Source organism: Lysinibacillus sp. RC46 (genome assembly GCF_041262385.1).
In the GTDB taxonomy this organism is placed as follows: domain Bacteria; phylum Bacillota; class Bacilli; order Bacillales_A; family Planococcaceae; genus Lysinibacillus.
In genome coordinates, this window is the sequence record NZ_JBGCCF010000040.1 from 1 (window position 1) to 46,298 (window position 46,298).

A 46,298-nucleotide genomic window follows, 5' to 3' on the forward strand; every position below is an offset into this window, starting at 1 on the left:
ATATGGAGACAACATAAAAAATAGAGAAATCCGAATTTGAATTCATTCAAATTCGGATTTCTCACTAATTGAAGCTAGTTATGTCCCAGCCTCTTTTTTTTATCAAACGATAATTTTGTAAGCGTATACACTTTTCGCATAGTTTTTTTCTTTTAACTATTGAATTGCTAGTGAAAACAATGTATAGTGAAGTGATTTGTCTGACGTCTGACTAACTACATATTTTCAGTTTTAAGATCTATAGCTGTTATTCAAGTTTCAATAATGGAACATAATGAGTGAAAGGATTTGTAGTTTCGGATATCGAACGCGCAAAAATTATCAATATATTTATGGAGGAACTCATGAGATACTTAATATCCTTTTGTGGATTGTTACTTGTTTTTGGTTTAGCTCTGTTAATGAGTAAAAACAAAAAAGAAATAAAATATAAAAACATAATTATTATGCTAATCATCCAATTTGTATTTGCAGCTATACTGCTAAATACAAAGGTTGGTTATGTTCTAATCAAAGGATTTACGAAAGTATTTGATCATTTATTGTCTTACGCAAGTACGGGCATAACTTTTGTTTTTGGTGGTTTAGCAAATGAAGGGGAGTATTCCTTCTTCCTAAATGTGTTATTACCTATTGTTTTTATATCTGTATTGATAGGGATCCTACAGCATTTTAAAATTCTTCCTCTCATCATGAAAGGGATAGGTTTACTTTTAAGTAAAGTAAGTGGTATGGGGAAATTGGAATCCTATAATGCTGTTGCTTCTGCAATGGTAGGCCAATCTGAAGTATTCATTACTGTTAAAAAACAATTAGATAAGATTAGTCCACAGCGAATGTATACATTATGCGCATCAGCAATGTCGACTGTTTCTATGTCAGTTGTTGGAGCATATATGACGATGATTGAACCAAAATATGTTGTAACGGCGATTGTCTTGAACTTGTTTGGCGGTTTTATTATTGTTTCAATCATTAATCCGTATACAGTAGAAGCAAGCGAAGATATTTTAAAGATAGATGAACAAAAGCAATCGTTCTTCCAAATGCTTGGAGAATATATCATGGATGGGTTTAAAGTAGCCATCATTGTTGGCGCTATGCTGATCGGTTTCGTAGCATTAATGGATTTAATCAATTCACTATTTGATATGATTTTCGGTATATCCTTCCAAGATATTTTAGGTTATATCTTTGCACCAATTGCTTTCTTAATGGGGGTACCTTGGGCAGATGCTATAACTGCTGGTGGAATTATGGCAACAAAATTAGTAACGAATGAATTTGTTGCAATGATAAGCCTTGGAGAAGTAGCTAAGTCTATGAGTGCGCATACACTGGCTATTATTTCAGTCTTTCTTGTATCCTTTGCAAACTTTTCATCTATCGGTATTATTGCCGGAGCAGTAAAAGGTTTGAATGAAAAGCAAGGGAATGTAGTTGCTCGTTTTGGCTTAAAGTTGTTGTATGGAGCTACACTTGTTAGTATCTTAACGGCTACAATTGTTGGTTTGGTTATTTAATTTATAAAAAAGAAGCAGTTGACTGCACTCTATCTATTGGAGTGCAGTTTTTTTATGATTAAAATTCGTACACAGACACTTTTACATTAGTACATATAAAAAAGCCACTTTATTTAAGTGACTTAAAAAACGACAAAGACCACCTTGATTAAGATAGTTTTTTTGTTGAAGTATTGGTTGTACCTTTTTTAACAAAATGAATAAATATGAGTAGCATTAGTTGAAATAGTACAACAAATAAAAATACAATACCCAAAATAATAAATGAGACCATTCTAACTTCAGGAGTTTGCACTACCCCTGCATAATCAACTTCTCTTACTCCAATAAATATGGCCCCAGCAGCAAAAATGAATAGCCATACAATGTTTAAAGCCCACCATATTTTCATACTCAAAAATAAACACCTTCTTCTATTCGTAATTGTATATGGTTCACCACCATAACTTAGGGTTGATCTCCTTTTGGACGAGATGACCATTGTGCCACTTTGGGGGAAACAGGATGTTGGACACGAAGGAGTCACCCTTGGAACGTAGAACAATGAGCATTCTAAAAGCAATACGCTCTTTCATAAATGTCATCCCAACTTCTGGTGATGAATCTTAATGCTCCAATTAATGTTTTTTAATTGTAACACTTTTCCTTTTTACTGGAAACAAACTTTAGGCGGTGCCACTTCTCAGCCTTAAGACTGATTAAATGAACAAAAAAGTACACAACCAATATTTGTTATCTTTTTTAAACTTTTGGGAAGTAATAACGTAATATAGACATTAATGAAAACGTGGAAGTCTTAGTTGCTACAGGAAGAAAGAAAACAGGAGTTAATATAAGGGTAATAGTGGTTCACTGAACAAATTGAATTAAGGAAACGCTATTTAGAACTGGAGTTGCAAGGTGAAATAGATACGTATGTGTAACGGTAGCGTACCCGCAAGCTTCATTCAAAGTGAGGCAAGCAGGGGAGACAGGAAACACATAAGGCGCATATCAATCCTCCCTGACATAAACAACATTTCTCCATTCAAAAAAGCGCCAGTTAACCGTAGTTAACTAACGCCTTTTCATTATTGTTAAGAAGGTTTTATTTCTTTTCCTTCTTTATCTTTGAATTTGCCGACAATAATCATAATTAAATCGATCAATGCCCAGATACCTAGTCCGCCCAAAGTTATAATCATTAAAATACCAGTACCAATTTTACCTACGTAGAAGCGATGTATTCCTAGGCCACCTAAAAAGAAACATAGTAAAATCATTACTATATAGTTTTTTTCAGAAGTTTGTTGTTGCATTTTTATCAATCACCTTTCTTTTATGTAGTAATAATTAACTATATTTCCATTCAAAAGTCTATCATTCTTTTATGTTTTTCTCTACTTGAAATAAGTGCCAACCATAGTTAACCAAAGGATTATTCGTTACTGTTTATTAAGGTGGATTTTATAACCTTATTAGGGGGTGATTTTGCCGATGAAAATCATAAAAAAATGATTAATACCCAGGTACCCAAGCCTCTTAAAATTGCAATCATTAATATAAAGAACGGAGAATTAAATAAAGGGTGGTAGAGTCAAATGAAAGAGAAAAAGGAGGATGGGATGGGAACTATGAATCAAGAAACAAGTCCTTTTACTAGGCTAATGGAGGTAAAAGAGGCATATAGTATTAGGTGAGCATCTTAATGATGGATTTTAATAAAATGAAAAAAGTAAATATGTTTCATAATAGATTTGCTTTTTCTTTTGTAAATATAGCTATCGTGATTAGATATAAACCATAGAGCAAAACTGTAGAATGTTTATTTCCCCCAACAATTCCCTTGTTTTTTCCCACAACAAAAAATCCCCCCATAGTTTTCACTATGAGAGAAATGCTTCAAAGCCCTGAGGCCATATGATTAAATTAAAAAGCCGCGTATGCCGTAGTTATTATAGAAAGTTTTAAACCACCACTCCTCAAAGTGGGTGTTCGCAGAAGCTTTCCTGCTTATCCTCATGCACCTTAGTGTGAGGCCCGTCATTCCAACTCCAATAATAAAACTCCCTTTTACAGCTTAAAGGTTAAAACTTAATATTATACGAACAATGCAGCCTTTAAGGATATAATAAGGCATGTTAAACAAACTTGCAAGTAAGATGGTTTGTACAAAAAAGTCAATGGGCGAGTGTCCCAAATCATGAATATCCAGAATGAAATATCTCCAAAAGCATAAAACAGATTCAAATATTTTTCACAAATACGAACAAAAAATGCGAACATCCTTTACTTAATAGGGCGAAGTATGTAAAGATAAGAGAATATATAGGGTTTACCTTCATTCAGTAGAAGGCTACACATCTCAACAGGTGGTGAGATGAATGCAGTTTTGATTACCTTTCAGTGGGTATCCAAATCCCTACTGAATGAAGATAAAGCCTCCGGCGGATGTCATGGATTTTCAAAGGAATGAATTTTGCGGGCACAATTCAAAATCCAGACGCAATTACGCCAAGGCGAAATTGATCTAGGAGCAAAAAAGTAAAAGGAGGAAGCGGAAATGGCAGCTTATCCAAATTGTCCAAAATGTAATTCTGAATACACATATGAGGATGGAACAAACTTTGTATGTCCAGAATGTGCGCATGAGTGGGGCACTGATGTAACGGAGCAGGAGACAGATACGTTAATCGTAAAGGATGCTCATGGCAATCTACTTGCAGACGGTGATTCCGTTACAGTTATTAAGGATTTAAAGGTTAAGGGTAGTTCTTCAACGCTAAAAATTGGGACAAAGGTGAAAAGCATTCGTCTCGTTGAAGGCGATCACAATATTGATTGTAAAATCGATGGCTTTGGTGCAATGAAATTAAAGTCAGAGTTCGTTAAAAAAGCATAATTACTGAAAAAAGAGTCGTGTAATGAGGCGTCCCAATCTCGGAAATGATGTTGGGTGGCTATTCAAAACTGACTCTTTTTTTATTTCTGGATAAAAGGAAGTTGCCTCAATATATTGAGACAACTTCTTTCTGCTGGTGTAACATTATTTTGTAAACCTACGAAATAGAATAGCAAAGGCAGAACCGAATAGTGCAAAAATAGTATGTAAAATGGCTATGAAGCTAGCTCCAATCAACAGTGTCCCAATTTCTGTTAAGGAGTAGTGGGTGACGTAGAGAGAATTATTGATATTGTTAACAATAGCCCATACGAAAACAGGTATAAAGCTGATAGCAAAAACAATCCAAATATTTCTGTAAAAGAAATAAGTAAGACAGCCGAAAATCGCGTAAGATATAGCAAAGCTTGTTTGATTGCCAAGTAAGGAAGAGTTAATGGCAAACATAAAGGATAGTACGATAAAAACAAGGTGGAAAAACGTGAGCGTTCTTTTCATTAATAAATGATAGCCAAGTATTTGCTTTGAAGTAGCGAGCTGCTGACAATGCTCACAAGTAGCTAAATGTTGTTCGACGAATTCTACAGTAGTTGCTTGGAGCGCTTGTTTTTTATACAAAGGCCATAAATCCTCTACAATTGAACATTCCTGTGACAAAAGCTTCCCTCCAATCGATCTCCTTCTATTATACGACTTTTTAACTTCTTTCAGCAGATGAATGCGGGTTTAAGTTAATTTTCAGCGGGTGTCCAAACATCTGTACCTGTCGCTACGCTTTCGGTACAAAAAACATCCGCTGAAAGAAGTTAATGCCTCCGGCGGATGTCACGGAATCGAAAAGGCGTTCACATAGGATGTTAGCCTAAAATCATCGCATCCATGCGATAACGGCTAACTGACCTGCCTCACGCAGGCCTAGGCACGAAGCAGATTCCAGACGCAATTATGCCAAGGCATAATTGATGAAAATAAAAAAAGCCTTCCGTGAGTTAATTCTTTCGGAAAACTTACATGCACCTTATTAATTTGATGTTAATACTTCATTGGTCAAAGCTTGAATATCAATATGTGTTTTTTCCTTCACAGCATCCTTCAGAATCTCAGTACGGAAATAGTGAACCGACGCTTCAAGAGGAATAGTTAAAATCTTGGAAAGGGCTGATTGATACATATGCACAAATTCTTTATCTGTGTTTCCACGTTTTAACTCAGCAAAGGCTTCGTAGAATTGGTCAAGCTTATCAGCAAACTCGAGTAGAAGACCTTCTATAGTTTTATCCTTACCTTCTTTCATGCGCTCAAAGAAGACAGCCTGAAACTCTTGTGGGATCTCATCAATAATAAATTTCTCCATCATTTTTTCTTCCACATGTGCAAGCATTTGTTTAAGCTCTGGGCTCGCATGCTTTACTGGAGTTTTAATATCACCGATAAATACTTCAGCAAAGTCGTGGTTAATGGTTTTTTCATACAATGATTTCCAATTGACCGTAGCTCCGTTCATTTCTTCAAGTGTGGCAAAGAACATCGCATACTGCGATACCTTCCAAGAGTGAGCAGCCACATTGTGCTCTTCAAATTTGAAGCGTCCAGGGCAACGAATAATACGCTCTAGATCATTAAGACTTGTAAAAAATTGATGAATTCCTATAAAAATCACTCCTTTTTGGTCTATATGTGCATGTTACTATAATCCATACCCTCTTTGTGCAAATTTCAAACAACTTAACAATGATTCATTTTGCGTTTACAAAGGATTCACAATTGACGATAAAGCACGCTTATGTTGGTGCTATAATGAGGGGGACTGATTAAAAGGGAGTATGCACCGTGATTTCAATTTATACACTTCTTCTTTACATACATATTTTAAGTGCCATTCTTTCGATTGGGCCTTTGTTCGTGGTTTTAACAATTGTTAAAAAAATGCGTACAGCATCCCATGTTGAAATGTCACCATATATTGAAGCTTTTAAAGGAGCAATTACGATCGTCAAGCATTCGGGGCATGTCCTTGTTGCATCCGGTATTTTATTAATGTGGCATGCGGGTTATCATTGGAGTACCTCGTGGATTGTTCTTACATTTCTTGTGATGTTAGCCTCCATTGTTTTTTTAGCAAGAGCGTTCAAACCGACTTTACAGACATATAATACACCTGCCTATGACCAGCAAAAATTTGCTTCATTGTTACATCGCAAAGCATGGATGTACATTTTGTTATTGCTAATTATGTTATGGCTAATGGTAGCAAAGCCTGTGCTTTGGTAAGAAGCTAGCTCATCACCAAAACGTGTGGTTGATTTCCGTTCTGACTGGGCGCTTTCCTGGGGGCGTCCGATGAGCCGCTTCGCTTCGCTGCAGGGTCTCGGGCCAACACGATGTTGGTCACGAAGGTGTTATCACAGGATGTGATGGTTTTAGCCTTCGTTCCTCTATCGCTTATCCCCAAGGAGTCGCCCAGTCTCCACTCCCATCAACCACTTCACATAGCAAATATCTTCTGGCATGACACTCTAATTTATAGTTATAAAACGATACTAAAGCAATTTTATGCAATAGCGTAGTGCTAACGTAGCGGCAGCAACAGATGTCTTAGAAAACGAAGCATTAGAATAACAGGCGTACAATTGCGTCACTGTAATAAGTCTTTTTTGTAGATTAAGGTGGGTAGCAATAGTGTTCACTTTTGAAATGAATAAAATTTATAAAAGTTCTACACTATTGCTGATTGGAGTGGAAGGCTACTCGACTCCCGTGGGAAAGCGAGACAGGCGAGACCCTGCACGGAGCGCAGCGGAGGAAGCGGCTCGACGCTCGCCCACAGGAAGCTCTGCGCGAAAGCGAAGCGTCAGCGGCAAAGCGAGTAGCCTGGAACGGAAATCACCCTCATTCAATGTGCCACAACATTCTCAAAGACCACCTATAATTTTGTTTTTCAACACTATGAAAAATCGCACTCCACAAAGGGTGCGATTTTTTTCATTATAGACTAAGCAAGCGTTTGAAATAGCTTTTGCGAATAAAAATATAACTAACGAAGAACAGGGCAAAGAAGCATAAAGAGCTCATCGTAGAGACTTGTAAAAATGCTGCTGAAACCATTGTTCGCATGGCAAATAATGTAGCGAATAACATCGTAATGGCTATCGCGAATGGTACAAATATAAGGATTGCCAGCTCTTTAGAAACTACAGTGAATAACTCTTTTTTAGATAGCCCAAGTTTTCGTATGCCTGCATACTTTTCTTTTTCCTGAAGAAGTGTCGTTTGTAAATAGAAGTAGAGGATACTCATAGCTGCACTTAAGAAAATCAAGCTCAACATAGAGCCGATAAAGAACATAACACTTTTTGTGAACATCTCTGCGTCATACAATTCGATTTTTGAAGTTACATAACGTTCATCATATATATGTGGGAAATCCTTAATAATTTTTTTCGCCAACTCTGTATGTGCCGTCCAATTGTCTAGCTCAAATAAATAGGCTTTGTAGACAGGATATTTGATGCTGTTATAAACTTTATCAGGCACAATAAAATACGTTTTCTGGAAACCTGTTGTTAATAGATTTTTTTCATTTACAGATATAAGCTTAAAGTGCTGTAGATATGTGTCATCACTTACATTAGTAATTGGCAAAGTTTTACGATTACCAGCAACTGCTATAAATTCATTTGTACCTAAGCTTTCTTTTTCAGTGTGTAACAAATTATAATCAGAAACTGACATATAACCAATTCTACGTTCTTCATTCGATTTAAATTCAATAAAAAATTTATGTGAATCCACTGTGGATAATTGTTTTTCAATACTTTCGATATCAGCTTCTACCATACTTGGATCAGCCTTAGGCGTGGCAATATACTGAACACTGTATGGATAATTCTCTTCACTATCCTTTTTAACATTGTAGTAAGAGCTAAATAAAATGCTTGTACTTAAAAACACACCGCTTAACAAGAGAGTGATTAAAAATAGTATATTTGCGTGTGATTTCATTTTTGCATTCAGATTGGAAGCCAGTAGCATATTCGTTTGTTTCATATAGGCTGACGATCTCTCAAAAGCCTTTAGGAGGAAGCGCATTCCTTGTGAGATGATTAAATAAATTGTACAAAGAAAACTCACGAAAAAAGCTACATAGAAAAGACTACCGACAATGTCATGATCTCTTTTTAAAAAATAACCTAAACCAATGGAAATCATAATACTAATGAATAATAAAAGATAATGTGGTTTTATTGACTTTTCGATGACAACATCACTTTTTAATAGTTGAATGGAAGCTTCTTTATTAATAAATCTTGTCATTACTTTTGAAATAACAACGAATAATACAAGGAATAAAGCAATCGTTAGCATGATTGCTTTCATAGGGAAATACATACCGAAAGTTTCTGCATTTAAAACAACTTTGGCACCCATTAAGAAGAGTGGCGAAATGACAAGCCCAAGAATGATTGCTGTAATAATCGCCAATACACCGATAAGAATATTTTCACGAAAAACGAGCGTACGAATTTGTTTCATGGATGCACCAGTAATCATAAAAATACCTAGTGTTTTTGTTTTCTTCTTTAAAAAGGCCATGATGGAATAGGCGATATAAATAAATGAAAACAAATAGATGAGCAAACTCGCTAACATTAATGCAAGGCCAAGTGTTGAGTCTGGATCTAAACTTGCAAGACTTGGATGAAATACAATGACCGTAAACAGAAAGAAAATAATAATAGAAAACATACTGCTAAGGAAATACGAAACATAGGTCCATTTATCACGTAAAATATTTTGGATAACGATATGATTAAAGCTCATGCTGTCCACCACCTAAAAAAGCAAGTGTGTCCATGATTTCCTGGTAAAATTGTTTACGATTATGACCACGATGAATTTCGTTATATAATTTACCATCCTTAATGAATATAATACGATTTGCGAAGCTTGCTACATAAGGATCATGTGTCACCATTAAAATGGAAGTTTTCAGTTCTGTATGAATAGAACTAAATAAATTCATGACATCATTTACTGCTTTTGAATCGAGATTTCCTGTAGGTTCATCTGCCAACAGTAAACTCGGTTCATGAATAACCGCACGAGCAATAGCTACACGTTGTTTTTGCCCACCGGAAATTTCATAAATTCGTTTTGAAAGAAGTTCTTCAATTCCTAGAAATTGAGATACATGTTTAAGTCGTTGCTGCATTTTATCGGCAGGTAAACTATCTAAGGTTAACGGTAATAAAATATTTTCTTTCACCGTTAATGTGTGTACAAGATTAAAATCTTGAAAAACAAAGCCTAATTCTGAGCGACGGAACTTTGCAAGCTCTTCATCATCTAATGAATATGGATTTCTGCCATTTATAAGAATTTCACCAACAGTAGGGCGATCGATAGTTGACACGCTATTTAAAAATGTAGTTTTCCCACTTCCAGAAGGCCCCATAACGGCTACGAATTCATTCTCACCAAGTTGAAAATCTATGCCATTCAATGCTTTATATGTGATTTCCCCGATATATTCTTTTTGCAGATTGGTCACTTGTAGGATTGAGTCTCCCATCTTTCAACAACTCCCTTACTTCGATTGAATAGCTTAAGTATAAAGAAGGAGCAGCATTTTACCTATTTGGTTAAATGACGTCAATATGACAAAGTTGTCATATTACGAGCTTACAATGATGATTTTTTTACGCTATTTGAAAAATCTATAGAAAAGGTAGCGACGCACTCATGGGACTGTAAAGTAAAAGGGTGCTCTAATTCAGTTAAAATCTTTTTCACTAAATACAAGCCTATACCTGTTGCCTCACCGCTCGTTCTACCTTTCACACCTGTATAAAACAAATCAAAGACACGTGAAATTTCATTCTCAGGAATCGTATCTCCATAGTTTTGAATGCGTAAAGTAGCTTCGTCATAAATAATTTGAATAGAACTTTCGGACTCACCGTATTTAATGGCGTTATTGATGATTTGATAAAGCACAATTTTTAACCATTTTCGATCTGAATAAATAATAGTATTTTCAACAAGCGTCACTTTTGGAAAAACTTCTTTGGCAATGAAATAATCCTTTAAATCGTTCACAACTTCCTTAATAAGATCTTTTAATGAGAGTGCTTCTATTTTTAAATCCGCCACAAGATTGGACGTACGTTCATAAGTTAGTAACTGATTAAGGGTAAACGTCAGTTTATCGCATTCTTGATTAATTGTTTGCAAATGCTCGGATTGGCTATTTGCATTCGATTGGATCATCAGTTGAATAACCGACAATGGCGTTTTCATTTGATGGGCAAAATGAGAAAGCACAAGCTGCTTTTCTTTTCCTTGCTCTTCTAAATGTTGTTGCTGTGTTAAGTATAGATATTGCATTTGCCGTAGTTTTTGGCTATAGGCTTGCTCAATCATAGCCTGTGGTTCATACAGATGGAGGTCATCGTTTGTTAATGTGCTGTTCTGTAAATGAACATAGAGCTTTTTTCTGCGATAATAACGTCCGATCAGCCAAATGGTAAATAGGAAGCTAACGAGAAAGATAAAATAAAGATAGTGTGAAGATAAATCATCTAATGAATGAATGATCCAAGGTAATAATAGAAAACTTACACAATAAAGAATGATGACACTTACATGATCTCGAAAGAACAGCTTCATTCTTCTGCCTCCACTAATTGATAACCAAGTCCGCGAATTGTTTTAATTTCTAGTCTAGATTGAATAGCCTCGAATTTTTTGCGTAATCGGCCAATATTAACAGATAAAGTGTTTTCTTCAACGAAGGATTCATCATCCCAAATGGCACTTAACAATTTTTGACGAGGAACAACATTAGGATAAGCTTCAAATAGTAATTTGCTAAGTTGCATTTCTTTTAACGTTAACAGGCTCTCGTGTTTCTCGGTGTAAAGGCGAACTGTATTGGAATTTAACGTTGTATTAGTAATTGATATTGAATTAGATTCGGAGGAAGCATATTCTCCGTATGTACGGCGAATAAGCCCATTCACTTTTGCCATAAACACATCTAGTGAGAAGGGCTTAGTAATAAAATCATCTGCACCATTTTCAATCCCATGCACTTGATCGATATCATTCACACGAGCAGATACAATGATAATCGGGCATTTGGATAGCTGACGGATTTTGCGCGACCAAAAGTATCCATCATAGGTTGGTAGGTTAATGTCCATAATAACGAGATGAGGTTGAATAGCTTGAAATTCTTCTACTACATGATTAAATTGTTGAACGGTATAGCATTCAAATTGATATTTTGATAAATGCTCCACAATAATCTTTGAAATATTGGGATCATCCTCTATTATGTATATTTTGTACATAGTATCGACCTTTCTTTATAGACTATCACTAAAAAGTGGGTATTTAGTTAAAATATACGAAGGTATATTGGTTGATTGGAGTGGAGACTGGGCGATTCCTTGGGGATTAGCGTCACAGATGAGGCCCTGGAGCGAGCGCAGCGAGTGAAGCGGCTCATCGGACGCCCCAAGGAAAGCGCCCAGTCGGAACGGAAATCAATCCTACGTTATGGTGAGCATCCTTCTTTATTTATATATTTTTAATGTACCCTGATTTTTAGAAATCCATTAATATTATTCATTGAATACAATAATTGTAACTTGAAACTATAAAAAAGAGCCACCACAAACCCTATTGGGAAGGTGATGACCTCTTTCATTTATTTTTTAGGAATATGGAAGGTGACAGTTGTTCCTTCATTTAATGTGCTTTTAATTTGTAACCTCTGTCCGTAAATCCTTTTAAGACGTAAATCTGTATTACGTAGACCTACGCCAGTGTTTGGCGAATTACTACTGGATTGTAGTTCATCTAATATATTTGGATCAATCCCAACGCCATCATCTACAACACTTACTGCTACATGATCCTGAAAATCCTTTATACGGATACAAACCGTACCGCCTTCTTCCTGTTTCAATACTCCATGACAAATTGCATTTTCGATTAAAGTTTGTAAGGAGATAGGGGGAATTTCAATATTAATATTGTCATCTAAATCCCATTCAATGTTTAGTAAGTTCCCAAAACGCTGCTGATTAATATAGAGATATGAGCGTACTAGTTCTAACTCATCCTTAAGTGGCACTACCCGCTGTAAATTCCTCACATCAAAGCTTGCATGTAGATACTCACCAAAATGATGCATTAAGTCAACCATTCGATCTGTATCGATTGTACTTAGTGATGCAATTGAATTTAATGTATTAAATAAAAAATGAGGCTGTATTTGGGCCTGAAGCCAAGCTGTTTCCAAATGCAGTCGTTGATTGATACTATATTTTAAATCGATTAAGGCTCTGCTCCTTACCTTTAACTCTAATGAATTAATAGGCTTCGTAACATAGTCATTTGCACCATGGGCGAAACCAGTATAGACATCCTCGGAATAACTACGAGCTGTTAGTAATAAGACAGGCAATTCAAGTAATGAGTAGTGTTCTCGAATACTTTCAATTAACGCATAGCCAGATATATATGGTAGCATCGCATCGATAATGACTAAATCCCAATCGTCTTGCTGTAGCACTTCTAATGCCTTTTCACTGCAAGTAACTGTAGTAACAGCATATTCTGGTGTTGCAAATAAACTTCGCATAATTGTTAAGTTTACCGGATCATCGTCGACCATTAAAATTTTAAATTGCTTTTCCATTGTCGGCGGGGAAATATGTTCTTCAATAGGAATATGTATGTCTTCTTCCTCTATATAGGATTGCTCCTCATTAAAGTCTCCTTCTGCTAATGGCAAAGTGAAATAGACATCTGATCCTTTGTTAGGAATAGAATGTATTTGCAAAGTTCCACCATGTAATTCGATGAGCTTCTTTGAAATTAATAAACCGAGACCAATTCCATCATTGTTGTCATTGCCTTGTTCGTAAGGGGAAAATAGACGACTTTGGATATCATCATCCATTCCTAACCCGGTGTCACGAATGTGGATGACAGCCATATTATTTTCTATATGGGCACTGATTTTTATAGATCCTGCACTCGTATATTTAATGGCGTTGTGTAGGAGATTAAAAAGAATTTGAATCAATCGATTTTCATCAACCATTACATTAGGGAATGCCCTAGGAATCGTTGAATTCATTTGAATCTGTTTTCCGCCTATTACAAAGCGTAACATGTCAAAAACACCATAAACTATACTTTGGATGCTAACGTTCTTTTTATGGAGATGTAAATTACCTTCCTTTAAACGAGTAAAATCTAGTATGTCATTTAACGTAAAGGACATGCTTCTCCCGATATCAATTAAATGCTTCAGGTTTTGTTTATCATCAGTCATAAGCTTATTGTTTGGATTATCATAAATGGACTGTCCTAATGTAATCATTTTATTCATGGGATCCCACAGCTTTTGTGAGCTACTGGATAAAAATTCATCCTTTAATGCATCATCCTTTTGTAATTTAGCAATCAATTGATTAATTTGCTCTTTATTTTCAAAAAAGCGTTTAAACCAATAACCCGAAAAACCGAGCATGACAAATAAATAATCGAACGGATACATGGGTATATCAAAAACATAGATGGATTTGATATACGCCCATACGATGCCATTCATTGCACCAAGGGCCGTCAATGCAATAAAAGCAGTGCTCTGTTTTTGATCTTCAAGATACTCTCTTAAAGCGAGTACTACTACAAATAAAAATGAAACGACATAAAGTATAAAGTAAAAAGGATTTATTGCGAATAACCAATCAATCGGTAAGACGACAGTGAAAAATGCTGAAAGGAAATAGAAAGCACAGAGCCACTGAAAGCATTTAGCATTATGATATGTGACTAGTAAAACACGCATAAATTGGATAAAGAAAAAAGAAGACCCGAGATAAATGATAGTAGATAGCTTAAATGACCATACATAATCGAGATGTAACCAAGTGATAATAGATTGGTCATATGAAATTAATTCATCTGCTAAAGGCAAAAGAAAACCTACTGTGAACAGTAAAACAATTGGCTTTGGATTAATAAAAAAGAACACAAGGGTGCTAAAAAGTGCGAACAATATGAGCGTTATCGAAATTGTTGCAAGAGATAGATCGTTAATCATTTGGTGATGAGCCATAGCAGAAGCAGAGCCAAATAAAACTCTTTTATCAATGTTGGAACTTACTGATGTATCAAAATTAGATACATGTAAAATTAAGTCAATTTCAGGCTGCTTATTTGTAAAGTAAAGAGTATAAGGAGCGGCTTGACCTTTATGACTATGTGAATCAGTAGCTACTTTCCCTGATTGTTCAACCAACTTCCCATTAATATATAATGCTGAAGCAGTCGACACTGCAGGAATCCGAACGGCATAACGATGATCTTCAGGAGCATCGTGATTGAGTAAGATTTTTAAACGGTATGTACCATATCGTTGTATCGTTGTCTTTGAATCTCGCATGGGAACCGTTCGGGTAGTTTGTTCAAATGATTGGGTATTAATGTTTAAGGGATCTATTAATGATCCGGGATAATAGAGCCATTCACCATCTAAGTTAAGAACTTCTTCGTCGGATAACTGCTGATCCCGTATATCAAATATACCTTCCTGGGCAATCGGTTGATTACTTGAAGGGAGAAAGTATGCTAGCCAAAGTAAACGAAGGGTAGTAAGCAATATGAAAATTAAAATAATGAAAAGTGAATGTCGTATAGTCGCTTTTTTCAATAGTGACATAAGAACCTCCAAAATTTCTTCTTGTAATCAATTATGCCTCGGCATAATTGCGTCCGGAATCGGCTTTGTGCTTTGGCCTGCAGATGTTTTTTGTGCGAAAGCGAAGCGACAGCAACACAGCACTGATGCAGGTCAGTTAGCCTTTATCGCATGGATGCGATGATTTTAGGCTAACATCCTTTATTAACTCATTTCCGATTCTGTGACATCCGCCGGAGGCTTTAATTTCTGTAGCTGACGCTGCGCTTTCGCTACAGAAAACATTTGTACCTGTCGCTGCGCTTTCGGTCAAAAGATATCTGCTGAAAGAAGTTAAAAGCACTATATTTACCATGCCATGAAATTTAGAAAATGGAAATAAGAAATTTTTAAAAGTGTTACTTTCAGACTAATCAGAAAGGATAGGGGAGCTGATTTTCGCTACAGGCTACTTGTTTCCCTGAGGGCGTAGCGTGAGATTTGATACCCCTTCTTACTGTGCAGTCAAGTACATATTTTGAGGGAGAGTCATTAGTTTAAGTTTTTTTTAAGAGGCGTGACGTATGATGAAGGAATAAATAATTTGTGAGTTAAAGCGTATTAAAATTTAACAAAAAATCATCTCAATGGGAGAAATGATCTATTGTGGGAAAATTCAAGTTAAAGTTATCGTTTGTTATTGTTAGTATGACGGTAATTGTTGTACTTGCGACTGCTAGTATTAGTATTTGGAGTAGCTATCGAAATTTTAACGACATTCTTATGCAAAATAAGATTGCCATGCAGGAAAATTATGTGAAGGAAGTTTCAGTAATCACGGAGAGATACGTACAAAAAAAACAGATGGAACCAAATCAAGATAAGTCGATTGAACCTTATATGGTGCAAGTGGTTGACAAGTTACTTGATGAAAGAGTTGTTTCATTTAGTGCGTTCATAAAAAGTATAATCGTTCCTTTACTATTATGGTTAGTTGCAGTACTTGTGGTAGCTGTATGGCTTGCTTTCAAAATTGCACGACCTTTAAAAAAGCTTTCTACTAGCGTGGAGAGAGAAGAAGTACAGAAGCTTGAAGAAATGGATGACTGGTATTACGAAGCACATTCATTAAAAAAAGTAGTACAAAACATGGTCATAAGTTCGGAAAGCGAAATATTTGATTTAACGAGTCAACTGAATTTAGACTCCTTAACGGGAATTCCTAACCGTAGAAGGATGGATCAAATTTTAAATGAGCTAATCGTCAATACAGTGCCACATACAGTAGTGTTAATAGATCTAGATGACTTTAAAAGTATAAATGATACATATGGACATACTGTAGGGGATGAAGTTTTAAAAGCTTTCGCAAATCATATGCAGAAGGCCATTGAGCAACAGGGAATGTGTTTTCGATATGGTGGGGAAGAGTTTATGGTTATATTACCATCCACGACAATAGATGTAGCATTAGAATTGGCGGAGAATGTACGCATTAAGCAGGCCTTGTTAGATACGGCATGTGGAAGGCCAGTGACAATGTCTGCCGGCATTACAGCATTTACAGCAAATATTAAGACTGCTAATCAGATCATTACAATGGCAGATAAGGCATTATATAAGGCGAAACAGTCAGGAAAGAATTGTATCTGTGTCGTCGAAGAATTATCTGGAGAATTAATCAAATGAATATCAGCCAAACTCAAATAATAAATTTTTTCTTTTACAATTAATATTAAATAAAGGTCTGTTGATTCGAATGAATACCGTAAATGATATTTGCAAAACGCATGTTAGTATATAAGTCGGAACGGAAATCAACCCCACGCTATGGTGGTAAGACAGTTGATTTTCATTACTGGTGAAATGAATACGAGATAAGAGACCATCGAGAGTTATCTTCTCGATGGTCTCTTAGTTTCCGACAGATATAGCGTTAAATAGCTCAGTCGTTTCTTGCTCTGGTAAAATACCGAGATCTGCTAACAAGGTACTTTTAAAGGTATTGTAAACCTTCACTGCACTTGCTCGATTATCCACTTCTATATAGTGCTTTATTAGCTGCTGTATGGTTTTATCGGAATATGGATTATGGTCTATTGTTAAAAGTAAAATTTGCTCTCGTTTCTTAACATCATGAATTTCTGTATAATGCTCTACTAAATCATGAAGTAAAAGAGTAAATTTGTTGTTCATAAAATTTGCTTTACTAGTAATCCAGGGATAATCTAAGGTGGCCATATACTCACCTTGGTAGCTTTGTATTAGTGCCTCAGCCCTCTCTACATCAATCTTTCCAGTCTCTGCTTTAGCATTTAAAATATGCTCTAATTCATGGACATCACATTGAAAATCCTCTATTTGCAAAATATAACAGCCATTTGCATACTGTATGACTTCTAAATAGCCCAAAGTTGAAAGCGTAGTACGTAGATAGGAAACTGTTGTATGTAACTGTACCCTTGCTTTTTTTAATTCCGTATCTGCCCATAAAGCATCGATGATTGTATCACGAGGGACTTGGCTATTTAGGTTGGAAAAAAGAAAGGCAAATAATTCTTTTGTTTTAAGCGTTCTCCAATGGACGGCTTTGTTATTGTATAAAACAACGAATCCTCCAAAGCATTGTATTGCAAGAGCGGGTTTATTTCGTATTTGTATAGGAGTTGATTTATTTTCTAGGTGAAGGAGTTCTTGGATTCTGTTAATAGTTGTCTCTAGACGAGCTTTTGAAATAGGTTTTAGTAAATAGTCTATGGAGTGAATTTCAAATGCTTGAACAGCATAGTCCCGATACGCAGTGACAAATACAATAAAAATATTCTTGTTCCATTCTTTTAATAGCTGTGCAATCTCTAATCCGTTCATGCCGGGCATTTCAACATCTAAAAATGCTACTTGAAAATCCAAGCTCGGTCCCTCTGCCAGCAAATCTTTTACAGTTGTAAAAGATTTAATGACCTCTATTGAATTAAATTCCTTTAACTTCTTCTCCATATTTATAAGAGCTAATGGCTCATCATCCATTACTATCACTCGAATCAAAAAGGGCACCAACTTTCAAATATTAATTTTAACTTCTCTCAGCAAATGTTTTCTGTAGCGAGAGCAAAGCGACAGCTACAATTATGCCGAGGAATAATTGATATGTAGTGAAGTAGGTTAAATTGAAATGTCAATGACTGACCCTTTATGTGGATGTATAGCCACTTGTTGCTGTGGCAGATCTTTTAATAAATTGATAGCAGCTGCAGTATTTAGATTGAGCGCATTTTGCATAACACTCATTTGTACAGTTTGTTGTAGCTCCATAATCTGAGAAGACATTATTGTATTAACTTCCATCCTACATTCCTCCTTTACCATATTATCGGATAAAAGCACTGATTTTCCAACATATAAAAATTACAAATAGTTTTGCAGTGGTTTTACCTTAAAATTGTTCAATTTACCAAAAATATAATCGATATTGTATATTTTTCCTCCATTATAGTAATAATTCGTAATATCAGGTCCGTTGTCCTGAGTTATTAATTGCATTCTCTAGTATTGCTTGCATAAAAGAACCTAACTCTAGTGTGCTAGCAGCAGATTGCAAAGTATTAAAATATGGAGGTTATAAAATATGAAAAAACAAGCTTTAGCTTTAGCTGGAACATTAATCTTGGGATTAGGTTTATTTGCTAGCCCATCATTTGCTAAGGACAAAATCTCTTTTTGGCCATTCGATACATTGTGGGGAGTCTCGAAAATTTACAATTTATCTTTAGGAGATTATGAGCCACTGAATGAGACAGACTCGACATGGTTTTATCCAGAGCAAGATTTAAATGTAGTCGAGCCGAAAATTGATAGTGATCAACATTTCGTTGAGGCCGGGGATACATTATTTACAATTGCGCGCGTAAATGGAGTGTCAGTGCAAGAATTAAAGGAATGGAATAACCTTCCATCTGATCTAATTTATGTAGGTGAATCATTAGCTATCAAAGCATCAGCGGCAAAACCTAAAACTGCTGAAAGCAAAACTACAAAAGTGGCAACGACATCAAGTAAAAAGAAAGTAACGACATCGAGCACAAAAACAAATACAGTGAGTGCTCCAACAAATACAGGCAAAACGTTAACTATGCGAGCAACTGCCTATACAGCGTATTGTGAAGGATGTTCGGGGATTACAGCGAATGGAACGGATATCAGATCGAATCCAAACTTAAAAGTAATTGCTGTAGATCCGCGTGTAATTCCTCTTGGTACAAGAGTTTGGGTTGAAGGTTACGGAGAAGCAATTGCAGCAGATACTGGCGGAGCGATAAAAGGTAATAAAATTGACGTATTTATTCCTACCGAGGGACAAGCTCGTCAGTGGGGCGTCAAAAGTGTAACTGTAAAAATTTTAAATTAATGTAAGTGGAAGGGTGTCTCCTTGGGTTGGAGATATCCTTTTATTTTGCATTGTTTTTAAGAATCAACATTGATTAAAAGCCAAGTGTACAAAGTTTACTCTGTAACCAACAATTCACAAAATTCTCAGTGGAATTGCATAAGTGGAAGGATTGTTGGCAACCATCTGAAATAGAGGAGGTATTTTCATGAAAAAAATGAGCTTAATAATTATTTCTTTATTAGTATTTGTCGGTGGTTGTAGTTTCTTTGAAAAGAAGGAGCAAAAAGTGGCAGTTAACGCAAGTTCAGGACCAACTGCAACTGCGAAAGTAATTGGTAAAAATAATGAAAGCTACGGCAATGCATATTTTGAGGAAGAGGATAATGGGGTTAAGGTGACACTCGCACTATCAGGATTGCCAGCCGGAAAACATGGCATTCATATTCACTCCGTTGGGAAGTGTGAACCACCAACATTTGAATCGGCAGGTCCTCATTTTAATCCAACGAGTAAAGAGCATGGGAAGGATAATCCTAAGGGATATCATTTAGGAGATCTTCCGAATTTAGAGGTTGGAGAAGATGGTAAAGTTGATCTGAATTTCTTAGCTGAAGGGTTAACTTTAGAAAAAGATGCTGCTAACTCATTGTTACGTGATGGAGGCACTACATTAATCATTCATGAATCTGAGGATGATTATAAAACAGATCCTTCTGGTAATTCTGGTGCTAGAATTGCTTGTGGCATTATTCAATAAGGAAATTGAATCGACTGTATCTGGAGTAAAACACTTTAGATACAGTATTTTTGTTTTGGGGGTAAAAATCGACAACAAATGATTAATTTCCTGAAATCAACCACTTTGGTCTATGGAAAAAATAACTCGTCATCATAACGTAGGGTTGATTTCCGTTCCGGCTGGGCGCTTTGTTGTTGCTGTCGCTTCGCTTTCGCACAGACAAAACAGTTGTTGCTGTCGCTTCGCTTTCGCACAAAAAACATCTGCTTCGCTGCGGGGTCTCGGGCCAACACGATGTTGGTCACGAAGGAGTTATCACAGGATGTGATGGTTTTAGCCTTCGTTCCTCTATTGCTAATCCCAAGGAGTCGCCCAGCCTCCACTCCAATCAACTTATATACATAACATACATTTTTATAAAAGATAAAAATAAAATATGCATTTTTCATACATGTAGAAACTAAAAATGTTTTCTTGAAAAAAAGAATTTGATAGCTTAATGTAGATAAATTTAGTGTGAAGGAGATATTGATAAACGTTGGGAATAATGAGTATTTAAGAGAAATAGCATAATTATAAAAGACTGAATTTACAATAAATAGATTGACATTATTATACTATGTTTGATAATTTTAAATAGATTCTTATTTTTAACCAAAGGGGGAAGGTTACTATGAAGAAAAAACAATTCAGGTTATTAATGCTATTAAGTGCCTTTGCGCTATTGATTTTGGCTGCGTGTGGGTCTGATAGCGGAACAGGTTCAAAGGACACGAATAAAGGAGATTCGGCGTCGTCTGAAAAGCCATCATCCGACATTAAATTTTTGAACTTATTAACAGGGGGAACGCAAGGTACTTACTATGCACTAGGTGGAACGTTTGCTGATTTTATTTCTAAAGAAACGGGCATTAAAACAACTGCTGAAGTATCTCAAGCATCTGCTGCCAACATGACGGCTTTGCAAGATGGTAAAGGTGAAATTGCATTTGTACAATCAGATATTGCTTATTACGCTACTGAAGGAAAATTTATGTTTGATGGCAAAAAAATCGATTCAATTGCTGCTTTAGGTGCACTTTATCCAGAAACAGTACAATTAGTAACGACTGAAGCATCAGGCATTAAATCATACGCTGATTTAAAAGGGAAAAAGGTTTCTGTCGGTGCGCCAGGTTCTGGAACTTACGCAAATGCTGAACAATTACTTGAAATTCATGGTCTAAAAATGGATGATATCAAAGCACAAAACCTTGACTTTGGTGAGTCTACTGACGGCCTTCAATCTGGCCAAATTGATGCGGCGTTTATCACTGCAGGTACACCAACTAGTGCAGTAGAGGCATTAAACGCGACAACTAAAGTAAATATTATCGGTATGGATGCTGGTAAAGCAGATGAGTTAATTGCTAAATATCCTTACTATGCAAAAGATACAGTAACAAAAGGTACGTATGGTATTGCAAATGATACTGAAACAGTTTCAGTACTGGCGATGCTAGCGGTTAAAAAAGATCTTCCAGAAGATGTTGTTTATTCGATGACGAAAGCTATTTATGATAACGCAGGTAAAATTTCTCACGCTAAAGGGGCATTTATCAAAGCGAAGACAGGTTTAGACGGTATTAGTATTGATGTTCACCCAGGTGCTCAAAAATACTTTGATGAAAAGAAATAACGGAACATTCGGGTTTGGATTTTATCAAACTATAGCTTAAAGCGAGTAAAAAGTTATTTTCTTAATACGAAGAGGCTCGGATTGCGTAAAGCTTCGAGTCTCTTTTCTTCCGTTAAGTATAAGTCGTGAGTAATAGCGAATAGTTTTAACTTCTTTCAGCGGGTATTCAAACACCTGTATCTGTCGCTGCGCTTTCGGTACAAAAGACAATCGCTGAAAGAAGTTAAAGCCTCAGGCGGATGTCACTGAATTATGCCGGGGCATAATTGATGTGGGGGAACAGATGCAGTGCGAAAGAGAACATTAATAATTGTTTTAGCTTTTTTATGTATTTGCTTTAGTATCGTCATTTTTCTTCCTCTTCAAAAGGTATTCGCATTTACGGAAACACGTATAAATGATCCGATAGTGCATTATATACCACTGACAACTGAGGATACATTTGAAATTAGATATACTCACTCTATCCATAAAACGGATGTACTCGAACATTATAAATACATAGATGGAACACGTATTCAAATGTTAGGGATGGAGTATGAAAGTTTAGCAATCGGCATGCCGAGCTATGCAGAAAAAAATCAAACATTAACAGAACGCAATGGTAAGTATTTTTTGCAGTTTGACAATGAAGTCATTGAAAATTTTACGATCTATATTGCCGATTTGGATTTAGACCTTGTATTAGATTACGAGAATTATGAATACGATTTAAAAAAAGACTTACAAAGGGGAAAATCCTATTTATTTGAGGTGAAGCGTTTATCACTTTATGAACAATGGAAAGGAGTAAGGATGAAATGACGACACAGCATAAATCAAACGACGAAGTAAAAAAAGAAGAATTCGAACAAATATCAGCTGAAGAGCAACAAGCGATACTTGAGAAATATGATATTGAATCCAATGTCCGAACGGTATCGGGCATTATGAAGCATGTCATTTTCTTTGGACTGCTAGCGTTTTCATTGTTCCAGCTTTACACGGCAATTAAAGGCCAATTCCCAGCGCAAATTCAGCGTACGATACATTTAGGTTTTGGTTTGACCCTAATTTTCTTGCTATTCCCTGCTCGAAAAAAAGCAGCAAAGAATAAAATAGCGTGGTTCGACTATATTTTAGCGGTATTATCCATTGTAGTAGGTTCGTATTGGACAATGAATTATACAGAGCTTGTTAATAGTAACGGTACCATTACGCAAACAGATTTTATTGTAGGTCTCATAGCGGTCGTGTTGGTGCTTGAAGCAGCCCGTCGTGCAGTAGGTGTACCGATTACCATCATTGCTATATGTTTCTTAATATACGCCTATTTCGGACCGTATTTCCCAGATTTTATGGCGCACAGAGGGCAAGATATTGAGAGTATTGTTAATCTCATGTATTTTACGACAGATGGGATTTTTGGAACACCAATTAGTGTTTCAGCCACATTTATTTTTGTGTTTTTACTTTTTGGAGCATTCCTTGTCAAAACAGGCGTTGGCCAATACTTTAATGATTTAGCGGTATCTCTTGCGGGTAAATTAATTGGTGGTCCTGCAAAAGTGGCGGTTTTTTCTAGTGCACTTCAAGGTACGATTTCAGGAAGCTCTGTAGCGAATGTTGTAACATCTGGATCCTATACGATTCCAATGATGAAAAAGCTAGGGTACCGTAAAGAATTTGCGGGTGCAGTTGAGGCGGCGGCATCTACAGGTGGGCAGTTAATGCCTCCGATTATGGGTGCGGCAGCGTTTTTAATGGTTGAATTTATCGGTCGCGGAATTACGTATTGGGATATTGCGAAGGCGGCTGCGATACCTGCATTGCTTTATTTTACAGGTATTTGGATTATGACTCACTTCGAAGCGAAACGTGTAGGTTTAAAAGGCTTACGTGATGATCAGATGCCAAATCGTCGAGAGGTATTTAAGAAAATTTACCTTCTATTACCGATAATCTCTATCATCGTTTTAATGTTAACAGGTACACCAGTAATGCATGCAGCGCTTTACGGTATTCTTATTTCTATTGGCGTTGCTATGTTTAATAAGGAAACACGTTTAAAACCAATGGATATTATTGATGCATTAGTTGTAGGGGCTCGTACAGCACTTGGTGTTGTAGCGGCAACAGCTTGTGCGGGTATTATCGTAGGTGTTGTTGTGAAAACGGGTCTTGGCTTAAGTTTAGCTAATAGTTTAGTGGAATTAGCTGGTGGTAGTATTATTTTAACGCTGATTTTTGTGATGATTGCTTCCCTAATTCTTGGGATGGGGGCTCCGACAACAGCGAACTATGTAATTACATCAACAATTGCTGCTCCTGCGATCGTAGCATTATTATCACCGAATACACCACAGGAATTAGTACCGGTAGTTGTTTTATTATCGGCACACTTCTTTGTATTCTACTTTGGTATTATTGCCGATATAACCCCGCCTGTTGCACTTGCAGCTTTTGCGGCTTCGGGAATCTCTGGTGGAGATCCAATTAAAACAGGTGTAAACTCAGCGAAGCTTGCTATTGCAGCGTTTATTATTCCGTATATGATTGTATTTTCACCTGCATTGCTAATGATTGATACAACTATACCTGAAATTATATGGGTAGTAATTACGGCCATTACAGGAATGGTAGCCATAGGTGCGGGAGTAATCGGTTATTGGTATCGAAAAATGCTTTGGTTTGAACGCATTATTGCCATTGCAGCGGGTTTACTTCTGATCTATCCAGAAAAACTCTCGGATTGGGCTGGCTTAGCAATCTTTATTGTTATGTTTATTATTCAATATGTAACACAAAATAAAGGTAATGGTGATGACGATCAAAAAAGTAAAACGAGTGCTATAGTTTAAGAAATACGTAAAAAGGGCTTGGGACCGCATAATATTAAATAAAAAGAATCTGCTCATTTTCTGAGTTAGTAAGTGCATGCCTTGTATGTTTACAAGGAATTTGCTTAACTTACAAGCTACAGGAACGAGCAGATTCTTTTTTTGCAGCGAAAGTGGAATAAGAAGCACATACATAACTTAGCACAAAATTTCAAGAAAAATGATTATCAAAATATGTTCAAAAGTATGCAAAAGTTGATTTGCATGTTTTTTTGAGAATTGTTAGTCTTTGATAAACCAAATAAAGGTTAGCCATTTAAAGGTAATTATCCTTTGTTATATTTTCAATGTATTGAAAGGAGATTTCGAAATGAAAAAAGCAAGTTTACTTTTAATGATTATCCTTTTAATCTTTTCTCAATTGTCATTGGGTAATCTATCTGTTTATGCGACAAGCAACAATGAAACTGATATTGTACAATCGAGAAATTTAAAAGATGAAAATATTCTAAAGGATGATGAAAACAAATCACCACCAGAAGATGCTTTTATAATAAAGGATCTTGGCGATGGTGTTGCTATTACTAAGCATTATTTTGGTATATCAAAGGATTATATTAATATACCTGATGAAATCTGGGGCAAACCCGTTATAGAAATAGGGAATGGAGCATTTTCTGGTAAGAGTCTAGCGAGTGTAAAGATTCCGTCAAGTGTGAAAACGATTGGGGAACTTGCATTTTCTAGTAATAAATTAACGAATGTGGATATTCCGCCGAACGTTCGAACAATAGGGCAAAGTGCATTTTTTGACAATCAATTAACAAGTGTAAAAATTCCGGATGGCGTTAAGACAATAGAGGCAGCCGCGTTTTTAAATAATCGATTAACAAACGTAGAGATTCCATCTAGCGTAACAACGATAAAGGATTTTGCATTTACTAATAATAAGTTAACAAGTATAGAGATTCCATCAGGTGTTACATCAATAGGATTTTCAGCTTTCAATGGAAATTCGATAACAAGTGTAGAAATTCCAGAAAGTGTTATAGAGATTAAAAGTAATGCTTTTTATAATAACAGTCTTGATTTTGTAACGTTTACTGGTACACATAATTTCCAATGGTCTGAGAAAAATTCTCCATTCAATCCACAAAAGAAGGAAGGGAGAACGTTTTTGGGTTGGTTTGAAGATGAGGATTTTACAAAAGTTTGGAGTTACTCAGTATCAAAACCAATGACAATTTATGCAAAGTGGAGCCATTATGCTGTCACTTTTGATTCTAATGGTGGAAGTGAAGTTCCGTCGATAATGGTAGCATATAACGAAACAATGGAAGCTCCGTCGAATCCAGTGAAAGAGGGCTACGCATTTGAAGGTTGGTATAAGGATAAAGAACTGACGCAACTATGGGATTTCGATCAAGATGTAGTGAAGAAAGATATCACGTTATATGCTAAATGGGAAAAAACGGAATATACAGTCACGTTTGATTCCGATGGAGGAAGCAAGGTACCATCCCAATCAGTAGAACCAGGTGGCTTAGTGAAAGTCCCATCCACTCCGTTAAAAGAAGGGTACACATTTGCGGGTTGGTATAAAGATAAAGGGCTTACGGAAGTTTGGGATTTCGATCAAGATTTAGTAACGAAAGACATCACGCTATACGCCAAGTGGTCGAAAGTAAGCTATATCGTTACTTTTGATTCCAATGGAGGAAGCAAAGTACCATCCCAATCGGTGGTACCTGGTGAATTAGTGAAAGCCCCATCCAATCCGGTAAAAGAAGGGTACACATTTACGGGTTGGTATAAAGATAAAGGGCTGGCAGAAGCATGGAATATCGATCAAGATGTAGTGGAAAAAGATATCACGCTATACGCTAAATGGTCGAAAGTAAGCTATATTGTTACTTTTGATTCCAATGGAGGAAGCGAAGTTTCATCCCAAACTGTAGGGTATAACGAATTAGTGAAAGCACCAGCTGCTCCAAAGAAGGAAGGCTATACATTCAACGGCTGGCATAAAGATAAAGAATTAACAGTGTTATGGGATTTTACAAAAGACGTAGTGACTAAAAATGTTACATTGTATGCGAAATGGACAAAGGATCACACATCAGGTGGAGGATCTGGCTGGACGCATCTAAACACTGTCACTTTTGATTCCAATGGTGGGAGTGAAGTACCGCCACAAACAGTTGGATTTAACGACCTAGTGAAGGCTCCGTTTACTCCAGTGAAGAATGGCTATCAATTTACTGGCTGGTATAAGGATGTAGAGCTTCAAAATGCATGGGACTTTACGAAAGATAAAGTAACAGCGGACATAACGTTGTATGCGAAATGGACAAAGGATAATGTGTCAGAAGGTAGCTATATCGTTACTTTTGATTCAAACGGAGGCAGTGAAATCCCGTCCCAAACAGTGGCGTATAAAGCTTTAGTAAAAGCCCCTTCTAATCCAAAGAAGGATGGCTACACATTTATCGGCTGGTATAAAAATAAAGAATTCATAAAGGCGTGGAATTTTAAGAAAGATGTAGTCACAGAAGACTTAACATTATATGCTCGATGGATGAAGGAGAGTAAAGGCTGTGATATTGCTTTTAAGGATATTGATCATAACTGGGCAAAAGATATAATTAAAGAAATTGCTAATCGATGCATTATTAAAGGATACCCAGATGGCACTTTCCGACCAAACGATCTGGCTCAACGTCAGCATGTGGTACTTATGATTGACCGTGCGTTACGACCAGCACCAATTCGAGAGGCTGTATCATTTTCGGATGTACCTGAAAACCATATATATTATGAACAAATTACACGACTGCAACGAGCAGGTATCGTGGATGGTTCAAACGGAGCTTTCCGACCAGATGCATATATAACACGTGCCCAAATGGCAAAAATAATGGTGCTTGCATTTGGCCTAACGCCTGAAGGAAAAAGTACGTTTAAAGATGTCGACCCATCACACTGGGCGAGTGGATATATTGCGACTCTAGCAGATCATAACATTGCACTAGGTGATGAAAACGGTAATTTTAGACCGAATGAAAACTTAACACGCGCACAATTTACAGCGTTTATGTATAGAGCGCTTGGTTTATAAGTCTTACTATGAAGGGGATGTATCGTAATTTGATACATCTCTTTTTCTATTCTGAATAAGCGAAACGATAATGTTTCTACACTTTTTTCATTGGTTAGTTTGAAAACTTCGATGTATTTATTTATCAAAAAAATATTTTAATAAAGTTTATAACTGCTTAATACGGGGTATCCATTTAATGGGTACCCATTTATTTCAAACTATTGAAAGGATACTACAAAATGAAAAAAACAAGTTTATTAGTAATGAGCATACTTTTGATATTCTCCCAATTAGCATTAAGTAATCAGCCTGTTTATGCAAATAGCGATAGTGAAGATGATTTTAAAACGACTAGCGTGGACGATGGTGTTGTTATTACAGGGTATAATGGTATATCGAAGGATATTGTTATTCCGAGTGAGATTAAAGAGAAACCAGTTGTAGCAATTGAACAATATGCGTTTTCAAATAAGAATCTAAAAAGTGTAAAGATACCATCAAGTGTTACAAAGATTGGCTATAAGACGTTTTATAATAATCTATTAACAAATGTAGAAATTCCTATAGGTGTTGAAAATATTGGAGGTCATGCATTTAGCAACAATAGTTTAAAGAATGTAGAGATCTCATCAAGTGTTACAACGATCGGGGATTATGCATTTTATAATAATCTATTAGCAAACGTAAAGATTCCATCGAGCGTTACAACTATAGGTAAGGGCGCATTTTATAGTAATCGATTAACAAGTGTAGAGATCCCATCCAGCATTACAAAGATTGGAGAACAAGCATTTCAGAATAATCAATTAACCAGTGTGGAAATCCCATTAGGTGTTCAAAATATTGAAGGTTCTGCATTTAGTTATAATCAATTAGCAAGCGTAGAGATCCCATCAAGCGTTACAACGATTGGACATTCAGCGTTTGCATATAACCAATTAACAAGTGTAGAAATTCCATCAAGTGTTGAGATAATTGAATACGGCGCATTTTCTAGAAATGAGTTAGATTTTGTTATATTTCATGGGACACCTCAATTAAATTCTGACCCTAACGGAGGCCCATTCGATTTTCAAATCAGAGGAGCCAAATACTTTAATGGGTGGTTTGAAGATTCAGGTTGTACTATTAGATGGACTAAATCTGTAGTGCAGCCAATGACAATTTATGCAAATTGGAACACATGTAAGGTGAAAGTAACTTTTGATTCAAATGGAGGAAGTGAAGTTCCGTTTAAAATAGTTACAGCTGGAGAATTGGTGGAAGGACCATCTGACCCAGTGAAGGAAGGGTATACGTTTGATGGCTGGTATAAGGATTCGGAGCTGACAACAGTTTGGGATCTTACAAAAGACATAGTCAAAGAAAATCTAACGTTATATGCAAAGTGGACGGAGGACGACACTTCGGAGCAAAGCTATATCGTCAGTTTTGATTCAAATGGAGGAAGTGAAGTCGCATCAGAAGAAGTGAAAGAAGGAGAACTGGTAAAACCCCCAACTGTCCCAACGAGGGAAGGGCATACGTTTGCTGGTTGGTATAAGAAATCGGAGCTGACAACAGCATGGGATTTTGCAAAAGATAAAGTCGAGGAAAACCTAACATTATATGCAGAGTGGATAGAGGACGACATTGCAGAGCTGAGCTATATCGTCACTTTTGATTCAAACGGTGGAAGTGAAGTCATACCAGTAGAAGTGAAAGAAGGAGAACTTATGAATACGCCAACTGCTCCAACGAAGGAAGGGTATACGTTTGCTGGTTGGTATAAGGATAGCGAACTGTCGGAAGCATGGGATTTTGCTAAGGATATAGTCAAAGAAGATCTAACACTATATGCAAAGTGGAAAGAGGACGACGCTTCGGAGCAGAGCTATATCGTCAGTTTTGATTCCAATGGAGGAAGTGAAGTCATATCAGAAGAAGTGAAAGAAGGAGAATTAGTAAAAACATCAACTGCCCCAACGAAGGAAGGATATACGTTTGCTGGTTGGTATAAGGATAGCGAACTGTCAGAAGCATGGGATTTTGCAAAAGATATAGTGACTAAAAACATCATGTTGTACGCGAAATGGACCAAGGACAATACTACTGAAGGTGGATCTAGTGAAGCTATGCCAAGCTATAACGTCACTTTTAATTCAAACGGAGGAAGTGAGGTTCCATCTAAAGAGGTTTCAAAAGGTGAATTGCTACAAGTGCCGCCTACACCTGTGAAGGAAGACCATACATTTGCCGGTTGGTATAAGGATGAAGGACTCATGAAAGCATGGGATTTCGAACATGATGTAGTAACAGCTAACGAAATATTATATGCTGAATGGACAAAGTATAATTCTTCTAACGGGGGATCTAGCCAAGGTTCGCCAAACTATAACGTCACTTTTAATACAAATGGCGGAAGTGAAGTACCGTCCCAAACTGTTGCCTATAAAGCATCGTTGCAAGCACCTTCTAACCCAATGAAGGAGGGTTATACTTTTGCTGGATGGTACAAGGATGAGGAACTCACAAAAGCATGGGATTTTGCTAATGATGAAGTGATAGAGAATACAACATTATATGCAAAATGGACGAAGCTAGGCAGTGACTGTAATATTACTTTCAAAGATATTGATAATAACTGGGCAAAAGAGATGATTGAACAAATTGCCAATCGATGCATTATTAAAGGCTATCCAGATGGCACTTTCAGACCAAATAACATGATTCAACGTCAGCATGTCGTACTTATGATTGAACGTGCCTTACCTCTAACACCACTCCGGGAAGCTGTACCATTTTTGGATGTCCCACATAGCCATCCGTACTATCAGCAAATCACATTACTCCAACAAGCGGGCATTGTAGACGGTTCAAACGGAACTTTCCGTCCAGATGCTTATTTAACACGTGCCCAAATGGCAAAAATGATGGTGCTTGCCTTTGATTTAACTCCAAGCGGGAATAGCTCGTTTAAGGATGTCGATCCATCACACTGGGCGAGTGGATATATTGCTACACTAGCGGACCATAACATTGCACTAGGCGATGAAAACGGTAATTTTAGACCGGATGAAAACTTAACACGCGCACAATTTACAGCGTTTATGTACCGAGCGCTTGGTTTATAAGTCTTACTATAAAGAGAGATGTATCGTAATTTGATACATCTCTTCCTCTGATTAACCTCAAAGTTCAATCTAAAAAGTAGATAGCTTTTATGCTTTTTATGCATAAAGAGCATCGTTTATTGCTTTTTTTACAAAGATCATTGTATAATTCTTTTATCAGAAAATTCAATTAAATTAAAAGGAGAGATGATTAAATGAAAAATTTGTTTAACTCAAAATTTGAAACATATCTAATGGATCAGGAACTGGAGCTTACTATGGAAGAGGAAAAAAATGAGGAGCAACTATCGATGGTGCATTATGAAGAATATCCTGAAGGTTTTTTTACAAGTTTATAATAAATATTTGAAGGACTGTGCTAAAGGTAGAAAAACTTTTAACACAGTCCTTCGTTTTTTTACATATATTAATCATTTTTGGATCATCATCATAGCGTGTGGTTGATTTCCGTTCCGACTGAACGCTTTGTTGTTGTTGCTGTCGCTACGCTTTCGCACAGAAAACATCCGCTTCGCTGCGGGGTCTCGGGCCAACAGATGTCTTTTGCGCGAAAGCGTAGTGCTAACGAAGCGTCAGCAGCACCGAGGTTGGTCACGAAGGCGTTATCACAGGACGTGATGGTTTTAGCCTTCGTTCCTCTATTGCTGAACCCCAAGGAGTCGCCCAGTCTCCACTCAACTTATATATGGCATACGTTTTAATAAATGTCATCAACTTTTGGTGAGGAGCCTCTTGAAAATATCATTGTTTTTCATATATATAGGTCTAATTCCATATGTACTTTTAAGAAATAGTTTCATGTATAATGGGAAACAAAAATGCGTATAGAGGTGTAGTTATGTCAAATGCTGTAATCTTAGAAGAAACAATTTATCAATGGTTTGATCATTTTCATAAATATCCAGAGATAAGTTGGAAGGAATTTGAAACTACTAAAAAGATTGCGTCGATTTTAGATGAGTTAAACGTATCCTATCGTTTGTTAGGGGATGTTCCGGGGTTAATTGCGGAAATTGGTACAGGTGATGAAATTGTTGCTGTACGTGCAGATATAGATGCTTTATGGCAAGAAGTGGATGGGAAGTGGCAAGCGAACCACTCGTGTGGGCATGATGCAAATATAACGATGGTGCTTGGTGCTTTATTACTGCTGAAAGATCGACCATTGCAACATCGTGTTCGTTTTATTTTCCAGCCTGCTGAAGAACTTGGGAATGGGGCTTGTGCAGCCTTTGAGCGAGGAGCTGTTGAAGGCGTATCGCATTTATTTGGTGTTCATTTAAGACCAATTGAAGAGCTACCACTTGGCAAGGTATCACCTGCTATCCACCATGGTGCGGCTTATTTTTTAGAAGGAACAATACGAGGCACTGATGCCCATGGTGCTAGACCTCATCAAGGGAAAAATGCAATCGATGTTATTATGGCTGTACAACAAATGCTCAATAGTATACATTTATCGCCTTTCGAGCCTCATTCGGCAAAGTTAACGAAGATTGTTGCAGATGGTGGTAGTACGAATATTATTCCAGGTACTGCGAGCTTCTCTATGGATATTCGCGCGCAACGTAATAACCAACTAGAATTGCTTCGTAGTCGTATTGAGTTTGGTTTAACATCAATCAAGCAGCAGTTTGAAATTGATATGGAGTGGGAATGGTTAGATTTCACACCTGGCGCTGAGGTTTCTTCAGTTGCTGCACGTATGGCTAAAGACGCAATTATTGAAACACTTGGAGAAACGCATCTAGCTGAGGAAATAACAACACCTGGAAGTGATGATTTCCATTTTTACACAGTTAAAAAACCTGAATTAAAAGCAACGATGATTGGGATTGGGGCCAACTTAACTCCTGGATTACATCATCCAAAAATGACTTTTGAACGGAATGCATTAATTGATGCTGCAAAAGTACTTGCTTGTGTGTTAGAAAAAAAACCTGAATACGAATAACGATAGCGAGAGGGAGCTATATCAAAAGTGCAAAATTCTTTTGGTAAAGTTCCTTTTTCTTTTCTTTTTTGTAGAAATGTATGAATATTTTGCATTGTCCTTAATAGCTAGTTGAAAGCGTTTTTATGCGCAAAAACAGTCGAAATCGCTCGAGAGGCATAAAATTTTTGCGTTGACTTTTAATTTTTTGAATATTATGCTAAAAAACGTAAAAAATTATTTGCATCTTTGCAAACCAAGATTAACAATTAGCGCAAAAAAGGGGATGGATTCATGAAAAAAGAAATTAATGCAGGTTGGGCACTTCTGACATTTGCAATAATGATTATAGCTATGCTAATTACAGTAGTTGTGTTAGAGCAAAGTCCTCACGTACCACTTATTGTTGGAACAACTGTAGCAGCTATTGTCGCTAAAATGCATGGATTTAAGTGGATAGAAATCGAGGAAATGATGTATAAGGGGATACGTCTAGCTTTACCAGCGATTGTTATTATTATTTTAGTAGGTTTGACAATTGGCGCATGGATTGGCGGCGGTGTTGTCGCAACAATGATTTATTTTGGTTTAAAATTAATTTCTCCAGCTTGGTTTTTAGTAACAATCATGCTGTTATGTTCAATTGTTTCCTTGGCAATTGGTAGCTCATGGTCGACGATGGCAACAATCGGTGTTGCTGGTATGGGTATCGGTTTAAGTATGGGAATCCCTGCAGCAATGATTGCTGGAGCAGTTATTTCGGGTTCATACTTTGGTGATAAGATGTCACCATTATCGGATACTACTAATCTCGCAGCAGGTTTAACAGGCACAGACTTATTTGATCATATTAAGCATATGCTTTATACGACAATTCCAGCTCTAGTCATTGCAATTGTTGTATTTGGAATTATGGGAAGAAGCTTCGCAGACATCTCAATGAAATCAGAAAGTATTTTAACAACATTAAAAGTAATGGAGGACAGTTTCGTTATTTCTCCTTGGTTATTGCTTGTGCCAGTTGGTGTAATTGTATTGGTAGCGAAAAAAGTACCTGCGATTCCAGCTTTAGTTGTCGGAATAATCTCAGGATTCTTACTACAAATCTTCGTACAAGGCGGTACACCTACAATGGCTGTACATGCTTTACAAGAAGGATTTGTTATTTCAACTGGCAATGACATGGTGGACAATCTATTTAACCGTGGTGGCTTAGATTCGATGATGAATACGGTTTCAATGACAATTGTGGCGATGACATTCGGTGGGGTGTTAGAATATTCCGGCATGTTAAAATCACTTATGAATGTTATTGTGAAGTTTGCTAAATCTACAGGAAGCCTAGTTGCTTCAACGATTGCTGCATGTATTACAACAAATGCTACATGTTCTGAGCAGTATATTTCAATTGTTGTTCCATCACGTATGTTTGCGAATGTCTATCGAGAGCGTGGTTTGCATTCGAAAAACTTATCTCGTGCGTTGGAGGATGGGGGAACACTAACTTCTGTATTCTTCCCATGGAATACTTGTGGAGTCTTTATCTTAGCAACATTAGGTGTAGGTGCAATGGAATATGCACCATATGCAATTATTAATTTCCTTGTACCTATTATTTCAATTTTTTATGCATATATCGGATTTGCGATTGTTAAGCTGACACCTGAAGAAATAGAAGCAGCAGAGAAGCGCAAAAAAGAGGAAGAACTAAATGATGCTGATATGGTCATGGCTGACTAAATCTCTTCTGATAGTTAACTAAAGTCTCGCGGATGCAAAGGCATCTGCGAGAGCTTTTCAGTTAATTTCTTTCAGCGGGACGCAATTATGCCGAGGCATAATTGCTCTTAATAGGTTGCAAAGTTTAATTCATATATTGTGCGTGGGCGACCTTGTTGGTGTGTCATTTCTTCACCAACAACTTTAGCATAGCCGTTATCCACTAATTTTTTTATAATGCGCTCTGTTGTACGACGTGTAACCTGTAAGTATTCAGAAAGATTATGGGATGTAAATTGAGCTGATTGTCGCTCTCGGCTAAAATGAATGATCTTGGAAATATTTAATGGACTTAAGCTTGTTTGCTTTGCCATTTGTAAAACATAGGGATCATCTGTTTTTAAAGCTAGTTTTACTTCCGATTTTGGAAATGGACCTAGCAAATTTTTATGTTCATCTAGTATATAAATCTCACAAGGTTTAGCAAATGTTAAAGCATTTTTAGCATTTTGATTAGCCTCAAATATTGAATGGCCATAACCAAATGCTAGATTAAATGGCTTATCAGCTTGTTGTAATAAGTTCTGTAAATTCTCTTTTTCAAGTGCCTTTTGCAAATGCCCAGCTGTCGTATATAGCTCAAAAGAGTACGGTGAAATTTCTTTATAAGTTGAATGTGTAGCTGCTGTGATTTGCGTTAACATGTTAAAGTCTATAGGTTTATCTTCAGGAGCTTCTAATAGTCCAACAACGGCTTTGACAGATTCGGATTTTATAAGAAGTGATTGAGATTTCGTCTCCTCTAAGCATTGAACAATGGAGTTAGTTGCATCTAACATGCGCATTGCAGGTATTTGAAGAGCCTGTAATTCATCAAACACACTATGAATACTTGTTATGACAAAATCAATGCTATTAGCTTCCCATAAAGTTATATGATGCTGCAATATTGATTGGGTAGGTTTAGTGATAGAAATAGGCTGGATATATGGTTTTGGACCATAATACTCTATTTCTGTTAGAACATTTTCTACTATAGTAGGATTCATAACATCAATGGAAATTCTACTTAAAGGTACTGCATGATTAGCTATAAGCGATAATAAGGTTGTGGAAATTGCCGTCTCATCTTGTTTTATATAATTCCAAGGTATTGGTAGTTCTGACAGTGCAGATTGGGCATGTAAATAGGGTAGGGTTCCTCCGAATAAAAGTGCATCACATGGCTTCATTTCCTTTAACAAAACGGGTGATTCTGTAGGTTGCTTGTAAAGATAAAAATCTATTTGAATATTCTCTATGTTTTGTGCGATACTGTTTATACGCTTCATAAATGCTTTCGAGCAGATAACCGCTATTTTAGTAGACATAGGCAACGTTCCTTTTCTATTATTTTTTTGACAATTAGCGACGTATTAGCGACAACTATATTATACAGGAGACTGATAAAAATGAAAGTCCAACAAGTAGAGATTTTTGCAATTCATTTACCACTTATTGATCCATTTATCATCAGTTATGCTACATATGATACAATGCCTTCTATTATTTTGAAGGTTACGACAGACACAGGTATTGTAGGCTACGGTGAAGCAGTACCAGATGAGCACGTAACAGGGGAGACGTGGGAGAGCACGTATGCTGTGTTAAAGAATCAGCTTGCTCCTGCAATCATTGGAGAAAATCCAATGGGCTTTGAAAAACTTCATGATAAATTGAACAAAGTTGTGAAGGATGTGCCAGCAGCGAAAGCAGCGATTGACATTGCTTGTTTCGATATTGCAGGTAAAGCGTTACAAGTTCCAGTGTACCAACTACTAGGTGGGCGTTATCATGAGAAATTCCCGATTACGCATGTACTGAGCATTGGAACATCTGAGGCGATGGCAGAAGAGGCGGCTAACCGTGTAGAGATGGGCTATCGATCATTTAAAATGAAGGTAGGGACAGAGGTAGCTCGTGATGTTGCTCGTATCAAAGCGGTACGTGAACGTGTTGGTGAAGACATCGCAATTCGAGTAGATGTAAACCAAGGGTGGGGCAATGCGTCAACTACTTTACAAGGTTTACGTGCATTAAAAGATTTAAATATCGATTGGTTAGAGCAGCCAGTTGATAGTGAAGATATTGATGGGATGGTAGAAGTGAAGTCGAAAACAGATGTACCATTAATGATTGATGAAGGACTTCGCGGTGTACGTGAAATGCGTGAAATTATTGCAAAACGTGCTGCAGATAAAGTCAATATTAAATTAATGAAGTGCGGTGGAATTTATCCTGCTATGAAACTAGCAGTGATGGCTGAAATGGCAGGCATTGAATGTCAAATCGGTTCAATGGTAGAATCATCAGTTGGTTCAGCAGCTGGCTTCCATGTAGCATTCTCTAAAAAAATAATGACGAGTGTAGAATTAACAGGTCCATTAAAGTTCTCTAAGGATGTCGGAAACTTACACTATGATGTGCCATTTATTTGTTTAAATGAAAAACCAGGATTAGGTGTAGACGTAGATGAAGAAACCCTTAAAGAATTATGTAAGTTCTCAACAATTGTAACAGCCTAAGGAGGCGGCGAAATGGAAAAAATTTATGAAGGCATGCTTGGAGAAACGCCGTTTTTTGTTACAACATTAAATCTTCAGCATTTGCAAGAAATTGAAAAATTACAGCTTGAGGTTTATCATTCATTAGCAGACCAAAGTGTTTTACAGCCATTAAGCACTGAGGAATTTGACTATATTTTAAGTGGCAATGGCATGATGATAGGTGCTTACGTAGGGGATGAGTTAATTGCCTTTCGCGCACTATTGAACCCACCTGTTGATGACGAGCACCTTGGCTATGATTGTGGGATTGTCGAGGATGAATTTCATAAAGTTTTATATCAAGAAATATCGAATGTCTCACCAACATATCGTGGCTATGGATTACAAAAAACATTAGCCCAAATTGTCATGGGTCATATCGATTTAGAAAAATATGATTATGTATGCTCAACGGTAAAGCCATATAATATCCCCAGCTTGAAAGATAAATTTTCTCAAGGGTTAGTGGTAAAGGGATTAAAAATTAAGTATGTAGACAAGCTACGATATGTTTTCTATAAAGACTTGCGACAAGAGCTACCAACCTTTACAGAAAAGATGACGATTTCGATGGATGATACGGTTGGTCAGCAACAGCTTTTGAAACAGGGTTATATAGGTACTTCTATGTATGAGAATCAAGATGATTGGTTCGTCGTTTATGAAAAATAAATAATAGTAAAAAGCCTTACCTTTTACTTATTGTGAGAGGTAAGGCTTTTTGGTTTAGGAGATTTTTATTTCATCGGGCAAAAGCCACAAGCCATTAAACCTGGTATGTCTTTTGAAAAACAACATGATTTCCGTACGGGAACGTTCACTAAATTAGTGGGGCTTTGACCTCCTGTATATTGTGCCCACCAAGATTTATTGGAGAAACGAGCCCATGTTTTAGGGTCCTCTAAAGCTTCAATATCCTCCATTGCTTGATCGGCTAGTCCAGGATTAGAAAGCAATATGTGATAGTGCCAAAGTAGATATCCAAAGAAATTCTCCCAAATAGTAAGAGGGGAAATAGATGTTACTTTACGGAGCTGTTGAACGATTACATGCCCATCATATAGAATCTTCTCAATAACTGCTTGTCGCTCATCCTCATCGACATAACGCCAATCATTGGGGTTAACAAACATTGCGACTGTAAAACTGTCGAATTCTTTTGCTGCATCAAAGCGAAGCTCGATTGGTTTACCGGCCCACACCTCGTCATAGGCGGCAAGCATGTAAAGTTGCATAGCGAAAAACATACCGTAGCGGCGTGAAAAATGAGAAATAGCGGCTGTTTCCGTTGCTGCGTCTGTAATGCCCATCATAAGGTTTAAAAAGTCAGGATGGTAAAAGTCCTTATGTATATCAGCTAATGTAAATAGTGTCCGCTTTGGTTCTGTCGTATAAATGCTATAGGAATTCAATTGTCGAACTTGATCCATCGTTAATGCTGGCATCGTGATCACCTTTTCTTTCAGTCTTCTGCTACTTCAATTATAAATTAATCATTTTTGCTTCACAAATGGTATGCAATATAGTAAAATACATTAAACATATCTGAAAGGTAGGTTTTAAAATGTCGCAGCCTCATGCAATTCCAAGGCCGCTCGTTCGACTCAATCAATGGACGATTCTGTTAAGTGTCATTCTAACGTGGGTAACAGGGTTCACTTGGATTTTAGCAATTCCTTTAGTAGCAAATTTACTTGGTGTTTTATGCAATTACAATCCTATTATTCGAGTAGGGAAGCTGTTTCTAAAAAAGGCTCCATCTACTTATATACCAGAGGATGCACAACAACAAAAATTTAATTCTAATATTGCTAGCTTTTGTTTAGCAGGCGGAATTTTAGGTTACTTGCTTAAATGGCAAGTGGTTGGCTACCTCTTTACGGGAATTGTTGCAATAGCTTCATCGATAGCAATTGCAGGCTTTTGTATAGGTTGTTTCCTACATTTTCAGCTAAAGCAATGGCAATATCGTCGCTCGCTGAAAAAGGCATAAAAAAACTTTAAAAAATTTTCAGATTAATGTTGACTTTATAATTGATAATGATTATCATTATCGTATAAAGATTATTCCTCCCCTACAATACAGTGTAGAGAGGATGAACTTTAGCTACTTTTCTCCAGAAGTTTGCTAGTTCATGAAGACGCTCCTAAAACCCCCCTCATTTTTTGGGAACGTAAAATCTCTAGACGACTCACTCCATTGTGATTGAGTCGTCTTTTTTTATCGAAACTGCAATTGTTCCGATAAAATGAGATATTATTCCGATAAAATGAGATTATGTTCCGATAAATCTTCAAAGTATCCCTATAAAAATGAAAGAAATCAGCTTTAGTGAATTCTGATTTTATTAATGAGTAAGTAAGGAATGACATTTGTTAAATCGTATGCCATGCATATAAGTTGATTGGAGTGGAGGCTTGGTGACTCCTTGGGGATCAGCGTCACAGATGAGACCCTGGAGCGAGCAAAGCGAGTGAAGCGGCTCATCGGACGCCCCCAGGAAAGCGCCCAGCCGGAACGGAAATCAACTACACGTTATGTCATTAACCCTAAAAATTGTAATTTAATATATGATATCCCTAAATGCATATAGTAATTAGAGTGACAATTTGATTGTTTAACAATATTAGGGGGCGGGAGTGATTATCTTATGTTTTATATTAGAAACTTCGAAGGTAATAAAAATGAGTTTGAATTCTTTCAAGAAATGTTATATGAGTCTGTAATTATTCCTGTCAATAAACCATCAAAAGAGGTTTTGCTAAACTCGCCTGACATAAGAAAATATCATGAAGGTTGGGGGAGAAAGGGAGATACTGTTTTGATTGCCTTTGACGCAGAAAATCAAACTGTTGGTGCAGTCTGGTACAGATTGTTTGATGAAAATAATAAAAGCTATGGATATATTGATAGCAATACTCCTGAAATAGGAATTGCTGTTTCAAAAGACGTAAGAGGAAGGGGATTAGGGACTTTACTAATGCGTAAAATAATTCAACAAGCGCAGGATGAAGGATACAATACCATTTCACTTAGTGTAGACCTTGAAAATAGTGTGGCCATTAATATTTATAACAAACTAGGCTTTCAAGATTATGAAGTAGTAGGAACATCTAAAACAATGATTTACAAATTATAGTGCTCTCTAGAATAAAAAATGTACACTACTAAGTAAATTTAGTAATGTACACTTTTAATATTACTGAGTAGGGCTGCTGTTATGAACAGCGCTTTTTTTCCCTAGTATCATCGTATAGTAGCTATGAAGTAGCATGCCCACAATGATGACACCTAAGCCCGCGAGTGCAATTGGATTTGGGAATGCAATGCCGAGCAATAATACTTCACCGATAATGACAAAGAGTATTTCAGTCGATTGTGTTGCTTCAACTGCTGCAAGCTTGCCTTGATGATCGCGAACACGGTCAGTTGCAATGAAAAATAAAGTTGTGGCGATGACACCAGAGCTTATACCTACAAGCAACGATTGCATTACTTGGCTGCTAGAAGGAAGCCCGACCGTTGCTAATGCATAAATAGCTAGAATAATCCATGCAGGCATCGAGGCGATGGTCATACCAAGAACTCGTTGATATGTATCGATACGTCCACCGCAGATTTCCATCATTTTACGATTACCAAGAGGGTAGGCAAAAGCAGCGATGACAACAGGTAAAATGCCAAGCATTAAACTTTTAAATGGGACAGATTGTGCCTGTGGTATTTGGATAAGTAAAATGCCGACTAAAATAACACATGAAATGAGTAATGAAATAAGCGGTATTTTTTGACGTACTGTTTTCCCAGCTACTATTGAAACAAATAGGGGTGCTAGTAATACGCCAGCGACAATTGTCAATTGCCATGTTCCAGAAACGAGCCACCCTGGACCGAATGCTGCTGCAAATGTCAGTGGGGCATAGAACAATACGAATCCAATAAAGCTCCAAAGTAGCCAAGCGGCAGGCTGTGCCTTCATTTCACCTGATAGTTGGGTAAAACCTTTTCGATAGAAGACAATCACAAGTAAAAACGGAAGCATGAAGAAATAGCGCAAAGATGCACTCCAAAGCCAGCTACCACCTTGCATTTCCATTGCATGATTTAATATAAATGTAACAGCAAAAAAAAGTGAGGCTAAAATGCCTAATGCAATTTCTTTCATTAAATTCACCTCAAAATCCTTTATGTAATTTGAAAATTCAGTTATCGTTTTTTAAAAAATTACGAAGAAGGGGTAAACCCTTCTTCGTAATTACTTTCCTTGTTGTTCAAAGAGCTGTACGATTTCGATAATCACTTGTGTAGCTTTCTCCATCGTTTCTCCAGATACATATTCGAATTTACCGTGCATATTTTCGCCACCTGCAAAAATATTTGGTGTTGGTAAGCCCATGTAAGAAAGCTGTGAACCATCAGTACCGCCACGGATTGGTAATGTAATTGGAGTAATATCTAACTTTTCCATCGCTGTGCGTGCAATATCAACGATTTCTTTTACAGGCTCAATTTTTTCGCCCATATTATAGTATTGATCTTCCATAGTAATGCTTAAAGCATGCTCGCCATATTGGGCTTTAATTTTCGCCGCAGCATCAAGCATTAATTGTTTTTTCGCCTCGAACTTTTGACGGTCATGGTCACGGACGATATAAGAAAGCTCAGCATGCTCGATCGCTCCGTTAAAGCCCATTAAGTGAATAAAGCCCTCATAGCCTTCCGTTTTTTCTGGTACTTCAGCAGTAGGCATTTCATTTTGGAAAGCGATCGCCATTGTGATGGCATTGACCATTTTATTTTTTGCAGATCCAGGGTGTACACTAGTACCTTTTGTCACAACCTTTACGCCTGCAGCATTAAAGCTTTCGTATTGTAGCTCGCCAAGTGGTCCGCCATCCATCGTATAAGCATAGTCTGCTCCAAAGGCAGCCACATCAAATTTATGAGGACCGCGGCCAATTTCTTCGTCAGGTGTAAATGCTACACGTAATTTACCATGTTTAATAGAAGGATTATTTACTAGGTATTCCATAGCCGTCATAATTTCTGCGATACCAGCTTTATCGTCAGCACCTAATAACGTAGTGCCATCCGTTGTAATTAACGTTTGACCTATATAATTTTTAAGCTCCGGAAAATCTGTTGGCGACATCGCTAGATTTTCATTGAGCTGGATCGTTCCACCATCATAGTTGTCAATGCGCTGTGGATTAACGTTTGTGCCGGTAAAATCTGTTGTAGTGTCCACATGTGCTAAAAAGCCAATTGTAGGCACTTTTTTATCTGTATTTGCTTCGAGTGTCGCAAATAAATAACCATTTTCATCTAATGTAATGTCAGTTAAGCCTATTGCAGCAAGTTCATCTTTTAGTACATGCAATAAGTCAAATTGTTTTTGTGTTGAAGGAGTTGTTTCGCTTGTGAAATCAGATTGTGTATCAATTTTTGCATAACGAATTAAACGCTCGATTACTTGTTCTTTCATAAGTATGGCCTCCTAATGTGTATGTTTAACTACTTTCAGCCCCCGGCGGATGTCACGGAATTGGCTTTGTGCAAGGACAAAGCCGATTCCGTGACATCCGCCAAGTTATAATTGATATTATTGTAACACTTTACTTCGGATTTCGGAATATTGAGAAATACTTAAGGCAATTAGTATTTGGGCACTGTAATATGTCAACATAATAAACTCATGTGAAAATGGTAAAGGCATAACAAATTTATTAATAGCTAAATAGGAATCTGATGAAATAAAGAGCAGAGCGCCGATCGTTGCAAATGTAGAACCTGTTCGAATCGCAGTCCAACCCATCGTTAATATGACGGAAATATAAGCAATGACCGCGATACCAAGCACGACTTCTCCTGATGAAAATACAGTACCTGCAATCCACACAGCCATACTTGCACCGTAAACGAGTAAGACAATCTTCGCCCAAGTCGGTACTTGTCGTTCATTAGTAGAAGAAAAGGCCAGGATATAAAAAATATGCCCGATTAAGAAGCTTGTTAGCCCAATTAGAAACCACTGTAGCGTATAATCGCCGACCATACAAAACACAAGTCCGATGACAATCAGTAGTTGATACTTTTTAATGCCTAAATTTTTTGATGTAGCGGCTAAAATAATGATTAAAAGCATTGGGATGACTTTAAAGATAAGTATCAAGCTTTCTGCAATATGAGACAGGAAAAAAACATAATAAAGACCAAATAAAATAATAAATGCTATTAAAACTTTTTTAGACAAATTTCTCAGCTCCTTTTCTTTGAAATTCTTTATCTATGTAACAATTTCCTTTATTCTTTTGTGAAGGAAATGTACGAGAGGGTACTCATTCATCTTATGTATGAAACTTTTTTGGTATGTAGCCGTAAATAAGAGGACAGTAAGCTTAGAGAGGGTGAACAAAATGACTAAGCTATTAATAGCTTCGGCAGTCATTGGGCTAATCGCGAGTGTTTTATTAACACCGATTATAACGAAAAAACGAGAAGATGGCGGATCTAAAAAAGTAATTGGCTACTTCTTTATAGGTGTATTTGTACTAGGGTTTTTAGCTACTGGTATAACAGTATATGTGACAAACATGGATGTAAACTGGCTTGCTTTTTGGCCCGCTATTATTCTATTAACATTAGGTGGCGCGCTTCTTGCAGGTGGTATAGAAAGAAAAATAAAGGGTGTTTTATTTTTAGCTAGTTTAGGTGTTGCAGTGTATGTATTATCAGCTCCTTTATGGAATGCTAACGAAAAATTCAAATCAGCTGAAATGAAGGAAGAGGTTGAAATAAAACCATTCGATGAAACACAAACACCAGCTAGTGTTCCTCCTAAATTTGCGCGCAATAAGATGAAAAAAGCGTTCGGACAAGTACCGAATACGAGTTATTATGAGCTAGGGCGCTTACAAATTCAAAAAGTGAATGGTGAGTATGTTTATATTGCACCAGTTGAGTTCTCTGGTTTCTTTAAATGGATGAACGGCGGGTCGACTCCTGGTTACTTTATAATGAGTGCAACGGATTCGGCAGATAACCCTAAATTTGTTAAGCAGGAAATGAAGTATGTTCCTTCTGCGTATTTAAATTCAAATTTAGAGCGTCATATACGTTTACAACATCCATTCCTTGTTTTTTGCGGAGATGTACAACTTGAAATAGATGATGATGGTAAACCATACTACATCCGTTCATATGGTGAGTTTATCTCAGCACGTAATGGCTTCGATGTAAAAGGGATCGTGCTTGTAGATGCGCTAACAGGAAAATCAGAAGTTATTAAGCTGGAGGAAGTCCCAGAATTTATTGATGGAGCGGTTTCTCCAGAGACAGTAAGCTTACAAAATAGTTATTTCGGTAATTATGTACATGGATTTTGGAACACTCAGTTTGGTAAGAAAGATGTAAAACTTCCTTCTGATGAGGGAACAGAGGCAAATGTTAGCCCAATTTTTGACGAGAAGGGCGATATGTATTATTTCACAGACTTTACGAGCCCTAAAGAGGGTGTCGATTCAATGCTTGGCTATTCCTTAACAAATGCACGAACAGGTCAAGCAACCTATTATACTGGAAATCAAGACGCTTCTTACATGGATTCACAAGGTAACTTGCAAATTATCGAGAAGAAATTTATAGAGAAAAAATGGTCTGGAGAAATGCCAGTGTTGTATAACTTTTATGGCGAAGCTAGCTGGCTAACAGCGGTACTTGATTCAAATGGTTTCTTACAAAATTATTTCATTGTATCTGCGGCAAATCCTGAAATTTCCGTATATGCGACAACTCCTAAAGAGGCATTAAAATTATATAAAACAGCCTTAAGTCGCGGTGGAACTACAGTCGAAGGAAGTTCACATGCGGAAGAGAAAAATGCAAGTGGAAAGGTGCTTCGCGTTTACAAGGAACGTCTCGGAGACTATACAGTTGTATCATTTTTACTAAATAACGGTGAAAACTATTTAGTAAGCTCAGAAACAGAACCGCTTGCAATTTATTTGCAAGAAGGTGATGAGGTCATTCTCACTTATGGTGATACGGGAGAGCAATTCTTACCAGTTCGATCAATGATTATTAAAGGATTACAATAAAAGAAAAAAGACGATCTTTGTAGCTTAGTACTACTTGATCGTCTTTTTTATGTTGGTTGAGATTCTATATAGTGAAGCATCTTTTCCTGATGATTAGTATAAAGTGCTTTTGCATGATCGTTTAACGCAAATATTTCATGAATGTACCCTTGAAGTAAATGTTGTTCATATTCAAAATCAGAATGGTCTTCGTTTTCTACTATATGCGCTAATAAAAGTGCATGTAACACAACGACCTCTAAATTTTGTGTATTTGTAATGAATTTTAAGTTGAGTATGGTAGTATGGGAAACGAATTGATTCACATAATCAATAGCATTCTTATAAACAGCTAAGTCGATCTGTGGTTCAAGTCGTTTACTTAATAGTGTACAATTATTATTTAAGTCTTGAATTTTTAAAAATAAACCTCTTATACTTCGCTTATGTTGCTGTTCTAAAGTACGAGCAAGATTTTTATCGACATAGGACATTTATACATAACTCCTTTCCACATAGTGGTCATCTATTAGTATTAATGGAATTATTTAAAAAGAAAAGAGTCTTTTTGTTTAATTTATACCTAGATTTAACTTCTCCCACAAAAAAGTCTCTTACTTTAAACGTGAAAAACAATGTACTTTCTCATTTAATCAGCTATTGAACAAAGTTTGATCAAAACGATAATTCAATTATTATATAGGAAGCTTTTCAACGAAATGAAAAAATATAAATATTTATTAGAAAAAGTATTGACCTTTTTAAAATACGGGTGTAATATTATACAAGTCGTTAAGACAGCTACTAAAAAACAACTAAATTAGTTGTTGACATAGAGTTTGCGACATGATATTATATAAAAGTTACTGTTGAAGAAATGGTAACGAAATGAACCTTGAAAACTGAACAAGCAAAACGTAATCAATAAAGTTTTTAGTAGCTAACCTTGAGTTGGTGAACGAAACAAAATTTTGGACATCAAACATGATGCCAGCAAAACAATTTGAGCTAATCAAATTTCTTTTTATGGAGAGTTTGATCCT

The 46,298-nt window shown here is 36.7% G+C and carries 36 protein-coding genes and 1 other RNA gene; 19 read left to right on the plus strand and 18 right to left on the minus strand.

Going from position 1 to position 46,298, the window contains the following annotated elements:
* Positions 1-344: 344 nt before the first annotated feature.
* Positions 345-1,523 (plus strand): NupC/NupG family nucleoside CNT transporter, encoded by a 1,179-nt coding sequence (locus ABH966_RS23950; protein WP_370082861.1) that lies wholly within the window; start codon positions 345-347, stop codon positions 1,521-1,523.
* Positions 1,524-1,671: 148 nt separating this feature from the next.
* On the opposite strand, the gene ABH966_RS23955 is transcribed toward ABH966_RS23950, so the two are convergent.
* From ABH966_RS23955 to ssrS, 3 genes are all read right to left on the minus strand, one after another.
* A complete protein-coding gene (locus ABH966_RS23955) occupies positions 1,672-1,914 on the minus strand; it encodes a DUF3923 family protein (RefSeq protein WP_370082863.1) in 243 nt (80 codons plus the stop codon).
* Positions 1,915-2,599: 685 nt separating this feature from the next.
* Positions 2,600-2,821 carry a TM2 domain-containing protein gene (locus ABH966_RS23960; protein ID WP_370082865.1) on the minus strand — a complete coding sequence of 74 codons (222 nt, stop codon included), beginning with the start codon at positions 2,819-2,821 and terminating at the stop codon, positions 2,600-2,602.
* Positions 2,822-3,432: 611 nt separating this feature from the next.
* Positions 3,433-3,625: non-coding RNA, 6S RNA (ssrS, locus tag ABH966_RS23965), on the minus strand.
* 440 nt (positions 3,626-4,065) lie between these two features.
* On the opposite strand from ssrS, the gene ABH966_RS23970 reads away from it, so the two are divergent.
* A complete protein-coding gene (locus ABH966_RS23970) occupies positions 4,066-4,404 on the plus strand; it encodes a zinc ribbon domain-containing protein YjdM (protein WP_370082867.1) in 339 nt (112 codons plus the stop codon).
* 144 nt (positions 4,405-4,548) lie between these two features.
* On the opposite strand, the gene ABH966_RS23975 is transcribed toward ABH966_RS23970, so the two are convergent.
* Positions 4,549-5,061: a zf-HC2 domain-containing protein gene (locus tag ABH966_RS23975; RefSeq protein WP_370082869.1), complete on the minus strand. Its 513-nt coding sequence runs from the start codon at positions 5,059-5,061 to the stop codon at positions 4,549-4,551.
* Positions 5,062-5,425: 364 nt separating this feature from the next.
* Positions 5,426-6,064, minus strand: coding sequence for a YfbR-like 5'-deoxynucleotidase (locus ABH966_RS23980; RefSeq protein WP_370082871.1), 639 nt, complete (start codon positions 6,062-6,064; stop codon positions 5,426-5,428).
* A gap of 170 nt (positions 6,065-6,234) precedes the next feature.
* Between ABH966_RS23980 and ABH966_RS23985 the strand changes: the two genes are divergently transcribed.
* Entirely contained in the window at positions 6,235-6,675 is a 441-nt protein-coding gene (locus tag ABH966_RS23985; protein WP_370082873.1) for a hypothetical protein, read from the plus strand.
* A gap of 714 nt (positions 6,676-7,389) precedes the next feature.
* Here ABH966_RS23985 and ABH966_RS23990 read toward each other — a convergent pair.
* The 5 genes from ABH966_RS23990 to ABH966_RS24010 all read right to left on the minus strand — a co-directional run bounded on the left by ABH966_RS23990 (position 7,390) and on the right by ABH966_RS24010 (position 15,148).
* Positions 7,390-9,225, minus strand: a complete 1,836-nt coding sequence (locus ABH966_RS23990; RefSeq protein WP_370082875.1) for an FtsX-like permease family protein — start codon at positions 9,223-9,225, stop codon at positions 7,390-7,392.
* A complete protein-coding gene (locus ABH966_RS23995; RefSeq protein WP_370082877.1) occupies positions 9,215-9,976 on the minus strand; it encodes an ABC transporter ATP-binding protein in 762 nt (253 codons plus the stop codon). Before ABH966_RS23995 ends, ABH966_RS23990 begins: the two co-directional genes overlap by 11 nt.
* Before the next feature lie 110 nt (positions 9,977-10,086).
* A complete protein-coding gene (locus ABH966_RS24000) occupies positions 10,087-11,073 on the minus strand; it encodes a sensor histidine kinase (RefSeq protein ID WP_370082879.1) in 987 nt (328 codons plus the stop codon).
* Positions 11,070-11,759: a response regulator transcription factor gene (locus tag ABH966_RS24005; protein ID WP_370082881.1), complete on the minus strand. Its 690-nt coding sequence runs from the start codon at positions 11,757-11,759 to the stop codon at positions 11,070-11,072. Before ABH966_RS24005 ends, ABH966_RS24000 begins: the two co-directional genes overlap by 4 nt.
* A 359-nt stretch (positions 11,760-12,118) precedes the next feature.
* The gene (locus ABH966_RS24010; protein WP_370082883.1) at positions 12,119-15,148 is read right to left on the minus strand and encodes a hybrid sensor histidine kinase/response regulator; all 3,030 of its coding nucleotides are present in this window, start codon (positions 15,146-15,148) and stop codon (positions 12,119-12,121) included.
* A 624-nt stretch (positions 15,149-15,772) separates the two neighbouring features.
* On the opposite strand from ABH966_RS24010, the gene ABH966_RS24015 reads away from it, so the two are divergent.
* Positions 15,773-16,795, plus strand: coding sequence for a GGDEF domain-containing protein (locus ABH966_RS24015; protein WP_370082885.1), 1,023 nt, complete (start codon positions 15,773-15,775; stop codon positions 16,793-16,795).
* 225 nt (positions 16,796-17,020) lie between these two features.
* Here ABH966_RS24015 and ABH966_RS24020 read toward each other — a convergent pair whose 3' ends face one another.
* Both ABH966_RS24020 and ABH966_RS24025 read right to left on the minus strand, forming a co-directional pair.
* On the minus strand, positions 17,021-18,142 hold the full coding sequence (locus ABH966_RS24020; protein WP_370082930.1) for a response regulator: 1,122 nt from the start codon (positions 18,140-18,142) through the stop codon (positions 17,021-17,023).
* A 126-nt stretch (positions 18,143-18,268) separates the two neighbouring features.
* On the minus strand, positions 18,269-18,451 hold the full coding sequence (locus ABH966_RS24025) for a putative motility protein (RefSeq protein ID WP_370082887.1): 183 nt from the start codon (positions 18,449-18,451) through the stop codon (positions 18,269-18,271).
* Between the two features lie 280 nt (positions 18,452-18,731).
* Between ABH966_RS24025 and ABH966_RS24030 the strand changes: the two genes are divergently transcribed.
* From ABH966_RS24030 to nhaC, 10 genes are all read left to right on the plus strand, one after another.
* Positions 18,732-19,511: a 3D domain-containing protein gene (locus tag ABH966_RS24030; RefSeq protein ID WP_370082889.1), complete on the plus strand. Its 780-nt coding sequence runs from the start codon at positions 18,732-18,734 to the stop codon at positions 19,509-19,511.
* A gap of 187 nt (positions 19,512-19,698) precedes the next feature.
* Positions 19,699-20,250 (plus strand): superoxide dismutase family protein, encoded by a 552-nt coding sequence (locus tag ABH966_RS24035; protein WP_370082891.1) that lies wholly within the window; start codon positions 19,699-19,701, stop codon positions 20,248-20,250.
* A gap of 655 nt (positions 20,251-20,905) precedes the next feature.
* Positions 20,906-21,910 (plus strand): TAXI family TRAP transporter solute-binding subunit, encoded by a 1,005-nt coding sequence (locus tag ABH966_RS24040; RefSeq protein WP_370082893.1) that lies wholly within the window; start codon positions 20,906-20,908, stop codon positions 21,908-21,910.
* A gap of 288 nt (positions 21,911-22,198) precedes the next feature.
* Positions 22,199-22,714 (plus strand): DUF1850 domain-containing protein, encoded by a 516-nt coding sequence (locus ABH966_RS24045; RefSeq protein WP_370082895.1) that lies wholly within the window; start codon positions 22,199-22,201, stop codon positions 22,712-22,714.
* A complete protein-coding gene (locus tag ABH966_RS24050; RefSeq protein ID WP_370082897.1) occupies positions 22,711-24,750 on the plus strand; it encodes a TRAP transporter permease in 2,040 nt (679 codons plus the stop codon). The genes ABH966_RS24045 and ABH966_RS24050 overlap by 4 nt, the downstream gene beginning before the upstream one ends.
* 349 nt (positions 24,751-25,099) lie before the next feature.
* Complete coding sequence (locus ABH966_RS24055) at positions 25,100-27,847, plus strand: InlB B-repeat-containing protein (protein WP_370082899.1); 2,748 nt, start codon at positions 25,100-25,102, stop codon at positions 27,845-27,847.
* Positions 27,848-28,068: 221 nt separating this feature from the next.
* Positions 28,069-30,942 (plus strand): InlB B-repeat-containing protein, encoded by a 2,874-nt coding sequence (locus ABH966_RS24060; RefSeq protein ID WP_370082901.1) that lies wholly within the window; start codon positions 28,069-28,071, stop codon positions 30,940-30,942.
* Positions 30,943-31,136: 194 nt separating this feature from the next.
* Entirely contained in the window at positions 31,137-31,280 is a 144-nt protein-coding gene (locus ABH966_RS24065) for a hypothetical protein (protein ID WP_370082903.1), read from the plus strand.
* Between the two features lie 500 nt (positions 31,281-31,780).
* The gene (locus ABH966_RS24070; RefSeq protein WP_370082905.1) at positions 31,781-32,896 is read left to right on the plus strand and encodes an amidohydrolase; all 1,116 of its coding nucleotides are present in this window, start codon (positions 31,781-31,783) and stop codon (positions 32,894-32,896) included.
* A gap of 273 nt (positions 32,897-33,169) precedes the next feature.
* Positions 33,170-34,615 (plus strand): Na+/H+ antiporter NhaC, encoded by a 1,446-nt coding sequence (gene nhaC / locus ABH966_RS24075; protein ID WP_370082907.1) that lies wholly within the window; start codon positions 33,170-33,172, stop codon positions 34,613-34,615.
* A 107-nt stretch (positions 34,616-34,722) separates the two neighbouring features.
* Here nhaC and ABH966_RS24080 read toward each other — a convergent pair whose 3' ends face one another.
* Positions 34,723-35,964 (minus strand): hypothetical protein, encoded by a 1,242-nt coding sequence (locus tag ABH966_RS24080; RefSeq protein WP_370082909.1) that lies wholly within the window; start codon positions 35,962-35,964, stop codon positions 34,723-34,725.
* An 81-nt stretch (positions 35,965-36,045) separates the two neighbouring features.
* On the opposite strand from ABH966_RS24080, the gene ABH966_RS24085 reads away from it, so the two are divergent.
* Positions 36,046-37,158: a mandelate racemase/muconate lactonizing enzyme family protein gene (locus tag ABH966_RS24085; protein WP_370082911.1), complete on the plus strand. Its 1,113-nt coding sequence runs from the start codon at positions 36,046-36,048 to the stop codon at positions 37,156-37,158.
* 12 nt (positions 37,159-37,170) lie between these two features.
* Complete coding sequence (locus ABH966_RS24090) at positions 37,171-37,851, plus strand: GNAT family N-acetyltransferase (protein WP_370082912.1); 681 nt, start codon at positions 37,171-37,173, stop codon at positions 37,849-37,851.
* Between the two features lie 65 nt (positions 37,852-37,916).
* Here ABH966_RS24090 and ABH966_RS24095 read toward each other — a convergent pair whose 3' ends face one another.
* A complete protein-coding gene (locus ABH966_RS24095) occupies positions 37,917-38,624 on the minus strand; it encodes a Fe-S oxidoreductase (protein ID WP_370082914.1) in 708 nt (235 codons plus the stop codon).
* Positions 38,625-38,743: 119 nt separating this feature from the next.
* On the opposite strand from ABH966_RS24095, the gene ABH966_RS24100 reads away from it, so the two are divergent.
* Both ABH966_RS24100 and ABH966_RS24105 read left to right on the plus strand, forming a co-directional pair.
* Positions 38,744-39,172, plus strand: a complete 429-nt coding sequence (locus ABH966_RS24100; RefSeq protein ID WP_370082916.1) for a DUF4395 domain-containing protein — start codon at positions 38,744-38,746, stop codon at positions 39,170-39,172.
* Positions 39,173-39,830: 658 nt separating this feature from the next.
* Positions 39,831-40,319: a GNAT family N-acetyltransferase gene (locus ABH966_RS24105; protein WP_370082918.1), complete on the plus strand. Its 489-nt coding sequence runs from the start codon at positions 39,831-39,833 to the stop codon at positions 40,317-40,319.
* Between the two features lie 60 nt (positions 40,320-40,379).
* On the opposite strand, the gene ABH966_RS24110 is transcribed toward ABH966_RS24105, so the two are convergent.
* The 3 genes from ABH966_RS24110 to ABH966_RS24120 form a co-directional block, all read right to left on the minus strand.
* Positions 40,380-41,345, minus strand: a complete 966-nt coding sequence (locus ABH966_RS24110) for a DMT family transporter (RefSeq protein ID WP_370082920.1) — start codon at positions 41,343-41,345, stop codon at positions 40,380-40,382.
* A gap of 90 nt (positions 41,346-41,435) precedes the next feature.
* Positions 41,436-42,665 (minus strand): peptidase T, encoded by a 1,230-nt coding sequence (gene pepT / locus ABH966_RS24115; protein WP_370082922.1) that lies wholly within the window; start codon positions 42,663-42,665, stop codon positions 41,436-41,438.
* Between the two features lie 117 nt (positions 42,666-42,782).
* Positions 42,783-43,433: a lysoplasmalogenase gene (locus tag ABH966_RS24120; protein WP_370082924.1), complete on the minus strand. Its 651-nt coding sequence runs from the start codon at positions 43,431-43,433 to the stop codon at positions 42,783-42,785.
* Positions 43,434-43,596: 163 nt separating this feature from the next.
* Between ABH966_RS24120 and ABH966_RS24125 the strand changes: the two genes are divergently transcribed.
* Positions 43,597-45,276, plus strand: coding sequence for a hypothetical protein (locus ABH966_RS24125; protein WP_370082926.1), 1,680 nt, complete (start codon positions 43,597-43,599; stop codon positions 45,274-45,276).
* 47 nt (positions 45,277-45,323) lie between these two features.
* On the opposite strand, the gene ABH966_RS24130 is transcribed toward ABH966_RS24125, so the two are convergent.
* Entirely contained in the window at positions 45,324-45,749 is a 426-nt protein-coding gene (locus ABH966_RS24130; protein ID WP_370082928.1) for a hypothetical protein, read from the minus strand.
* Positions 45,750-46,298: the final 549 nt, after the last annotated feature.

What these genes read in the sequence shown, in the direction of transcription:
- ABH966_RS24030 (WP_370082889.1), top strand. Translation starts at nt 18,732, where the DNA reads ATGAAAAAACAAGCTTTAGCTTTAGCTGGAACATTAATCTTGGGATTA.
- ABH966_RS23990 (WP_370082875.1), bottom strand. Translation starts at nt 9,225, where the DNA reads ATGAGCTTTAATCATATCGTTATCCAAAATATTTTACGTGATAAATGG.
- ABH966_RS24125 (WP_370082926.1), top strand. Translation starts at nt 43,597, where the DNA reads ATGACTAAGCTATTAATAGCTTCGGCAGTCATTGGGCTAATCGCGAGT.
- ABH966_RS24085 (WP_370082911.1), top strand. Translation starts at nt 36,046, where the DNA reads ATGAAAGTCCAACAAGTAGAGATTTTTGCAATTCATTTACCACTTATT.
- ABH966_RS23960 (WP_370082865.1), bottom strand. Translation starts at nt 2,821, where the DNA reads ATGCAACAACAAACTTCTGAAAAAAACTATATAGTAATGATTTTACTA.
- ABH966_RS24080 (WP_370082909.1), bottom strand. Translation starts at nt 35,964, where the DNA reads ATGTCTACTAAAATAGCGGTTATCTGCTCGAAAGCATTTATGAAGCGT.
- ABH966_RS24035 (WP_370082891.1), top strand. Translation starts at nt 19,699, where the DNA reads ATGAAAAAAATGAGCTTAATAATTATTTCTTTATTAGTATTTGTCGGT.
- pepT (WP_370082922.1), bottom strand. Translation starts at nt 42,665, where the DNA reads ATGAAAGAACAAGTAATCGAGCGTTTAATTCGTTATGCAAAAATTGAT.
- ABH966_RS24130 (WP_370082928.1), bottom strand. Translation starts at nt 45,749, where the DNA reads ATGTCCTATGTCGATAAAAATCTTGCTCGTACTTTAGAACAGCAACAT.
- ABH966_RS24055 (WP_370082899.1), top strand. Translation starts at nt 25,100, where the DNA reads ATGAAAAAAGCAAGTTTACTTTTAATGATTATCCTTTTAATCTTTTCT.
- ABH966_RS23970 (WP_370082867.1), top strand. Translation starts at nt 4,066, where the DNA reads ATGGCAGCTTATCCAAATTGTCCAAAATGTAATTCTGAATACACATAT.
- ABH966_RS24040 (WP_370082893.1), top strand. Translation starts at nt 20,906, where the DNA reads ATGAAGAAAAAACAATTCAGGTTATTAATGCTATTAAGTGCCTTTGCG.
- ABH966_RS24065 (WP_370082903.1), top strand. Translation starts at nt 31,137, where the DNA reads ATGAAAAATTTGTTTAACTCAAAATTTGAAACATATCTAATGGATCAG.
- ABH966_RS24005 (WP_370082881.1), bottom strand. Translation starts at nt 11,759, where the DNA reads ATGTACAAAATATACATAATAGAGGATGATCCCAATATTTCAAAGATT.
- ABH966_RS24105 (WP_370082918.1), top strand. Translation starts at nt 39,831, where the DNA reads ATGTTTTATATTAGAAACTTCGAAGGTAATAAAAATGAGTTTGAATTC.
- ABH966_RS23950 (WP_370082861.1), top strand. Translation starts at nt 345, where the DNA reads ATGAGATACTTAATATCCTTTTGTGGATTGTTACTTGTTTTTGGTTTA.
- ABH966_RS24095 (WP_370082914.1), bottom strand. Translation starts at nt 38,624, where the DNA reads ATGCCAGCATTAACGATGGATCAAGTTCGACAATTGAATTCCTATAGC.
- ABH966_RS24090 (WP_370082912.1), top strand. Translation starts at nt 37,171, where the DNA reads ATGGAAAAAATTTATGAAGGCATGCTTGGAGAAACGCCGTTTTTTGTT.
- ABH966_RS24000 (WP_370082879.1), bottom strand. Translation starts at nt 11,073, where the DNA reads ATGAAGCTGTTCTTTCGAGATCATGTAAGTGTCATCATTCTTTATTGT.
- ABH966_RS23955 (WP_370082863.1), bottom strand. Translation starts at nt 1,914, where the DNA reads ATGAAAATATGGTGGGCTTTAAACATTGTATGGCTATTCATTTTTGCT.
- ABH966_RS24010 (WP_370082883.1), bottom strand. Translation starts at nt 15,148, where the DNA reads ATGTCACTATTGAAAAAAGCGACTATACGACATTCACTTTTCATTATT.
- ABH966_RS24100 (WP_370082916.1), top strand. Translation starts at nt 38,744, where the DNA reads ATGTCGCAGCCTCATGCAATTCCAAGGCCGCTCGTTCGACTCAATCAA.
- ABH966_RS23995 (WP_370082877.1), bottom strand. Translation starts at nt 9,976, where the DNA reads ATGGGAGACTCAATCCTACAAGTGACCAATCTGCAAAAAGAATATATC.
- ABH966_RS24025 (WP_370082887.1), bottom strand. Translation starts at nt 18,451, where the DNA reads ATGGAAGTTAATACAATAATGTCTTCTCAGATTATGGAGCTACAACAA.
- ABH966_RS24060 (WP_370082901.1), top strand. Translation starts at nt 28,069, where the DNA reads ATGAAAAAAACAAGTTTATTAGTAATGAGCATACTTTTGATATTCTCC.
- nhaC (WP_370082907.1), top strand. Translation starts at nt 33,170, where the DNA reads ATGAAAAAAGAAATTAATGCAGGTTGGGCACTTCTGACATTTGCAATA.
- ABH966_RS24050 (WP_370082897.1), top strand. Translation starts at nt 22,711, where the DNA reads ATGACGACACAGCATAAATCAAACGACGAAGTAAAAAAAGAAGAATTC.
- ABH966_RS24070 (WP_370082905.1), top strand. Translation starts at nt 31,781, where the DNA reads ATGTCAAATGCTGTAATCTTAGAAGAAACAATTTATCAATGGTTTGAT.
- ABH966_RS24110 (WP_370082920.1), bottom strand. Translation starts at nt 41,345, where the DNA reads ATGAAAGAAATTGCATTAGGCATTTTAGCCTCACTTTTTTTTGCTGTT.